This is a genomic window from Rhizobium sp. NFR12 (genome assembly GCF_900108545.1).
Classification (GTDB): Bacteria; Pseudomonadota; Alphaproteobacteria; order Rhizobiales; family Rhizobiaceae; genus Neorhizobium; species Neorhizobium soli.
The window spans coordinates 173,015-229,632 of record NZ_FNWM01000002.1 but is presented as its reverse complement, the minus strand read 5'-3'; the positions used below and the strand labels follow the sequence as shown (position 1 = coordinate 229,632).

Sequence of the window (56,618 nt, the reverse complement as noted above, 5' to 3'; positions counted from 1 at the left end):
CTTGCCACCGAAGGATTTGCCGGCAGGCCGTGCACCTCTGGGCTTATCGCCGAACGCGGACTTGTCACCGAACGGACGATCCGAGCGCGGACGATCGGAGCGGCCTTCTCCGGCGTTGAACGCACGGGCGGGACGGTCACCATCCTGACGCGGGCGACGGTCGCCGGTCGGGCGGTCACCTGTCGGGCGGTCACCACGGGAAGGACGATCCCCAAACGAACGCTCGCCGCGGGGCTTGTCGCCATAGGGACGATCGCCGCTTTCGCGTGGCTTGCGGTCACCGAAGGAGCGCTCGCCTCTCGGGCTGTCACCGCGGGGGCTATCGCTGCGGGGTCTGTCGCTTCTCGGCTTGTCGCTTCTTGGTTTGTCGCCACGGGGTTTGTCACCGCGCGGCTTGTCACCGAAGGAACGCTTGGCGCCGAATTCGCCCTTTTCCGGCTCCGGCGGAGAATCCGCACGGATCCAGTCGGCGTCGTCATCGGCGCGCTTCACGATCACGCGGCGGTCATTTTCGGGCACCTGTTTCCTGAACAGCTGCTCTGCCTGCGCACGAGCGGAAACCGCCCGGACGCTGCCATCGGCGTTCGGACGCGCACCCGGCGCCATCCAGACATTGGCGGTGCGGCTGGTGCCCATCGGCGGACGCTTCTTCGGCTTTTCGTCGCCGAGATCACGGTCGTTGGACTTGAAGCCCGGCTTTGCGCCGAACTTGCCCTCGGGCTTGCCGCCGAATTTGCCGGCCGGCTTGTCGGAGAATTTGCGTTCGGTCGCCTTGGTATCGAGACGGCCGAGCGAGCGTTCGCGTCTGTCCTCGTCGCGAGGACGTGCCGGGCGGTCCGCCGGGCTCGACCATTCGGAGCGGGAGGAGCGCGCCGGCTTCTCGTCTTCAGAGGCAGCAGGCGTTTCGTTGTAGATCGGGGCGTCGAAATTCGCCTTCGCCTCTTCGATCAGGCGCGGACCGAGCTGGTCGCGCAGCGTGCGGCCGCGCACTTCCATGACCTCGCCTTCCGGCAGATCACCGAGCTGGAACGGGCCGTAGGAGATACGGATCAGGCGGTTGACCTCGAGGCCGAGCGCGCCGAGAACGTTCTTGATTTCGCGGTTCTTGCCTTCGCGAAGACCCATGGTGATCCAGACGTTGCGGCCCTGCGAACGGTCGAGCGTGGCTTCGATCGAGCCGTAGAGAACGCCATCAACGGCAATGCCGTCCTTCAGCTTGTCGAGCGCTTCCTGATCCACCTCGCCGTGGGCGCGGACGCGGTAGCGGCGGAGCCAGCCCGTCGTCGGCAGTTCCAGCACGCGCGACAGACCGCCGTCGTTGGTGAGAAGCAGCAGGCCTTCGGTATTGATGTCGAGGCGACCGATGGAGAGAACTCGCGGCAGTTCGCCGGGCAGGTTTTCAAACACGGTCTGACGTCCTTCCGGATCGGAATTCGTCGTCACCAGGCCGCCGGGCTTGTGGTAGAGCCACAGGCGCGTGCGCTCGACGCCGCGGATCGGCACGCCATCCACCTCGATCGCATCGTCGAAAGTGACGTTGACGACCGGCGTATCGAGAACCTTGCCGTTGAGCGACACACGGCCATCCATGATCATCCGCTCGATATCGCGGCGGGACGCCACGCCGACGCGGGCGAGGATCTTGGAAATACGCTCGGGCTTACCATCCGACGCTGCCGTTTCGGCAGAGGCTGCCTGACGGCGCATCGGCTTTGCCGGCTTGTCGGCGGCAGCGTGTTCGGCGCGGGGCTTTTCAGCGCGGGGCGCATCGGAGCGCGGACGATCGGAGCGCGGCGCATCGGAACCGGGCTTTGCGGGCGCCCGTTTCTTGAAGCCCGTCCCCGTCTTTGTCTTGCCGGCTGCAGCATCTGCAGATTTCGGCTTGATCTCGCGGATGAAGGTTTTGGCTTCGCCGCGCTTCGGCTTGTCTTTTGAAGTCATTTGTTGTTTGCCTGAAGCATGATGTCTACGGAAACGAACCGGACATTCGTGTTCGTGGATGGTGATGAAACACGCGCACAGCGCGCTTCGTGTTGAATGCTTCCTACCAGTTCATGCGAGCCGGGTTAAGAGGAAATCGCGGAAATGCCCAAGAGCGACGGTTTCATGGATGCCGCACTCACAGAAGCCAGGCTTGCAGCGGCACAGGGCGAAGTTCCCGTGGGTGCCGTGCTGGTCATGGACGGCCAGATTATCGCCAGATCCGGCAACCTGACCCGCACCAAGAACGACGTGACGGCGCATGCCGAGATTGCGGTTATCCGGGCTGCGGCCGGGGTTCTCGGCCAGGAACGGCTTAGTGGTGCCGATCTTTACGTGACGCTGGAACCATGCACCATGTGTGCGGCGGCGATTTCGTTCGCGCGAATTCGCCGGCTGTATTACGGCGCGGGAGATCCGAAGGGGGGCGCTGTGGAAAATGGCGTGCGTTTCTTTGCACAACCGAGCTGCCATCACGCGCCGGACGTCTATTCCGGGCTCGGAGAGCGGGAAGCCGCCGACATTCTGACAGGCTTCTTTCGCTCACGCCGGGATTAGGCAAGACAAGGTCTTACTGGAAGGGCTTCCACCAGCTGCTGTTCGACGCCTGGGTTGCGCTCTGCGCTTCCTTCTTGCGACGGCGCTCCTTCTCGTTCTCGGGTTCTCCGAGATCCTGAAGCGTTGCGGCATCGGCGGCACGGAATTCAGCCGGCGGCTCGGACAGCGAACGGCGGCGCGAGCCCATGTTGACCGTTTCGACATCCTGCTTGGCCTTGCGGAAGGCTTCCCATTTTTCCGTTTCGGTCATCTGACCACCCTGGCCACGACCGGCCATCAGCGGCGAACGGTAATTGTTGTTGCCTTCGTTTTCCTTGGCTTCCAGACGCAGGCGCGCACGGGTCTCTTCCGGCGATTCAACCCAGTTCGGGTTGCTTTCGCGATTGGCAAGGGACTGCTGGGGTGCAGGAAGACTGCTCTGACCCTTGCCGGCAACGACCAGCGTCGGGCGGGGATTGTAGCGCAGCTTTTCTTTTTCTTCATCGCGGGCGCTGCCGAGAGCCACGGCTGCTCCAAGATCGTCGCCGAGCTGGGCCATTGCCGTCTTGTCGGTGCCATAGGTCGGGCCGCCCATGCAGCCGGAAAGAGACACGGTTGCAGCCAGCATGCCAACCGCACCGATCGCGGCACGAAACGCATAAGTCGTTTTCATCAAACCCCTACCATCGGCGCCCGTCCTGACGCCTTCAAACCTGGAAGTCATCTCGTGCCGGAACATTCCGGCCAATTTCAGGCAGGAATACCGGATGACGCGGCCAAGCGCAATCATCCGGTAATCTTCAAGCCATCAGAGCCGGCCAAGCTTGGCCAGTTCAGTCAGTGCCGCCGCATCGCGGGCCGAAACATCCGGCCAGGCGGGATCGGACCCGACATCCGTCGTCACGCGCCACGAGCGGGCGCATTTGACGCCGTCCGCAGGCTTCGGCTCGACCGATACGCCGGACACTTCCGCAAGACGGAACGCCGTCTGCGGGCCTTCGTCTGCCACGATCGTGATCGCGGACGTGATGCAGGTCTCTTCGAAATCGAGCCCTTCCAGCGCCTTCAAGAGCTCTGCATCGGCGACGTGGACGACGGGAGCAGCTTCCAGCGACGAACCGATGCGCTTGTCCTTGCGCTCGATTTCCAGCGCGCCTGTGACGACCGAGCGAACCTTGCGGATCTTTGCCCATTTCTCGGCAACCGCATCGTTCTTCCATTCGGCCGGCACATCCGGGAACTGTTCCAGATGCACGGAGACGGCATCGGGCTTCAGGGACAGCCATGCCTCTTCCGTGGTGAAGGGCAGCATCGGTGCGAGCCAGGTGACCGTGCATTCGAAGATCTTGCGGATGACGGCAAGCGAGGCGCGACGGCGCAGCGACGACGGGGCGTCGCAATAAAGCGCGTCCTTGCGGATGTCGAAATAGAAGGCCGAGAGTTCGATATTGCTGAAATCGATCAGCGCGCGGGCGATCTTCTTGAATTCGAACGCGTCATAGCCTTCACGCACCAGCTTATCCAGCTCGGACAGGCGGTGCAGCATGAGCTTTTCGAGTTCCGGGAGCTCGGCATAAGCGATCTCTTCGCCATCGTCGTGGGCCAGCGTGCCGAGCATCCAGCGGATGGTGTTGCGCAGCTTGCGATAGGCATCGACATTGGTCTGGATGATCGTCTTGCCGAGGCGCTGGTCTTCCCAGTAATCGGTGGTCATGACCCAGAGGCGCAGGATATCGGCGCCAGCATCCTTCATGACATCCTGAGGCGCCACGACATTGCCGAGCGACTTCGACATTTTCTGGCCCTTTTCATCCATGGTGAAGCCATGGGTGACGACCGTGTCATAGGGCGCGCGGCCGCGGGTGGCAGCCGATTCCAGAAGCGAGGAATGGAACCAGCCGCGATGCTGGTCGGAGCCTTCGAGATAGACGTCGGCCGGCCATTTCAGGTCCGGACGATCTTCGAGGGTGAACGTGTGGGTCGAGCCTGAATCGAACCAGACGTCGAGGATATCCATGACCTGCGTCCACTTGGCGCCGTCATGGGCATTGCCGAGGAAGCGTTCCTTGGCGCCTTCGGCAAACCAGGCATCGGCACCTTCGGCATCGAAGGCTTCCAGGATGCGGGCATTGACCTCTTCATCCTGCAGGACATTGCCTTCCTCATCTGCAAACACGCAGATCGGGACGCCCCAGGCGCGCTGACGGGAAAGAACCCAGTCCGGGCGCTGCTCGATCATGGCGCGCAGACGGTTCTGGCCGGCGGCGGGCACGAAGCGGGTATCGTCGATGGCGGTCAGCGCACGGGTGCGAAGCGTCGTGCCGTCTGCCAGGTCCTTGTCCATATAGACGAACCACTGCGGCGTGTTGCGGAAGATGATCGGCTTCTTCGAGCGCCAGGAATGCGGATAGGAATGCTTAAGGCGGCCACGGGCAAACAGCGCGTTGCGTTCGATCAGCGCCTTGATGACGCGATCGTTGGCATCGCCCTTCTTGCCGTTGTCATCCATGACGCGAGCACCCTCGAAACCGGGGGCGTCGATGGTGTAGGTGCCGCTATCATCGACTGGGAACGGGATGCGCGGATCGATGCCGCGGGCTTCGAGTTCCTTGACGCTGGACATCCAGGCCTCGAAATCCTCGCGGCCGTGGGACGGCGCGGTGTGGACGAAACCGGTACCGGCGTCATCGGTGACATGGTCGCCGGCGAGGAGTGGGACGGTGAAGTCGTAGCCGAGATCCTTGAGGGGATGCGCGCAGGTGACGCCAGCCAATTCGTCGGCGGAGACGCCCCGCAGACGGTTGAAGGCGAGCTTTGCCTTAGCTGCGGATTCGTCCGCCAGGCTGTCTGCAAAGATCAGTTTCTCGCCCGGCTGCGGGCCAAAATCATTGGCAGCTTCGGTGACTTCGTAGAGGCCATAGGAGACCTTCGGCGAATAGGCGATGGCGCGGTTGCCCGGGATGGTCCACGGCGTCGTCGTCCAGATGACCACATGGGCGTCAGCCAGTTCTGCCGAGCCACTGTTCACCGGGAACTTCACCCAGATCGTGTCGCTCTCGTAGTCGTGGTATTCGACCTCGGCTTCCGCCAGCGCCGTGCGCTCGACAACCGACCACATGATGGGCTTCGAGCCGCGATAGAGCTGGCCGCTCATGGCGATCTTCAGGAGCTCGCCGGCGATGCGGCTTTCCGAGTGGAAATCCATGGTCAGGTAGGGTTTGTCGAAATCGCCGACGATGCCGAGGCGCTTGAATTCTTCGGCCTGGATCGCGATCCACTTCTGCGCATAGGCGCGGCATTCCTTGCGGAATTCGATCATCGCGTCCGGCTGTTTCAGGTCGGGCTTGGCCTTGCCCTTGGCGCGGTAATTCTCTTCCTCGATCTTCCACTCGATCGGCAGACCGTGGCAATCCCAGCCGGGAACGTAGTTCGCATCATAGCCGCGCATCTGGAACGAGCGGGTGATGACGTCCTTGAGGATCTTGTTCAGCGCATGGCCGATATGGATGTTGCCGTTGGCGTAAGGAGGGCCATCGTGCAGCACGAATTTTTCGCGACCGGCGGCGGAGGTGCGCAGCTTCTTGTATAGGTCCATCTCGCGCCAGCGGGCAACGGTTTCCGGCTCTTTCTGCGGCAGGCCTGCGCGCATCGGAAACTCGGTCTCGGGCAAATAGAGGGTCTTCGAGTAATCGAGCTTTTCAGTCACTGTATCGGTCATATTGGCTATCGTCTCTGGCGCCGGGACAGGGGCGCATGCGGATGAATTCGGTGGCAGAAGCGCTCCTGGAAGCGCCGAAAACCCGGACCCTCCGGCCGACTGTTCAAGCCGCGCGGAAGGCCGGGCCGATAATTCGTATGATCATCGCGGCCATGATCCTGGCCCGCCGGAAATCTGTCATGGGGGCGGTTATTACGGTGTTTTTCGGGTGAAAGGAAGGGGCAAAACCGAGATGGTTCATGGACACCCTGCCCGCCCTTGGATTACAACTGACTATCTGACCAGTTGGAGGATGATATGCCGGAAAGACGTCAGGAAAACATCTGGAAGCTAGAAGATGCCAAGGCACGGTTTTCCGAAGTGGTGCGGCGTGCCCGCAATGAGGGCCCGCAGCATGTGACGGTGCGAGGAAAAGACAGCGTCGTGGTGATCAGCAGCGAAGAGCTGGAGCGGTTGAGAAGGCCGGCGCCCAAGACATCGCTCATCGATTTCATGGAAGGGTTGGGGCTGGAAGATCTCAATCTCGACCGCGGTGCCGACCGCGGACGGGACGTGGAACTGTGATCGGCTGGCTTCTGGACACCAACGTCATTTCCGCCCTGATCAACCCGAACGGCGCGCCTTCCGTCAAGCGCTGGGCGGCAGACCAGGATGAAGATCGGCTGTTCATCAGCGTTCTGACGCTCGCCGAGTACGACAAGGGAATTGCGAACCTGCCCGACGACGATGCCAATCGCTACCGCTACAAGGCCGCCACGGACGCACTGGAAGCGCGGTTCAGTGGTCGTATCCTGTCAGTGACCGATGCTATCGTACGCCGGTGGGGCGAGATTTCGGGACGCGTGAAGCGAGCCACCGGTCACGCGCCGCCAGTTATCGATACGCTGTTTGCGGCCACCGCCATCGAGCACGATCTCTATCTCGTCACCCGCAACGTGAAGGACTTCCGCATGTCGGGCGCAGCGATCTTCGATCCCTGGCAGGACGATGTCGCGCTGTTTCCGTTGAGCGACCGTTAATCCTTCGGGTTCGCCTTCATCACCGCCACCAACGCATCGTTGATGCGGTCCTGCCAGCCGGGGCCGTCGTCCTGGAAATATTCGATCACGGCGCTGTCGAGCTTCAGGGATACAAGTTCCTTTGCCTGCGGAGCGGCGCGTCGTTCCACTGCCGGAGCAGCGGGTTTCTTGACCGGCTTGAACAGCGCTTCTGCCGCTTCCATCGGGTTTACGGGCCTGCGGGGTGGGGTTGCCATGGATATCATTCCTGCGTTGCGGACTACTGATGACAGATATATGGTTTTCGGGAAACCGCAGACCTTCAGAGTAGACACCGTGAAGAGAACATTCTTTATCAAAGCTGTCTGGGATGAAGAAGCCAGGGTCTTCTATTCGGAGAGCGACATCGAGGGGCTTCATATCGAGGCGCCCGACGTGGATACCTTCGAAGACATCATCTTTGATGCCGCCATCGATCTGATCGTCGCCAATCATATTTCCGCAGAGGACCTAGCACAGACGCCGGTAAAGGACCTGATCCCGGCAATCCTCTGGCAACGGCCCACCGAGATGACGGCGGCCGCCTGATGGTCGACGGTTTTTACAAGACCGTCTGCTCTATCATCTCAGAACTCGGCTATGCTTACCTGACGAACGCCAAAGGCTCTCACGAAAAGTGGCAATCGAAGGCGACGGGGAAGATAATTCTCGTTCCCCGCACTCTCCTCAGCCGCCACACGGCGAATGCCATTCTGAAAGACGCCGGTTCGGACAGGCGCCTCTAAGACCTAGAACGCGATCTTCATGTCCAGCTCGCCGAGCGGCTTTACGCCTGACAGCAGTGCCCTCGCCTCTGCCTCGTCGTTTTTCATCTGGGCGACCAGGGGGTCGAGGCCGTCGAATTTGAGTTCGGGGCGCAGGTAGCCGAAGAAGGAGACCGAGCTGATCTCGCCGTAGAGGTTTCCGGAGAAATCGAACAGATAGGTTTCGAGGAGCGGTGCACCGTCGTCCGTCACCGTCGGGCGGCGACCGTAGCTTGCAACGCCGTCATGCAGCGTGCCGTCGGCTCGTCTGAAGCGCACGGCGTAGATGCCGGGCTTGAGTTCCGTTTCAGGGGCAAGCTTCATGTTCGCGGTGGGATAGCCGAGCTGTCGGCCAAGCTGTTCGCCGCCGATCACTTCCGCCTCGACCGTGTAGCGATAGCCGAGCAGGCCTGCGGCAGCCACAACGTCTCCTTCGGCGATCAGATCGCGGATGCGGCTCGACGAGACAACCTCTGCGTTTTCGTCGCGAAAGGCATCCACCAGCGACACCGTAAAGCCGTAACGATCACCGGAGCCCATCAGGAAAGCCGGTCCGCCCTCACGGCCCTTGCCGAAATGGAAGTCGAAACCGGTAACGACGGCGCTTGCGCCCAGCCAGTCGATCAGGATTGTCTTCACGAAATCTTCGGCCGAACGGGTCGCGAAGTCGCGGTCGAACGGATATTCGATCACCGAGCGAAAACCCATCGCTTCCAGCAGCCGTGCCTTGAGAGGCGCCGGTGTCAGCCGGAAGACGGGCTGGTCGGGCTTGAAGACGGTGCGCGGATGCGGCTCGAACGTCAGCACGAGCGCGGGCACGCCGCGGCTGGCGGCAAGCTCCAGCGCCCGATCGAGCACGCTGCGATGGCCTCGGTGGACGCCATCGAAATTGCCGATCGCGACGACGCCGCCCTTGAGGCTTTCGGGCAGCGGCTCCTTCATTTCGTTGCGGTGAAATACGGTCATGTCAGGTTCCGGATCAGGCGAGACGCGGCATCCAGAATTTCGGCGCCGCGTTCTCGCTTTTCAGCCATTCCTGCATGATTGCCTCGTCGGTTTCACCATCGACAGCATATTCCGCGATGTGAATGCCGGCACTGATATAAAGCAGGTCGAGGCCTTGCGAAAGCGCGCCACGAACATCGGTCGGCATGCCGTCGCCGATCGCGAGAACCCTCGCCTTGTCGACATCGCCGCGCTCCTGGCGGGCAATCGAGAGCGCCTCGTCGTAGATCGGCTTGTGCGGCTTGCCGGCGACGCGGACCTGGCCACCGAGCTGCTCGTAATAGGCGGCGACCGCACCGGCGCACGGAATGATCCGGTGACCGCGTTCGACCACCAGATCCGGGTTCGCGCAGATCATCGGCACGTCGCGGTTGATGAAGGTGGTCAGCATCTGGGTATAGTCTTCGGGCACTTCCTTCTCGTCGTCGAAGAAGCCGGTGCAGACGACGCAATCGGCGTCGGCTTCAGAAACGATCTCGATACCCAGTCCATCGAAGAAGTTGAGGTCGCGTTCAGGCCCCAGCAGAAACACCTTCTTCGGGCCTTCGGCGACCAGATGCCGGGTGACATCGCCAGACGTGACGATCCGGTCATAGGTTCCATCGGGAACACCGAGGTGCCTCATCTGTTCGATGACGCCGGGTGCGGGACGCGGCGAGTTGGTGATCAGGACGACAGTGGCGCCGGCTTCTCTGGCGGCGGCCAGGGCCGTGCAGGAATGCTGGAAGGCTTCGACGCCGTTATGGACCACGCCCCAGACGTCCGAAAGCACGACATCGTAGCCCTCGATCACGTCGTTCAAATTCTGGATGCGATTTGCCATGTCAAAAGTTCCTGCCGGTTTTGCCTGCTCGATTAGGAGGCTGACATCGCAAACCGTTGGCGAGATTACAAGGGAGAAGGCGGTGAAAGCGGGCCGCTGCGAGGCAGAACCTGGGAAAACTTCATATTTTTGCAATGGTCCGATCTTCACTGGATCAGGACGATTTGGGCGAGGAAACCGGCCGCCGCGCTGATGGCTAGCACCGGCACCATGCCGAGCTTCAGGACGAACAGCATGACGGCGGAGGCTGCGAAAAGCACGAGCGCGATGGGATCGAGGCTGGACCAGACCGGGACGGAAAGGCCAAATCCTGCTAGCGCAAAGAGATCGACGTGGCGAACCTCTCTGAACAGAACATGCAGGCCGAACCAGATCGCGAGGTTGAGGATGACGCCGACGACCGCGGCGGTGATGGCCGACAGCGCGCCCGATAAAAGGGCGTTGCCGCGCAGGCGCTCGATCAGAGGGGCGCCCGCAAAGATGAAGACGAAGCTCGGCACGAAGGTTGCCCAGGCGACAAGCAGGCCGCCGATTATTCCGCCCGTGACGGGGCCGAGACCGGAGGCTTCGCGGAAGCCGACGAGGAACCCGACAAAGGACAGAACCAGCACGAGCGGGCCCGGCGTGGTTTCGGCAAGCGCCAGGCCGTCCAGCATCTCGCCCGGTTTCAGCCAGCCGTAATCGGCGACTGCGACCTGCGCCACATAGGCCAGAACCGCATAGGCGCCGCCGAATGTGACCAGCGCCATCTTCGAGAAAAACGCGAACAGGCTGGACAGGCTTTCCGGCGCACCAAAGGCCCAGAGCGCCAGGACAGGCGACTGCCAGACGAGGATCCAGAATGAAAGCGTCGCGATCGTGCGGGCGATACCAGGTGTTTTCGCGCAGGGAGGACTGTCCTCTTTGGCGACGCTGCCTTGCGGTTGCTGCCCCCCTGCCCGCGTCATCAGATAGCCGGCGAGACCGGCTGCAAACACGACGAGCGGAAACGCCAGACTGAAGAAGAACAGGGCCACGAAGGCAGCGGCGGCGACGCAGCGCAGGAATGTGGTTTTGAGCGTCCGGCGTCCGAGGCGGATCACGGCCTCCACGACGATCGCAAGGACCGCCGCCTTCAGGCCGAAGAACAGGCCGGCAAGCCATGTCGCATCCTGATAGAGGACGTAGGCCGCCGAAAGCCCCAGAATGATGGCAAGGCCGGGAAGGACGAAAAGCAAACCGGAAACGATACCGCCGCGCACGCCGAACAGCAGCCAGCCTATATAGGTCGCCAGCTGCTGCGCTTCGGGGCCTGGCAGCAGCATGCAGTAGTTGAGGGCGTGCAGAAACCGCTCTTCCGAGAGCCAGCGTCTTTCTTCCACCAAAGTCTTGTGCATCATGCCGATCTGTCCGGCAGGCCCTCCGAAACTGAGGGCACCGATCCGGGCAAACACGCCTATGAGCTCACGAAAGCTCGGCGCCGGGCCCGGGTTTTGGTCGTTAAGCGTATTCTGCATGGCCGCTCCTTGAGCCCTGAATTTTTCAAGCCCGTTCTTGACTCAGCTCGCAGCCATCCTTATCTCGGGTCTCGTTAGCACTCTCGATAGATGAGTGCTAAACGTCACTCCGCGGGTCCTTGAGACCCGTCCATGTCATTTGATCGAGGGATTAGACAATGACAAGCACCAATTTTCGCCCCCTGCACGACCGCGTTGTAGTCAAGCGCGTCGAGTCTGAAGAAAAGACCAAGGGCGGCATCATCATTCCCGATACCGCCAAGGAAAAGCCAGCTGAGGGCGAAATCATCGCCGTTGGTCCTGGCGCCCGCGACGAAAGCGGCAAGCAGGTTGCACTCGACGTCAAGGTCGGCGACCGCGTTCTGTTCGGCAAGTGGTCGGGCACCGAAGTCAAGCTCGATGGCGTCGACCTTCTGATCATGAAGGAAGCCGACATCATGGGCATCATCGGCTGATTTTAGCCGACTGCTCTTCTTCCAATATTTGCTGACACCCCTTTTCAGGAGTTCCCAACATGGCAGCTAAAGAAATCAAGTTTGGCCGCACCGCGCGCGAAAAGATGCTTCACGGCGTCGATATCCTCGCTGACGCAGTGAAGGTCACGCTCGGCCCAAAGGGTCGTAACGTCATCATCGACAAGTCCTTCGGCGCTCCGCGCATCACCAAGGACGGTGTTTCGGTCGCCAAGGAAATCGAACTTGAAGACAAGTTCGAAAACATGGGCGCCCAGATGGTCCGCGAAGTTGCTTCGAAGACCAACGACATCGCCGGCGACGGCACAACGACTGCTACCGTTCTTGCACAGGCCATCGTTCGCGAAGGCAACAAGGCCGTTGCAGCCGGCATGAACCCGATGGACCTGAAGCGCGGCATCGATCTCGCCGTTGCAGAAGTCGTCAAGGATCTCCAGGCCAACGCCAAGAAGATCTCGACTTCGGAAGAAGTTGCACAGGTCGGCACGATTTCGGCAAACGGCGACGCACAGGTCGGCCGTGACATTGCTGAAGCCATGCAGAAGGTCGGCAACGAAGGTGTTATCACCGTCGAAGAAGCCAAGACCGCTGAAACCGAACTCGAAGTCGTCGAAGGCATGCAGTTCGACCGCGGCTACCTGTCACCTTACTTCGTGACCAACCCGGAAAAGATGGTCGCCGATCTCGACGACGCTTACATCCTTCTGCACGAAAAGAAGCTTTCGAACCTTCAGGCCATGCTGCCTGTTCTCGAAGCTGTCGTTCAGACCGGCAAGCCGCTCCTCATCATCGCTGAAGACGTCGAAGGCGAAGCTCTTGCAACGCTCGTCGTCAACAAGCTGCGTGGCGGCCTGAAGATTGCTGCCGTCAAGGCTCCTGGCTTCGGCGATCGCCGCAAGGCCATGCTGGAAGACATCGCCATCCTGACGGGCGGCACTGTCATCTCCGAAGACCTCGGCATCAAGCTCGAAACCGTAACGCTCGACATGCTCGGCCGTTCGAAGAAGGTTTCGATCACCAAGGAAAATACGACGATCGTCGACGGCGCCGGTCAGAAGACCGACATCGAAGGCCGCGTTGCACAGATCAAGGCACAGATCGAAGAAACTTCTTCGGACTATGACCGCGAAAAGCTGCAGGAACGTCTTGCCAAGCTCGCTGGCGGCGTTGCCGTCATCCGCGTCGGCGGCTCCACGGAGATCGAAGTCAAGGAACGCAAGGACCGCATCGACGACGCGCTCAACGCGACGCGCGCTGCCGTTCAGGAAGGCATCGTCCCAGGCGGCGGTACCGCACTCCTGCGCGCTTCGACCAAGATCACGTCCAAGGGCGCGAACGACGACCAGGAAGCCGGCATCAACATCGTCCGCAAGGCGCTGCAGTCGCTGGTTCGCCAGATCGCAACCAACGCTGGTGACGAAGCTTCGATCGTTGTCGGCAAGATCCTCGACGGCGACAGCGACAACTTCGGCTACAACGCCCAGACGTCGGAATATGGCGACATGATCGCCATGGGTATCGTCGACCCGGTCAAGGTCGTTCGCACGGCTCTGCAGAACGCAGCTTCGGTTGCTTCGCTGCTGATCACCACCGAAGCCATGATTGCCGAACTTCCTAAGAAGGAATCGGCTGGCGGCGGCATGGGCGGCGGCGGCATGGGCGGCATGGGCGGAATGGACATGATGTGATCAGGCCGTAAGGTCTGCACATCTGATCCTTCAGGTTCAGTGTTTCGGAAAGGGCGTCGGGCAACCGGCGCCCTTTCTGCTATTGAGGCATACGGCATGCATAGCATTTCCCCCTCTGAACTTACCGAACGACAAGGACTGATAATTTTTATTCGTATAAAATAGTAATTCGGCAGTGACGCTCTTCTAAGCAACTTCACATTAACTGCGCTTAATCAAACACCAACGCGCAGGTTGCCATGAAGCACGTATCTTTGATCGGTAAATTTCTGACGCTCATGTCGTTCTTCGGCATATTCGTCGTCGCAACTGCCTTCTACAGCAGCAACAGCATTCGAACGCTGGATAGCGAGTATGGCGGGCTTCTCCAGCAGGAAAGCCTGGCAACTTTGGCAATTGCACGCGCCAATCGCTACATGCAGACCGGGCACGCTGCCGCTGGCGACCTGCTTGTGTCGCGCACTGACGAAGAGAACGCGAGCAATCTTGCGGCGTTTGAAAAAGCCAAATCCTCTTTTGGTGGCTGGATGGACAAGGCGATGGCGGCCCTTCCCGCTAATGCCAAGCTGGCGCCGATCAAGGCGGAAGGTTTGAGCGTTCTCAATGACGCTTGCGGCCCTGTGGTTCAGGCCGCAGCTCAGGCCACGGACGAGGCTGCCGTGCTGGCGTCTCAGGAAGCCTTCATGAGGGACTGCAAGCCGAAGTTTGCGGCCGTTACCGAAAAACTCACGGTGGTGACCGACGAAGTGATGACAGCTGCAAATCAGGAAAGCGAAAATCTCAGCGCCAGTGCGAAGACAACCATCTACGCCACTTTCGGGGCCGTTATCGGAGGTCTCGCCCTCGTGCTCGTCGCAGGCTTCTTCTTGATCCGTGCCTGGCTTGCACGACCCATCCAGCACTTGCAGCGCACGATGCTGACCCTTGCAAACGGGGATCTGTCGGCGCTGGTGGCTGGCGCGGACCGCCGCGACGAGGTCGGCAGCATGGCCAAGGCCTTGCAGGTGTTCAAGGACAATGCTCTGCGCAGCAAGGAAATGGAGCACGAAGCCGAGCTGAACCGTACGACCCAGGAAGCGGACCGTGTCCGCAACGCGGAGAGCGAACGCCAACGCAGCGAGGCGATGGCCGAGGCGACCAATGGTCTGGCGGAAGGCCTCAAGCGGCTCTCGGCCGGAGACCTCACCTTCCAGTTGGACCGGGCTTTCGCCGCAGACTTCGAAGGCTTGCGAGCGGATTTCAACGACTCGGTCGCCAAGCTGCGCGACACGCTCCACTCCGTCGCCAACGCCACCAACGCGATCGACGGCGGATCCCGCGAACTCAGCCAGAGCGCCGGCGACCTGTCGAAACGTACCGAACAGCAGGCCGCCTCGCTCGAAGAGACAGCTGCAGCGCTCGACCAGATCACGGCCAATGTCAGCACCTCCACCAGCCGCACGGAAGAAGCCCGGTCGATGGCGATAGAAGCCAATCAATCGGCTGCCCAGTCCGGCGCCGTCGTTGCAAAAGCGGTCGATGCGATGCAGCGGATCGAACAGTCGTCCTCGCAGATCTCCAACATCATCGGCGTGATCGACGAAATCGCCTTCCAGACCAACCTTCTCGCCCTCAATGCGGGCGTTGAGGCGGCGCGCGCCGGTGAAGCCGGCAAGGGCTTTGCGGTGGTTGCCCAGGAAGTGCGCGAGCTCGCGCAGCGCTCCGCGCAGGCCGCAAAGGAGATCAAGGACCTGATCCGGAACTCGGCGTCCGAAGTCAAGAATGGCGTCGAACTGGTGAGCGCCACAGGCACTGCGCTTCAGGTGATCCAGAATCATGTCGTGGCGATCAACTCGCAGCTCGATGCGATTGCCACGTCCGCAAAGGAACAGTCGGTCGGCCTGTCGGAAGTCAATGTTGCCGTCAACCAGATGGACCAGGTAACCCAGCAGAACGCCGCGATGGTGGAAGAAGCAACGGCGGCAAGCGCTGCGCTTGCCCAGGAAGCCCAGCGACTGCGCGAGCTCGTCGGTCGGTTCAACACCGAAGGCGACCGCGGAATGTCCGCATCGGTGCGCGTCGCCGATCACGCAACCGCCCGCGCCACCCCCTCGCCGGCACGCACCCTCGCCAAGAAGGTTGCGTCAGCCTTCGGTTCGCTAGCGCCAGCCGCCTCCAACTGGGAAGAGTTCTGATTGACCACATTGACGAACCGAAAGGGCGGTCTCCGGGCCGCCCTTTTTTCGTTTCGCGCCCATAAAAAAACCGCCCGGCAGAGCCGGACGGTCAAGGGTCATTTCAAGTGCCGCTCGGCTTAGTACATCGTGCGGCCGTTGTTGTTCTTGCGGTAGATGTTGCGCGACGCGTTGTTCTGGCGGCGCTCGATCTCGCGGCGCTCGCGCGGGGTGATTACGCCATCGCGGGCTGCGCGGTTCTGGGCGCGATCGATGCGGTTCTGCTGGCGAGCGATGTTGCGAAGCTCCTGCGGCGTCAGTTTGCCGGTGACGGCACCGCGGTAGATCCGGTTTTCCTGCCGGTTTTCGCGGCTTTCGCTGCGGTATGTCTGCGCAAAGCTCGGCACTGCAAATGCAGACGCCATGACGAGAGCGAGCGTGGTGATGGCGATCTTCTTCATATCTTCCTCCTAGTTCGAGGTCGAACTCAATGTGAGAACGACCCGATGGTAGGTGCCAAACGGTGAACCCCGGCTGAAGGTTGCGTTCACCTTCGCTTGCATATGCGATTTTTTGCACATTCTAAAATGGCCTTGATCGTTCACTTTTATGAGACAAACAGTCTCCGATCGTTCATCTTTCGCGTTTGGCAGAAAGGGGTAATGTCCGGTTCAAGAATTCACACGCGGCGGGGAGAAAGATCCAGCGCCGCAACCCGGAGACTTCCCATGTCCAGCACCAACAACATCATCATTCTCGTCGCACGCATTCTTCTGTCGTTCATGTTCATCTTTGCCGGCTTCGGCAAGCTGGCCGATCCTGCAGGCACTGCCGGCATGATCGCAGGCGCCGGCATGCCGGCTGCAACCGCCCTTGCCTATCTCGCCGGCCTGTTCGAATTCGTTGCCGGTCTTGCTGTTCTCGTCGGCTTCCAGACCAAGATTGCCGGCTGGGCCATCGCCCTGTTCTGCATCTTCACCGGCGTGATGTTCCATTCGGGCACCGTTGCCGTTCCCGGCTGGCCGGATGCCGCTCTCGGCTGGATCAACACGCTCAACGGCATCATGCTGATGAAGAACGTGACCCTTGCCGGCGCCTACATCCTGCTCGCTACCTACGGCCCCGGTCTCTACTCGGTCGACGCTCGCCGCGGTAAGGTCGCAATCGCTGCCTAACCTTTGAGCGTTCCCTGCCATGAAGGCCCGCCAGTCAACTGACTGGTGGGCTTTTTTTTATTCTGGAATTGCTATGATGTCCGGCGGCGGATGTTCTTTGCCAGCCAGACGGTTGCGCCACCGCATTGCGGATCCTGGGCGACGCTTGCCAGCACCTCGAAGCCGTTTTTTGTAAGGAGCGCTTCGTATTCATCAGCCGCCAGGCTGGCGTGATAGAGCGGTTCACCGCCGAACTCGCCCATCGCCTCGCCTTCGAAATGGCCGGCGGTAAACATCAGCGCCGCACCGGAGCCAGCGAGTGCTGCAAAGCGCGGGAACATGGCGCGCTGGTCCTGCGGGTTGAGGTGGAAGAAGCTGTGCCAGGCGATGATGCCATCGAACTTGGTCGGCTGGTAGAACTTGCGCATGTCGGCAACGATCCAGGCGCGGCCCGGAAACCGTTCGCGGGCAAGCCCGATCAGCGTTTCCGACGTATCGACACCGGTAAGGCGAAGATTGCGGCGGATGAGGTCGGCCGCGATCGGTTCCGCTGCACCACAGCCGAGATCGAGCACGTGGCCGCGCGGCGGCATGGTGGCCGCAAACCTGTCGAGCCACGGCCTCTCGAACAGGGTCTTGCCGCGCAGCTTGTCGAAGGCAGCTGCGTGGCGTTCGTAGAGCCCGATGATATTGGCGTCTTCGCCGGCCATCAGAGCGCGTTGCGCACGGCGTCGACGATATGCGCGATGCGCGGATCGCTCTCATGCGCGGATTTGCGCGCTCTCACCAAGCAGGCCTGCGACTTGAGGATGACGCCATCCGACAGGATCTTCAAGTGGTTGGCGCGCAGTGTCGAGCCGGTCGAGGTGATATCGACGATGATATCGGCCTGTCCCGCTGCCGGTGCGCCTTCCGTGGCGCCGAGGCTTTCGACGATGCGGTAAAGCTGAATGCCGTGCTGCGACGAGAAATGCTGCTGGGTGAGCCGCCAGTATTTCGTGGCGATCTGCAACCGCCGACCGTGGCGCGCGCGGAAATCGGCGGCGACATCGCCGAGGTCTGCCATGGTATCGACGTCGAGCCAGATTTCCGGAACGGCGACGACCACATCCGCATGGCCGAAGCCGAGGCGGGCGACGATCTCGACCTGCCGGTCTGCATCGACCAGGCCTTCGCGCACGAGATCCTCGCCAGTGACGCCGAAATCGACGGCGCCAGCGCCCAGTTCACGGGCGATCTCGGAGGCCGAGAGAAAGGCGATCTCGATATCCTCGTGGCCTTCGACGCGGCCGCGATAGGAGCGATCATTGCCGACAGCGACGATGGGAAGGCCGGCGCGCTCGAAGATCGCCGAGGCATCGTCCTTCATGCGGCCCTTGGAGGGCAAAGCGATGGTAATGGTCATCAGCGCGCCCTCGCCTGTTCGATCCGGTCGAGCCACAGCGAAAAGCCGACGGCCGGAATATCGTCCACGGCGCCGAGCAGCGTCAGCAGCCGATCGAAGCGACCGCCGCCGACCAGAACCGCGTCCGACTCCTTTTGCGTGACCTCGAAAACGAGGCCGGTGTAATAATCGAGCGGACGACCGAAGGCCGCACGATAGGTGATGCGCGACGGGTCCATGCCGAGATCCTGAAGCGCTGCAACGCGGGCTTCGAATTCGCCAAGCGCATGGCCGAAGGACAGGCCTGCGGCATCGGCAAAACCGGCAAGAGCGGCGGCTGCCTCCGAAAGTGGCAGTTCCAGCGACAGGAACTCGCTTAAGAGAAGAAGTGCTCCGCCATCCAGCCGGGTTTCGGCGAGCGCCAGCTTTTCCGTCAGCCGGGCTGCGATCTCGCGCGGCGAGCGGCTGGCATTGGTGGAATAGCCGGTGTCTTGCATGGTCCGGTCAATATGGTCGATCAGCGCCGCCTCGTCCTTGCGCAGGAGATCGGCAAGTTCTAGCGACAGGCCGGCGACCGGCTGCGGGGTCGCAAGCGTCAGCAGCAGTTGTTTCAGAAGCGCGGTATTGCCAAACGCCTGGATCAGCCGCTTCTGCCAGCCGAGCGGCAGGCCGAGCGAGCGCACGACCGCTTCGAACACGGTCTGATCGCCGAGCGTGATCGTGAGAGCGCGACCGGGAAGCAGGCTTGCGATGATTTCGACCGCATCGGTGACGGCCCGGGCATCGGCGCTTGCGACGTTCTTTTCGCCGAGATCCTCGATGCCGGCCTGATAGAACTCGTTGTCGCCGTCACGCCGCTGGCGAAACACTTCGCCGAGATAGCAATAGCGCCGCGGCGTGCCGGTGGCGGTCTCGATATGGCGCAGGCAGACGGGAATGGTGAATTCCGGCCGCAGACACAGGCTTTCGCCGCGCTCGCTTTCGGTGAGGAAGATGCGGCGGCGAAGATCCTCGCCGGCCATGTCGAGAAAGGGTGCTGCCGGCTGGATCACCGGCGTATCGATGCGGGCCGCACCGCGACCGGCAAATTCATCGAGCAGGCGACCGGAAAATTCGGGCATGTTGATCAGCGGCATGGGACGGCTCCCGGGTTTGCCGTGGATTTGCCCCTCATCCGGCTGCCGCCACCTTCTCCCCGTTCTGACGGGGAGAAGGGATATGCCGCGCTGGTTCGCCCGGATATCGAGGTCGCTTGGGGCACGTCCCCTCTCCCCGCTTGCGGGGAGAGGGCTAGGGTGAGGGGCAGCTTAAGCATTCTTCGCCCGCCTGCGATCTTCGGCCTGGGCTGCCAGGATTTCCTGCACCTTGGCGACGAGATCGGCTTCTGCGACCGTATCCTGCGCGACGCGGGCTTCGCGCCATTCGGCATTGTCGGTGATCTCGCCGGAGAGGCGCTTGCCCTCGAACAGGTCCTTCAACTGCACGACACCCTCGGCGCGCTCGTCGCCGCCCTGGATGATGGCGATCGGGCAGCCTCTGCGGTCGGCATATTTCAGCTGGTTGCCGAATTTCTTCCAGTTGCCCTGGTACATTTCAGCGCGAATGCCGGCTTGGCGGAGATCCTGCGTGAATTTCTGGTAGCGTCCCATGCTCTCGACATCACCATCCATGACGGTGACGAGGACGGGTGCGACCACCTCATCCTGGCCGAGCTTGCCAAGGTTCTTCAGCGCCGTCAGCAGCCGCGAGACGCCGATGGAGAAACCAGTGGCCGGCACCGGCTGGCCCATGAAGCGCGACACGAGACCATCGTAACGACCACCGCCGCCCACGGACCCGAAGACGACCTTTTCGCCTTTATCATTTGTGACGTCGAAGGTGAGTTCGGCTTCGAAGACCGGGCCGGTGTAGTATTCGAGGCCGCGGACGACGGAGGGGTCGATCTTGATACGATCGGGGCCGTAACCGGCACCTGTTGCCAGCGCGCCGATGATGTTCAGTTCCTCAACGCCCTCGCTGCCCCTGGCTGTTCCAGCAACCAGTTCGCCGAGTTCAGCCGCGCTTTCCGCGTAATCCTTGATGCCAACGAAGAAGAGAACCTTTTCGATCTGTTCCTCGCCAAGTCCCGCACCCTTGGTGAAGTCGCCACTCTCATCCTTGCGGCCGGCACCCAGCAACAGAGCAACGCCCTTAGAGCCGAACTTGTCGAGCTTATCGATGGCGCGCAGCACGTTCAGCCGCTGGCCGGCCTTGTCGTCGCCACCGAGGCCGATCGCCTCCATGACGCCATCCAGAACCTTGCGGTTGTTTACCCGGATCACGTAATCGCCGCGCTTGATACCCAGCGCTTCCATCGTGTCGGCCATCATCATGCACATTTCGGCATCGGCCTGGACGCCGGGTGCGCCGACCGTATCGGCGTCGAACTGCATGAACTGGCGGAAACGGCCGGGGCCGGGCTTTTCGTTGCGGAACACGTAGCCGGCGCGGTAGGTGCGGAACGGCAGCTGGATCTCGTTGAAGTTTTCGGCAACGTGGCGGGCGAGCGGCGCGGTCAGATCGTAGCGCAGCGACATCCACTGTTCGTCGTCGTCCTGCAGCGAGAAGACGCCCTCGTTGGGGCGGTCGCTGTCGGGCAGGAACTTGCCGAGCGCATCGGTATATTCGAACAGCGGCGTCTCGAGCGGATCGAAACCGTAGCGCTCGTAGACTTCGCGGATTTTTCCGACCATTTCGTTGGTGGCGTGGATATCGGCGCTCGAACGATCGACAAAGCCGCGCGGCAGGCGGGCCTTCAGTTTCTGGGGCTTCTTTTGTTTGTCGCTCATGATCGATATTCCATTGCCTTCGGGCCTTCGGGAAAGGCCGGATTAGTGTGCGGTTTCTTAGAGGATGACAGCCGGAGCGGCAAGGGCGGCGGCTGGCGAACAGGCCAGAGCGGTGGTATATATTGCGCCACCACAGGGGTTACGGCCATGGACAAGCGCGTCACGATCGAAATCCCGGAACCGATGCATCGCCTCTTGAGGCGCTATGCCGATCTGCATGGCTTTGATACCGACGCATATATTGCTCAGGTTCTCCACAAGCATCTCGAAGATCTCCACGATATGGCAGTCGCTGACGCGTATCTTGAAGAAGTCCGAAATGGCAATTCACGCACGTATACGATGGAGCAAGTCGAACGCGAGCTCGGACTGAATGATTGACAGAACTGGCAGCCAGGCCTCTATCGCTCACCCATGATCCTCGAAGCGCTTCATTACACCGCGACCCTGCCGGTCACGTCAGCTGAATTCCGGCCGTTCATCCGGTCCTCGGTCAACCTCTGGTCGCGGGCCAACCGATGCGCCCACGCCTGGGCGCCGCATGAGGAGAATTGCAAGGCTTTCATTCGTGAAACGATTGTCGGGATGAAGCAGCGGCGGACCGTCGTCGTGCTTGGCTCCGGTCTGTTGCGCGACGTGCCGATCGAGGATCTGGCGAAGGGTTTCGATACGGTCGTTCTGGTCGATCTGGTGCATCTCGCCTCCGTGCGGCTGCGGATGCTTGCGGGCAGATACCGGAATGTGCGGCTGATTTCGCGCAATCTCTCGGGTCTCGACGCGGCACTTGCGGGCGACGTGCCGGAGCCTTTGGCGTTTCTGCGGCAGGTGCCGTATCTCGATCTGGTCGTGTCGGCCAATATCCTGTCTCAGATCGGCGTCGGCGCACGGCGGCAGATCGAGAAGACCGGGCATGCGGAACCGGATGCCATCGTCGCCAAGCTCGTAAACGCGCATCTGGACGGCATCTCCGCCCTGCCCTACCGGCAGATCCTTTTGACCGATACCGCCTACAGGATTGTCGATCGGCAGGGAGAGGTTCTGGAGACAACGGATCTTCTGGCCGGCGTTACGCCGCCGCAGGCGGTCCGAGCCTGGACGTGGCCGGTCGCGCCCTATGGCGAACTTGGCCGTGAGTATCAGGCTGTCCATGATGTGATCGCGCGGTAGCTTGATTTGCGCGAAGCTGCGTTTTAGCTTTGGTGCATGATGACACGCACGCTCCCCATCGCCGCCGCCGTTCTTGCCCTTTCCTTCAGCCTGGCCGTTGCGCAGGACATGAAGGGGCATGACCATTCCTCGACAAAGCCGCAGGGACAGACGGACACAAGCCCGTCTACGAAGGCTTACAAGGATGCGGCTGCAAAAATGCACAGCGACATGTCGCTGAACTATTCCGGCGATGCAGATGTCGATTTCGCGCGCGGCATGATCGCTCACCACCAGGGCGCGATCGACATGGCCAAGGTCGAGCTGGAACACGGCAAGGACCCTGACCTACGCAAGCTGGCTGAAGAGATCATCAAGGCGCAGGAAAAGGAAATTGCCGAGATGCAGGCATGGCTGAAGGCGAAGGGACAGTAAGCTTCGAAGCTTGTCCAACGTCGCATCCTTCCGTATCTTGACGGTCTGGAGGCTAGTGACATGCGCCCGATTACCGCAATCGGTTTTGATGCCGACGACACGCTCTGGCAGAACGAACAATACTACCGCCTGACGGAACGGCACTTCCAAAAGCTGCTTGGTGATTTTGGCGATGGCGCCGATATTTCCGCGCGACTGCTGGAGGCCGAGAAGCGCAATCTCGGATATTATGGTTTCGGCATAAAGGGCTTTACCCTGTCGATGATCGAAACCGCGATCGAAGTGACGGACGGCAACGTACCATCCCGCACCATCGGCGAAATCCTCGATATCGGCCGGGAGCTGCTGCGCCACCCGGTCGAGGCGCTGCCGCATGTGGAAGAAACGCTAAGATCGCTGAACGGCCATTATCTGCTGGTGCTGATTACCAAGGGCGACCTGTTCGACCAGGAACGCAAGCTGGCGCAATCGGGCCTCGGTGATTTCTTCGACGCGGTGGAGATCGTTTCGGACAAGACGGCCACCACCTATCGGCGCATTTTCCAAAAATTGGCCGACGGGCCTGAACGGGCGATGATGGTGGGCAACTCGCTCAAGTCGGATATCGTGCCGGCCATCGCCGCGGGATCCTGGGGCGTTTACGTGCCGCATGCCCTGACCTGGGTCCTGGAACATGTGGACGCGCCGACCGAAGCGCCGCGTTTCCGCAAGATCGAGAACCTTGGCGAGTTGCAGCGGGTCCTTACCGAAGTCATGGCCGTTTGAAATTCAGCCGTGCCTGCGCGACCTCCGGCTGGCAGAAACAGCCCTCGAAATGATCGTTGACGAGGCCCATCGCCTGCATGAAGGCATAGACGGTTGTCGGGCCAACGAAGGTCCAGCCGCGCTTCTTGAGCACCTTGGACAGTGTGACGGAGACTGGCGTCGTGGGGTTGGCGCATAGCGTGGCGAGATCCATGATCGCGGGTCGGTCTTCCTCGCGAGGTTCGAAACTCCAGAAGAATTTGGCGAGGGTGCCAAACTCGTCGCGCATCTCGACGGCGCGCTTGGCATTGTTGATGGTGGACACGATCTTGCCGCGATGGCGGATGATGCCCGCATCGAGCACCAATCGTTCGACATCGTCTGGACCGAACTGCGCCACGGTGTCGAAATCGAAACCGGCGAAGGCTGCGCGGAAATTCTCGCGCTTGCGCAGGATCGTCAGCCACGAGAGACCGGACTGGAAGCCTTCGAGGCAGATCTTTTCGAACAGCCTGATATCGTCGGCCATCGGCCGGCCCCATTCCTCGTCATGATAGCGGCGGTAGTCTTCGAGACCGCCGTGCCAGAAGCAGCGGCCCTTCCCATCTTCGCTCGTGATGATGCCGGCCACTTGCTTCTCCCAAACCATGACAATCCAATCCTTAACGTCAGTCTGACAGGTCTTCAGCTTGCGGCAACCATGTTTACACACGGGCCGGTAACCCTGCCTAAAGCTTTATGCGAATTCCAGCGCCGAACACCCCACCCGTTTACCAAACGCTTTGACGTGCCATTCACCATGGCCGCCAGATCCGTAAACGAGTGGACGTGGAACCGATGACGACGAAGACCCTGCTTCTGGCCCTAGGCCTGACGACCGCGCTTTGCAACATAGCTTTGGCAAACGACCGCTACGGCGACCGCCCGCCGGTCATCGTCAGCCCGGATCTTGCCGCTCCGTGGGTGATGCAGCTTGCCGGACCGAATGGACGATCGGCAGCAACCGTTCGCCAATATCGCCAGCCGCAGAACGACCGGCAGCAGACCGCACAGCCGCGGGTGATCTACCGCGAGCAGGCCCAGCCGCGGCCGGTCCGCCGTGGCATATTCGATCGCGGTCAGCCGAGAGCGCAACAGGTCGCCATGCGGCCCAACGCGCCGGCACGCAGCCGCATCGATCCGCAGTTCCTGCCGCAGATGGTGGCCTATGACACCAAGGAAAAGCCGGGCACGCTCGTCATCGATACGAACAACCGCTTCCTCTACCTCTTGATGGCGGACGGCCAGGCACGGCGCTACGGCGTCGGCGTCGGCAAGCCGGGCTTCGAATGGGCCGGCGAACACAAGGTGACCCGCAAGGCCGAATGGCCGAGCTGGATCCCGCCGCAGGAAATGATCAGCCGCGAGGCCGCCAAGGGCCACTATCTTCCCGCCCGCATGGACGGCGGACCGGAAAACCCGCTCGGCGCCCGTGCCCTCTATCTCGGCTCTACGCTCTACCGCATCCACGGCACCAACGCGCCCTGGACGATCGGCAGCGCCGTCTCCTCCGGCTGTATCCGCATGCGCAACGAGGACGTGACAGACCTCTACGGTCGTGTTGATGTCGGCACCAAAGTCATCGTGATGTAAGCGCCACCGCGGCTGCTGTGGCCATATGGCCACGGTGGCTTCGGCGATCGTTGAGCGCCCGTGTATATTCACCTCGTCTCATCTTGCCGCGGGCGATGGGTCGGGACATGTTTTCCTGCAGTTCAAGACGAAAATACCAGGGGGTAAGGATGAAATCGGGTAAAATGCTGTTTGCCGTGGCCGGCATGATGGTTTCGATTCTGGCAGTGGATGCTTCGACCCACGCAGCCTCAGCGCAGAGCTCCAGTTCGGCGCGGCCGCAGACGACCGCCAGCGACGTGGCGCCTTCGGTGCGCAACCGCACGGTGCCGGAGAAATTCCAGCGCCGGAAGGTTCGGTTCGCCACCAATGAAGCGCCGGGCACGATCATCGTCGATACGAACAACAAGTTTCTCTACTACGTCGAGGGCAACAACCGCGCTACCCGTTACGGGATCGGCGTCGGTCGCGAAGGCTTCGGCTGGTCGGGCGTGGTTTCGATCGGCCGCAAGTCGGAATGGCCGACCTGGACGCCCCCTGCCGAAATGCGCGCCCGTGAGGCCCGCCGCGGCATCAAGCTGCCCGTCGTCATGCAGGGCGGCCCAGAAAACCCGCTCGGCGCCCGCGCCATGTATCTCTACAAGGGCGGCCGTGACACGATCTTCCGCATCCACGGCACCAACCAGCCCTGGACGATCGGCCTCAACCTCTCGTCCGGCTGCATCCGCATGATGAACAAGGATGTCGAGCATCTTTACGCGCGCGCTGCTGTCGGCTCCAAGGTGGTCGTCATCGGCCCCGGCAGCAAGCCGGGCGACGTCGCCTTCGAAGACCGCGGCCTCGACATTTTCCGCACCATCTTCGGCGGCTGATTGTTAGGCATCTCTTCTCGCATTCCTGTGCGCGTCACAGGAATGCGGTCGGTCTAGGTTAAAGGACTGAAGAGATTCTTCCGCATCGCAGACGCGACGCTGCTCAATCCCTGTGACAAGCACAGGCATGAGGGTGGAGAGTGGGCGGTGCCGGCGGCAATCAGACGACGATGTCGCCTTTTAGGGTAAGATCGGCCGGCCTCGCCTAGACGAGTGCCTTTGCCTTTCTCGCGAGCTTTGCCGGTTCGGGCCCGCCATAGGCCCAGTCCAGCAGCTCCACCGTATGGACGATCGGGATGGCTGTTCCAGACGCGATCTGGGTGATGCAGCCGATATTGCCTGTGGCGATCACATCCGGCTTGGTCGCCTCGATATTCCTGACCTTGCGGGCTTTCAGCTGGCCTGAAATCTCCGGCTGCAGAATATTGTAGGTGCCGGCAGACCCGCAGCAGAGATGGCCTTCGGCGGGATCGCGGACGGTAAAGCCCGCTGCCTTCAGAAGCTGCTTCGGGGCTGCGACGATCTTCTGGCCGTGCTGCATTGAACAGGCGGAATGATAGGTGACGGTGAGCTTTTTCGGCTCCAGCTTGGCAAGATCAAGCGTGAACAGGTATTCGGTGATGTCCTTTGCGAGCGCCGAGACTGTTGCTGCCTTCTCCGCATAGGCCGGGTCCAGCCGCAGCATGTGGCCGTAATCCTTGATCGTGGTGCCGCAGCCGGAGGTGGTGATGATGATCGCATCGAGACCGCCCTTCTCGATTTCGCGGGTCCAGACATCGACATTACCGCGGGCGAAATCCAGCGCCTGTTCCTCGCGCCCCATGTGATGCACAAGAGCGCCGCAGCAGCCTTCGCCTTGCGGGCTGACGACCTCGACGCCGAGGCGCGACAGCAGCCGGTGTGTCGCGGCATTGATGCCGGGATCGAGCACCGGCTGGGCGCAACCCGACAGGATCGCCACCCGCCCGGGGCGTTGCGCTTGGGGCATTTGCGATATCGCGGGGGCTGATCCGGCCGGTGGGGCGGCTCTCGGCGCAAGTTCCAGCATGGCTGCGAGGGGCCGTAGCGGCTTGATGCGCTTCAACAGCGGGCCGAAGGGCCGGCCGAGCCTTGCCAGCGACAATGCCGTCCTGAACCGTGCCGGATAGGGAAGAACCGCGGCCAGCAGGCTGCGGATCAGCCGGTCGGCAAGCGGCCGGCGGTAGGTGTTTTCGATATGGATGCGGGCGTGATCGACCAGATGCATGTAGTCGACGCCGGAGGGACAGGTGGTGACGCAGGAGAGGCAGGACAGACAGCGATCGATATGGGTGACGACCTGCTCATCGGCTGCCCGATCGTTTTCCAGCATGTCCTTGATGAGATAGATGCGGCCGCGCGGGCTGTCGAGCTCATCGCCCAGCGTCACATAGGTGGGACAGGTGGCGGTGCAAAAGCCGCAATGAACGCAGCGGCGCAGGATCTTTTCGGACTCCGCCACATGCGGGTCGAGCAGTTGTTCGGGGGTGAAGGAGGTCTGCATCAGTGCGCTTCTTCCCTGTCAACTTGGCCCCGCCTGCCGCAGGCGGCGCAGGACCTCGATACCGATGATGGTCTCATGATCACCACCCCATCTTGCCCGGTGAGAAGATCCCGGCCGGGTCGAGTTTCTGTTTGACCCGGGCCGAGAGTGCGGCCACCGCGTCCGGCACCGGCTCGAATGACGGGGTCGTGGACCTTGCGGTTTTCGAGGCGCGGATGAGGGTCGCGTGGCCTCCTCCGAGAGCGCGGATGTAGCCGCGCAGGAACTCCGCTTCGGGATCTGCCTCCATCTGCATCCAGACCAGTCCGCCCTGCCAGTCGTAATAGGCATCGACGCCCGCCTCCATGCGAAGAGCGGCGACAAGCTGGCAGCCGGCCATCGGCGCCATCGAGACGCGCCAGAGGGGCCGACCGGCACCGTTGGCATAGGGATGAACGTCGCGGATCTCGCGCCAGAGCGACAGGCTGTCTTCCATGCCGAGTCGGATGACGGGACCAAAGGCCTGCATCACGGCGACCAGCTTTTCGGCACGCACCGCGACGGATGCGGCGAGACCTTCGAGACGCAGGACGGTTGCTTCGTTCTCGGGCAAGGCGCCATCGATAAACCGGGCTCGCACGGTCTGGGGCAGATGGGCGGCACCGGACACCTCCACCGGCAGCGCCATGGCGGCCGCCATTGCCTTGGCGGCGGTCTCGTCATCGAGGCCGGAGATGACGATGGTTTCCACCGTCTGCGGCACCGGAAGGACGCGAAAGGTCACTTCCGTCAGAAATCCCAGCGTGCCGTGCGAACCGGCGAGAAGTTTGACCAGATCGAGGCCGGTAACGTTCTTCATCACCCGCCCGCCCGCGCGCAGCAGTTCGCCGCTGCCGTTGACGAACCGGATGCCGAGAAGACTGTCCCTAGCCGCCCCTGCCACGAAGCGACGCGGACCGGAGACATTGGCGGCAAACACGCCGCCGATCGTGGGCTCTCCTGACGTGCCCATGATGCCGCGGTGATCCATGGGCTCGAACGCCATCATCTGGCGGTTTGCGGCAAGGGCCGCTTCCACCTCGGCGACGGGTGTGCCGGCCTTAACGGTCATCACCATTTCGGCCGGATCGTAATCGACGATGCCGGTCAGGCCGCGTGATGACAGGGCCTCTGCGCCCTCGGTGGCATTGCCGAAGCCGGAGCGGGTGTTGCCGCCGCAGAGCGCGAACTTCCGGCCATCGGCCACGGCGCTGCGGATGACATAGGCGGCATCGGTTTCGGAATGGGGTATCAGCAAAGGACACCCACTTCAGGAATGGTGTTGGTGGGCATGAAATTCACCTGCGCCCCTCGAGCGGAAACACCTTGGACGGGTTCAGTATCCATTGCTCGTCGAAGGCTGAGCGGATTGCCATCTGCTGGTCGAGTTCGGGCTGGGTAAACTGATGCCGCATCAGGTCGCGCTTCTCGATACCGACGCCATGCTCGCCGGTGAGACAGCCTCCGGCATCGACGCAGAGCTTCAGGATCTCGTTGCCGGCTTCCTCCGCCTTCATGGCTTCTTCGGGATCGTTGGCATTGAACAGGATCAGCGGATGCATGTTGCCGTCACCTGCATGAAACACGTTCGCCACCCGCAGGCCGAAGCGTTCGACGATTTCGGCGGTCTTTTCCAGCACGTAGGAGAGTTTGCCGAGCGGCACCGTGCCATCCATGCAGATATAGTCGGCGATGCGGCCGGTGGCGCCGAAAGCCGATTTGCGGCCTTTCCAGATCAGCGCCGCCTCGGTGGCCGACTGGCATTCGCGCACGGTCTTGACCTGATGCCTTCGGGCGATCTCGACGATATCTTTGAGCGTCGCGTCCATCTCCGCTTCCGATCCCTCGACCTCGACAATCAGGAGCGCTGCGACATCGAGCGGATAGCCGGCCTTGGCGAACGCCTCGCAGATCTCGATCGCCGGTTTGTCCATGAACTCGATCGCCACCGGAATGATGCCGGAGCCGATGATATCGGCGACGCAGGCCCCTGCCTCTTCCGAGCTATCGAACCCGAACAGAACCGGGCGCGCGCCCTCCGGTTTGGCAATCAGCCGCACCGTCGCCTCGGTGACGATACCGAGCTGGCCTTCCGAGCCGCAGACGAGGCCGAGAAGATCGTAACCGGCGGCATCCAGATGCTTGCCGCCAAGCTCGATCACGGTGCCATCGACAAGCACCATCCGGACACCGAGCAGGTTGTTGGTGGTGACGCCGTATTTCAGGCAGTGGGCGCCGCCGGAATTCATGCCGATATTGCCGCCGATCGTGCAAGCGAGCTGCGAACTCGGGTCCGGCGCATAGAAAAACCCGTCGATGCCGACCGTCTCGGAAATGCTGAGATTGGTGACGCCGGCCTGCACGGTCGCGGTGCGATTGCTGTAGTCCACTTCCAGCACCCGCGACATCTTGGAAAGGCCGAGCACGACCGCATCCTCCTGCGGAATGGCCCCACCCGAAAGCGAGGTTCCCGCCCCCCTTGCAACGACCGGAATGGCGTGGCGATGGCAGTATTTCATCACAGCCGCAACCTGCGCCGTGGTGCGTGGAAGGACGACGGCAAGCGGGACGCGCCGATAGGAGATGAAGGCGTCGGTCTCGAACGGTGCGAGTTCGCGTTCTTCGTGGATGAGACAGTCCGCCGGTACGAGACGGCCAAGATCGGTCACGATGTTATCCCGCCGCGACAGGACGGACGCGCGTGGCGGCAGGAATGCGATTGCCTCGGCCATGGCCTCCTCCTCAGAACGCGTGGCTTTCTCTATCTCGTTACAGCGTATGCCATGACGGTGTTGCACATCAACTCGAATGCGGGTTGCCCACGCATAAACCACAGATCCGCTCTCGACATTATCAGCGTACAAAGCGCGGTCCGCGCAAAATAGACGTTGACGCAACAGTAGCCGGCTTCAGAATGGAGAATGCGCCATTAGAGATGATTCTCCTAAAATAATCCTCTTTTGCTCGTTAAGCCCGGCGCAAGCATTATATTAGCAACATACATTTTTTGGAGGCGTTTCGAAATTGGGCTTGATGGACCGACTGACCGGCAATCTTCGTTTGATGCTGCAGCGCCCTGCGCGACAGCAGTATGCCGCGTTGTGCTATCGCCTGACGAAGAAGCGGACGCAGCTGGAAGTTCTGGTCGCCACAAGCCGCGATACGGGGCGTTGGGTCATTCCCAAGGGATGGCCGATGAAGGACAAGAAGGCGCATCAGGTAGCCGAACGCGAGGCTTACGAGGAAGTGGGCGTCAAGGGTAAGGTCGAGAAGGACGCGCTTGGCTTTTTCCACTACCGCAAGACCCTCGACAGCGGCCTGAAAGTGCTGGTGCGCGTGCAGGTTCACGCACTGGAAGTTGCCGATTGCCTGAAGAATTTTCCGGAAAAAGGATCCCGGAAGCTGGAATGGGTCTCCTGCGAGGAAGCGGCCAACCGCGTCAACGAGCCGGAACTGAAAATTCTCTTCCTGCGGTTTGCCGAAAAAATGGATCCGCTTCGTTCAACGGTGCCGATCAAGGCCGCAGGCTGACAGTCCGCTCGACCAACCAAAATCGTATACTGGAATAAATGATGGGCCAAACGCGGCCGCGTCTGGCCAAGCCGACGCTCGACAAGGATCTCGAAAAGCTCTCCTCGGTGGAAGACGCCGCGCGCCAGACGTCGCGCGGGCTTGCAGCACCCGGTGCAGCGCTGCTGTTCATCGTGCTGGTGGCAATCTTTGCCGCTTCCTATGTGACCGGACATCCGGGTGCTGTGGTGGTGATCGCGGCCTCCGCGCTTGCGGCCTACATGGCGATGAATATCGGCGCCAACGACGTTACCAACAATATCGGCGCGGCGGTCGGCGCGCGCGCGATGACGATGGCGTTCGGCCTGGCGCTGGCGGCAGTGTTCGAAATCGCCGGCGCGGTGATTGCCGGCGGCAGCGTTGCCGGTACGATCGCCAACAACATCATGCGTGCCGGTGTGATCACCGATCCGAACGTGATGATCTGGGCGATGATGGCGGCACTGCTTTCCGCCGCGGTTCTGATCAATGTCGCGACATGGCTCGGCGCGCCGATCTCCACCACCCATTCGATCGTCGGAAGCGTGATGGGTGCAGGCATCGCGGCGGCCGGTTTTTCGGCCATCAACTGGGCGACCGTCGGCGGTATTACCGCAAGCTGGGTCCTGTCGCCGCTCCTTGGCGCCACGATTGCTGCCGGCCTGCTGTTCCTGATCAAGGAAACGATCATCTACCGCGAGGACAAGATCGCTTCTGCCCGGACATGGGTGCCGATCCTGATCGGCCTGATGGCGGGCGCTTTTGCGGGCTACCTCTCGCTTGTCGGTCTTGGGCAGTTGATAACGGTGTCAAAACTGACAGCGACCGCCATCACGCTGATCACGGGTCTTGCCGTCTGGCGGCTGGTCATCCCTGTCATCGCCAGACAGTCGCGCGGACTGGAGAACCGCAACCAGTCGCTGCGCAAGCTGTTTCGCATTCCACTTGTGTTTGCCGCGGCGCTGATGTCGTTCGCGCATGGGGCGAATGACGTGTCGAACGCGATTGGTCCGCTGGCAGCGATCGTCGCGGCAGCGCAACGCGGCGGCGTGTCCGCACCTGTCGGCATACCGCTGTGGGAGCTGGTGATCGGCGGGCTTGGTATCTCGCTCGGACTTTTGCTGTACGGACCGAAACTGGTGCGGCTGGTGGGTGCCGAAATCACCAAGCTCAATCCGATGCGCGCCTATTGCGTCTCGTCTTCGACGGCGCTGACGGTGATCGTCGCGTCCTGGGTCGGTCTGCCGGTATCTTCCACGCATATTGCTGTTGGCGCCGTGTTCGGCGTCGGGTTTTTCCGCGAATGGTACACGCGCCATTCACGCCGCCGTTACGAGTATATGCGGGTCAGGGCCGGCAAAGATCCGGATGTCGGTCAGGAGCACGAACACGACGAGAACGAGGTGAAACGCCGTTTTCTGGTGCGCCGCTCGCATTTCCTGTCGATCATCGGCGCCTGGATGATTACGCTGCCGGCATCGGCTGCGCTTGCAGCGCTGGTCGCGACGGTTATCTTCGCGCTGTTCGTCTGAGTTTCGAAAGTTTTCCCATGCGTGCCAATTTCCGGATACAGCGCCTGTTCATCGACGCCCCTCTTGCCAAGGCAGAGCACCAGGAGGTGGGAGCGGAGCATTTCAACTATCTCGCCAATGTGCTGCGCCTGACTGAGGGTGCCGAGATCCTGGCGTTCAATGGGCGCGACGGCGAATGGCTGGCGAAACTCATCTTTCCGAGCCGCAAGAAGATCGCGCTTGAACCGATCGAGCAGGTGCGCCCGCAGCCGCTAGCACCGGACCTGCATTACCTGTTTGCGCCGCTGAAGGTGGGACGGCTGGACTATCTGGTGCAGAAGGCGGTCGAAATGGGCGCCGACACGCTTCAACCCGTCATGACGCAGCACGTGCAGGGCAAGATTACGAGCATGGAACGGCTGCAGGCGAACGTGATCGAAGCCGCCGAACAGTGCGGCATATTGTCAGTCCCGCAGGTCCTTTCGCCGAAGAAACTCGGCGATGTCCTCGACCACTGGCCGTCCGACCGGCGCATCATTTTCTGCGACGAGGGCGATGAGGGACAGAACCCGCTGACGATCCTCGCAAAGATCGAGGAGACCAAGCTGGCGCTGCTGGTTGGCCCGGAAGGCGGGTTTTCCGAAGAAGAACGGGCACGTCTGCGTTCGCTGCCATTTGTCAGTGCCATTCCGCTCGGACCGCGTATCCTGAGGGCCGATACCGCAGCGGTTGCAGCACTTGCCGTGGTCCAGGCTTCGATCGGCGACTGGCGTTGAACATGCTCCCAACCGGCGCGACAGATTTGACACACAGCTGCCTGTTTTTCTAAACCAGCGTTGAAAGAAATTCACTTGCACCGCACATCATTCCGGTCCAATCAGCCGGACGTTCGCTCTCTAAATACGGCACTCCGAACAAGGTAGTTTTCATGGCCCGCGACACCACCGACCAGACCCCGCTTTCTTCGGTGGCCGAGCTTTCCAGCTACATGGCCGAGGGACCGCGTCCGAAGGAAAAATTCCGGATCGGAACCGAGCACGAAAAGTTCGTCTTCTTCAAAGCCGACCATTCGCCCGTGCCCTATGCGGGCGAGGCCAGCATTTCCGCGCTGCTGAATGGCATGCAGGAACGGCTTGGCTGGGAGCCGATCACCGATGGCGGCAACATCATCGGGCTTGGCGAACAATCTGGCATGGGCGCGATCTCGATCGAGCCCGGCGGCCAGTTCGAGCTTTCGGGGGCGCCCCTTGAAACACTGCATGAAGTGGCGGCCGAGGCCGAGCAGCATATCGCGCTCGTCAAGGAAATTGCCGAGCCGATGGGCATCGGCTTTCTCGGCATCGGCGGCAGCCCCAAATGGACGCGCGAAGAAACGCCGCGCATGCCTAAATCCCGTTACGACATCATGACCCGCTTCATGCCGAAGGTCGGTACCAAGGGTCTGGACATGATGTACCGCACCTGCACGATCCAGGTGAACCTCGACTTCTCGTCGGAGGAAGACATGGCCGCGAAGATGCGGGTGTCGATGAAGCTGCAGTCGATCGCCACCGCGCTGTTTGCGGCATCACCGTTTACCGAGGGAAAGCCGAACGGACTATCCTCCTGGCGCGGCGACATCTGGCGCGACACCGACAACAGCCGCTCCGGCGTGCTGCCCTTCGTGTTCAACTCCGATTTCGGCTATGCCGATTATGCAGAGTGGGCGCTCGACGTGCCGATGTATTTCATCGTGCGCAACGGCAAGTATCACGACTGTACCAACATCACCTTCCGGCAGTTCATGGATGGCGTGCTGAAGGGTACGGTCGACGACTGGCAGCCGACGATGGGCGACTGGATCAACCATCTTTCCACGCTGTTCCCGGACGTGCGGCTGAAGAAGTTCCTGGAAATGCGCGGTGCCGACGGCGGTCCGCTCGATCGCATCTCGGCGCTTCCCGCCTTCTGGGTGGGTCTGCTCTATGACGAGACGGCGCTTGCGGATGCGCAGGAGCTGACGAAGGACTGGACGTTCGAAGACGTCGTCCAGATGCGCGACACCGTTCCATCAAAGGGGCTTTCTGCAGAGATCCGTGGCGTGTCGGTTCTCGATATTGCCCGCGAGAGCGTGCTGATCTCCAAGGCCGGCCTCAAGGCCCGCGCGCGCAAGAATGCCGAGGGCGACGACGAGACGATTTTCCTTCGTCCGCTGGAAGAAATTCTGGTGAAGAAGGCAACGCTTGCCGACGAAATGCTGGCGCTGTTCAACGGGCGCTGGGAAGGCTCGGTCGAGCCGGCGTTCAAGGACTACGCTTACTGAAACCCGCATCCGAGTGGCCCGATAATCCGCTTTGAGGCTCTGCCTTTCCGGCTATAATGGGGCAATCACCCGTGCCGGAAGGGATGCCCATGCTGCCATTGTTCGACATGATGATGAAGGCCGGAGGGGGCCAGGGCGGCGGCGCATCCATGGAGGCCTTCGCCAAGCAGTTCGGTCTTGCCCAAGAGCAGGTTTCGGAGGCGATGGCGGCGCTGATGCCCGCCTTTTCCTCCGGCTTCAAGCGCAAGTCTGCAAACCCTTACGACCTTTCTGACCTGATGAGCACCGTGTTTTCCGGCGCCTATGGCAAATATTTCGAGGACATGGGCAAGGCTTTTACACCGCAGGGTAAGGCGGACGGCAATGCCGTGCTGGAGAAGCTGTTCGGCTCCAAGGAAGTTTCCCGCGCGATCGCCGCGCAGGTGGAGAAGTTTACCGGCATCGGCCAGGACATCATCGAGAAGATGATGCCTGGCATGGCCAATACGCTGATGGGCGGCTTCTTCAAACAGTTTACAGGGCAGATGGGGGCGCCTTTCGCGACCCAGTTTCCGGCCGGCGGCGATACGTTCGGCCCGGCGCTGGAGACGATGCAGAAGCAGTGGATGACCGCGATGGGTTTTGACAAGGCGGCACCGAATCCGGACGCGACGAGCAATCCCTTGGACAATCCCTTTGCGCAGGCGATGCGGGCGATGTGGGGCCTGGAAAAGCCAGAGCAGCCGCAGCCTTCCGCCACCGCTCCGGGCGCTGCCCAAACCTATGCGGATCTCGTCAACCGGATGTTCGACAGCGGCGTCGAGGCGAATAAAGGCTACCAGAAGAGCCTGGAGACGATGTTCGACGGTTACTTCGGCACTGGAAAAGCGGCCAAGCCCTGAACGAAAAAGTCACTTGAACGAAAAAGCCCGGCGCGGATAAACCGGCCGGGCAAAGGCAGGGCTATTGGCAATCGCCCTGCGGGGAAACTTGAGGCTCGCTAGAGCCGCTTGAAGCGGTTGCGCGCATGCTCGCGGGCGGCACGCGTCAGAAGCCGCGACGGGTCATCCAGAACGCCCGAACGATCGAGCGCCTTCACCACATCGTGGCGGGTAATGCCGATATCTTCGAGCTGGTAATCGTCGAGGTCGTGAAGGGAATTGGCCTCGAAGCGATTTCGAAGAGCGCGCCATACGGATTTCGTTCGAAGCATGATCTGCGCTGCAAAGCTGGTCTTCGCTGCTGCACGGTAAAGCTTCAGTTCGGTTCCGTAGTTGGTCGTGCTCATCGGATCATCCTTTCGTAAGGCACGGAGAGGCTCACCCCTTCCACAACGGCTTTGCGGAAAGGTTGCCCTTTGTGAAGGCATCCGGGAGGAGGCCTTCGCTGGTTCTGATTTTGCATCGTGTTTATGCGGGAAAATCTATTGATCAGTCCAACGAATGTTTCTAATGATATGCATCAATCGCTCTTATGAATGACGTTCATCTGGAGGCCTGCATGTCCGCACCGCTCGACATCGATCAGCTACACACGTTCATCGCCATCATCGACACCGGCAGTTTCACCAAGGCGGCCGATCGGGTGTTCAAGACCCAGTCGGCGGTGTCCATGCAGATGCGCCGGCTGGAAGAACGGATCGGCAAGCAGCTGTTTGCCAAGGACGGGCGCGGCAACCGGGTGACGGCCGAGGGCGAAAAGCTGATGAATTACGCAAGGCGCATCATCAGACTCAATAACGAGGCGATCGCCGCCTTCGACGACAACCGCCTGGAAGGTTCGATCCGGATCGGTACGCCGGACGACTACGCCGACCGCTACATGCCCGAAATCATCGGACGGTTTGCGAAGACGCATCCCAATGTGGAGCTCTACATCGTCTGTGAACCCTCGGTCAGCCTTGCCGAGAAGATGGCGCGCGGAGAGCTGGATATCGCGCTCGTCACACACAACCCGCGTCAGCGGATCTCCGACGTGGTTCGCACCGAGCCTTTGTGCTGGGTGGGTTCGGCCAACCACACGCTGAAGGACGACGCGCCGGTGCCGCTTGCGGTCGGTCGGCGTGACTGCCTCTGGCGCCAGCTTTCCTGTTCGGCGCTGGATGCGTCAGGCCGCGAATATCAGGTCCTGTTTACGAGCTGGTCGTCGACCGTCGTTGCGGCGGCCGTGCTTGCCGGCATGGCTGTCTCCGTCCTGCCGGAATCGGCGCTGCGGCCCGGCATGAAGGTTCTGACGGCTGCCGACGGTTTTCCGCCGCTGCCACCCGTGCAGATCGGCCTGATGAAGCGGCCGGGGGTCTCACCGTCGCTGATGAACGCCATCACCGACCATATCACCGCCTGCCTCGACAATATCTCGCCGGCCGTGGTGCCTGACGATCTCGATGCCGACACCAAGGCGTTTCCGCGCATGGTGCGTTCGCGCGGTTCGGTGATGCCCGGCTGGTAATGCAGACAAGAACGCCGCCTGCCCTCAGTTGAGGGCAAGCCACACGGCCTGCCAGACCCAGAGCGCGCCCAGCGTGAAGAAGCCGAGCATAAACAGCGGCCGGCGATAGCGCAGGCGATTGCTGGTCACATGCACATAGGCATGGGCATAGCGGGAGGCGACGAAGAGCCAGGAGAGCGCCACCGTGCCCCAGTTGTCTGCGGTCGATGCATAAAGCACCAGGCAGACGACGTGAAACAGCACCGGCAGTTCGAACTGGTTCTTGATGTTGTTGTGGACCAGCAGGCTTTCCGCCGGTTCCTGCAGGTTCTCGCGAAACTGCGCTACCTCGACGCGGCCGGACCTGACGGCGGCAACGCGTTTCTTCGACAGCATCCAGTAGAGACAGAAGACGAGCGCGACATGCGCGATCATCGGCCAGAGCGTTGCATTGGTGGAAAGCATTGATCCTCCTGTCGTCATAAGAATGCATAGACGAAGCAAAGGCCGCCGACAACGGGCCGACGGCCCTCCTTACACAGACTTGGACTACCGCGGCGTCAGGGTTTCGGTGCCGGATCCGTCCTGGCCGGAAATCGTCCAGGCACCTTCCAGCACGCCATCATCGCGCACCTCATAGACGACGAGGCCAACTTCGCCATCCAGCACGTAGCCTGCGGCAAAAGCGTTCTCATAGAGCATGCAGATGCCGTTCGACGTGGCCTTCTTGCCCGAACCCGTCTTCCAGACGATGGCACAGGTCGTCTCGCTGGTCAGCTTGATGGTGGCGGTGCCGTCATAGGCGGATCCGTCGAGATTGGTGCCCTCAACCGTGTACGCGCCGGCCTTGACGGTCTGCGCCTGGGCAGGCGCAATGAAAGCGGCGCCCAGAAGCACCGCAGCAAGAACTGTTCTCTTCACGAAAGTCTCCCCTTAAGTCGATCTCTATCGACGACGAGAAGATATCAAAATTTGTGCTGGCGGATACTGGGGGCACGAAATAAAAAGGGCCGGGCTACTATGCCCGGCCCTGTTGTTTTGGACGTCGCTACGTTCAGGCGCCGGAGCCCGGATAGTTCGGGCTTTCGCGGGTGATCGTCACGTCATGCGGATGGCTTTCGCGCAGGCCAGCACCGGAGATGCGAACGAAGGTCGCCTTCTCCTGGAAGTCCTTGATGTCCTTGCCGCCGACATAGCCCATGGCAGCTTTCAGGCCGCCTGCGAGCTGATGGATGACGCCGGAAACCGGACCCTTGTAGGGTACCTGGCCTTCGATGCCTTCCGGCACCAGCTTCAGCGTGTCGCGGACTTCCGCCTGGAAGTAACGGTCGGCGGAACCGCGGGCCATGGCACCGACGGAACCCATGCCGCGATAGGCTTTGAACGAGCGGCCCTGGTAGAGATAGACTTCGCCCGGGCTTTCATCGGTGCCGGCGAGCAGCGAGCCGATCATCACGGCCGACGCGCCGGATGCGATCGCCTTGGCGACGTCGCCGGAGAACTTGATGCCGCCATCGGCAATGACCGGAATGTCCTGCGCCTGTGCTGCTTCGACCGCCGACATGATGGCGGCAAGCTGGGGAACGCCGACGCCGGCGACGATACGGGTGGTGCAGATCGAGCCCGGGCCGATACCGACCTTGACGGCGTCTGCGCCCGCATCGATCAGCGCCTTGGTGCCGCTTGCGGTGGCAACGTTGCCGGCCATGACGCGGACATGGTTGGACAGCTTCTTGACGCGGGTAACGGCTTCGAGAACGCGGGCCGAATGGCCATGCGCGGTATCGACGACCAGAAGATCGACGCCGGCTTCGATCAGCCGCTCGGCACGCTCGAAACCATCGTCACCGACGCCGATCGCGGCAGCGGCGCGCAGGCGGCCCTGCATGTCCTTGGAGGCATGGGGGTTGAGCTGCGACTTTTCGATGTCCTTGACGGTGATGAGACCGACGCAGCGGCCTTCGCCATCGATGACCAGCAGCTTTTCGATGCGGTTGGTATGCAGCAGGCGCTTGGCCTCCTGCTGATCGACGTTTTCCTTGACGGTGATGAGGCCCTGATGGGTCATCAGCTCGTGGATCTTCTGGGCCGGATCCGAGGCAAAGCGCACGTCGCGGTTGGTCAGGATGCCGACCAGACGGCCAGACGCTTCGACGACCGGGATGCCGGAAATGTGGAAGGTCTTCATCAGGGCCAGCGCATCGGCAAGCGTCGCATCGGGGCCGATCGTGACCGGGTTGACGACCATGCCGCTTTCGAACTTCTTCACCTGGCGAACCTGTTCGGCCTGCTCGACCGGCGTCAGGTTCTTGTGGATGACGCCAAGACCGCCGGCCTGCGCCATCGCAATGGCGAGACGGCTTTCGGTGACGGTGTCCATGGCCGACGAGATGATCGGAATGTTCAGCTCGAAATCAGTGGCAATGCGCGTGGCGACGCTGGTCTGGCCCGGCAGGACTTCGGAATGCCCGGGCTGCAGCAGCACGTCATCGAATGTGAGGGCGTCGAGACCGGTCGGCGTTTCTATAATGCGAGCCATTGCCAATTCCTTCGATCTTAAAAATGCGGGACCGCTCAGGACCGTGAATACGTCCCGACGTTCCGGCAACAATTGCTTGGAAGTTGGCGAGGGCTGGTAACACGATAATGACAGGAAGGGAACATTTAAAACCCGGAGGCAGTCCCTCCGGGTTTGCATAGCTGTGAATTTACCGCGTCAATATTCGTCAGATATCGAACTGGTAGCTCTTGGGGACGAAGCGGTAGCCGGTTTCCTGCTTTTCGGCGTAGCCGACGGCGGGGAACGGCATGTGGTAGCCAAGGAAGGCGACCTTGTCGGTGGCGATCATGTCGAACACGCGCTTGCGGGTTGCGGCCGCCTTTGCCTTGTCCATGTCGAACTTGACCTCCCAGTCCGGGCGCTGCAGCGACAGGACGAAGTGGTTGGCGGTATCGGCCGTGAGGATCAGGCGCTTGCCCTGCGATTCCACGTTGAAGATCATCATGCCGGGCGTGTGGCCGGGTGCGAGCATGCCGGTGATGCCGGGTGCGACGTCGTCGCCTTCGCCGATAAAGGTCATCTTGTCCGCCAGAGGCTTCACATTGGCGAGCACGGACTTCTGATTGCCTTCAGCGGGCGTTCCGGCGCGGGCGCCGTCGACCCAGAAATCATATTCCGTCTGACCGGTGATATAGGTCGCCTTGGGGAAAGCCGGCTTGCCGTCTTCCATCAGGCCGCCGATATGGTCGCCGTGGAGATGGGTCAGGACCACTTTCGTGACATCGCCCGGCATATAGCCGGCAGACGCCATGCCTTCGACCAGACGGCCGGCACCCATGGCATGACCCGACTGGCCGAATCCCGTATCGAACAGGATGACGTCGCTGCCGGTATCAATGAGCGTCGGGGAAAAGCCGTTGACGAACTGATCGGTCGGCAGAAAGTTGTCTGCGAGAAGCGCGCTGACGGTCTCGGCCGACTGGTTGGTTCCAAACGTCTCGTTCGGAGTGCCGGAAGCGCGGGAGCCATCCTTCACCACGAGAACATCGAAGCTACCGAGCTTGAATTTGTGAATGTCGGGAGGGGTTACGCGATCGATTGCCAATTTCTTCTCCTGTGCCAGCGCTTTGCTGCTCATCAGCGCCTGGCCACTCCATATAGCCGGCGCCGCGAGGACGGCCAGTCCGGCACTTCCCAGCAGCGTGCGGCGTTCCATGCCCTTTGGTTCGTCCTTGAACGTCATGATCTCATCCCTCCGTTTGAAAGCTTTCGGGGGTGCACCGAAAATGCCCAAGCCCCGCACACGAATAGATAACAGGCGACAGGCAAAGGGAAACAAGCCTCACGCAGACGTGACATCGTCTCCCGGAAATTGACATCGTGCAATTGGCTTCATGCCGGAACAGGTCTAGAGCGGGGACGTTGAAGTGCGTCGCGTATCGCAGGCCCTCCCCATGAACCGCATCATTCCGCTTATTCTGGCCGTCGCTCTGTTCATGGAGCAGATGGATTCGACCGTCATCGCCACCGCACTTCCCACCATCGCCGCCGATCTCGGGGTCAGCCCGATCACGCTGAAACTGGCGCTGACATCCTACATGGTGGCTCTTGCCATGTTCATTCCGCTGAGCGGCTGGATGTCCGACAAATTCGGGGCAAAGAAGATCTTTCGCCTGGCAATCTGCGTCTTCATTGTGGGCTCGATCCTCTGCACAATCTCCGAGTCACTGCTGCAGTTCGTGATGTCGCGCTTTCTGCAGGGCATGGGCGGTGCAATGATGACGCCGGTCGGCCGTCTCGTGCTGCTGCGGACGACGAAGCGAAGCGAACTTGTTTCCGCCATGGCGCTTCTGACGATTCCGGCGCTGGTCGGGCCTTTGACCGGGCCGCCGATCGGCGGTTTCATCACCACCTATTTTTCCTGGCACTGGATCTTCATCATCAACGTGCCGATCGGCATCGCCGGCGTGATCCTGACCGGCATCTACCTGCCGCACGTGCCGCCGGTGGAGACGCCTCGAATGGACTGGTTTGGCTTTCTGCTGACCTCGGTCGCGGCCTCCGGTGTCGTCTTCGGCCTGTCGGTGATCGGCCTGCCGGCGCTGCCGCCGGTCGTCGGCATCACGGCCACGTTTGCCGGCTTTGCCGCCTGCATTCTCTATTATTTCCATGCCAAGCGGCACCCGTTTCCGGTGCTAAACCTCACGATCTTCAACGACCGGGCTTTCCGTGCCTCCACCACCGGCGGCACGATGTTTCGCATCGCGACCGGGGCGATCCCCTTCCTGATGCCGCTGATGCTGCAGCTGGGTTTCGGCCTCAATCCGTTTCAGTCCGGCCTCATCACCTTCGCCGGTGCGATCGGTGCGCTGACGGTCAAGTTCCTTGCAAGGCGGGTGTTTGCGATGACAGGCTTTCGAACCGCGCTGATCTTTGCCGGCATCCTTGGCGCAGCATCGACGGCGGTCAACGGGTTCTTCACGCCGGACACACCCCATATCGTGATCATCGGCGCGCTGCTCGCGGCAGGGCTATTCCGCTCGCTGTTCTTCACAGGAGCCAATGCTCTCGGCTATTCGGAGATTTCGGACCAGCAGGCAAGCCAGGCGACATCCATGGCCTCGTTCCTGCAGCAGGTAAGCCTTGCGCTTGGCGTCGCGTTTGCCGCCTTCATTCTGGAGATGTCGTCGACGTTTTCCGGCAGCCAGCTGGCGCTCGCGGATTTCCATCTCGCGTTCTTTATCGTCGCCGCTGTTTCGGTATTTGCGGTGATCCCAATCCTCAAGCTCGACCCGATGACCGGCGCCGACGTATCGGGACACCGGCGCGGAGTGCGCGTCGGACAGGTAGAGCCGACACCGGGAGCCGGCGAGTAAACTCAGTCCCGGCCGAAGCCCTCGTCGCCCGCCTGTTCCCGCGGATCATCCTGTGCTTCGTCTGCTGCATCATCGCCGGGATGGTCGCCGGCCGCTTCGTTGGCGAGCCTGTGGGCCTGACCTTTGAAGTGTTTTGCAAGCAGGAACATTTCCACCGATTCCTGGCGCGACGAGCCGGGCTTGATGTGGATGACCTGCTTGAAATTCTTCTTCAGCATGTCGAGAAGGTCCTTCTCGGTGCCGCCCTGGAAGGTCTTCGCCAGGAAATGTCCGCCCTCGCCCAGAACCGAGACGGCAAAATGCGCGGCGACTTCACACAGATGCATGGTGCGCAGGTGGTCGGTGCGGTGGTGACCGGTGGTCGGTGCCGCCATATCGGACAGGACGACATCCGGCGTGCCGCCGATCGCTTCCATCAGCTGGCGCGGCGCGTCGTCATCGAGGAAGTCGAGCTGCAGGATCTTGACGCCGGCAAGCGGCGCCATTTCAAGAAAATCGATCGCCGCGACGCGCATATCGTCATCGCTGGATTCGGTGACCTTGGCGGCGATCTGCGACCAGCTGCCGGGGGCTGCACCCAGATCGATGATGCGGCGCGCGCCCTTGAGCAACTGGTGCTTCTCGTCGATCTCCAGAAGCTTGAACGCCGCACGGGCGCGATAACCCTCGAGTTTGGCGCGCTGGACATAGGGATCGTTGATATGGCGCTCCAGCCAGCGGCGTGAAGACGCCTTCAGCTTGCCCTTCTTGACCTTCTGGCCAAGCTTGCGACCGGTGCGGTTGCCGCCAACGGATGGTTTCGTCATTGCTTGCGTCCCGTTTCCTGCGTCTGCCCGTGGCCCGAATTGTGTGTCTGATTGTGGCCCTGGCCTGAACCACTGCCTGAACCGCTGCCTGCCCCCTGGCCGAACCTTCGTCCCCTGCCGCGGCGCCAGACACCGTCATCAGCCATCATATCCGTCAAAAGACCTTCGCGCAGCCCGCGATCGGCAACCCGCATGCGCTGGCTCGGCCAGCGGCGGCGGATCGCTTCGAGGATGGCGCAGCCGGCAAGAACCAGATCGGCCCTGTCAGGACCGATGCAGGCATTGGCGGCGCGGCCGGCGAAATCCCATGACAGGAGCTTTGCCTGCATGGCGGAAACCTCGGAATCCGACAGCCAGAGACCATCGACCTTGCGGCGATCGTAGCGTGGCAGATCGAGATGGACGCCGGCAAGCGTGGTGACCGTGCCGGATGTGCCGATCAGATGAAAGTCCTCGGCACCCTGCTGGTGCGGGGAACCGATCGGCGGGCAATCGAACTTCGACAGCATGCCCTCGACCTCATCGACCATGCCGGCAAAGACGGCCGGCGTGACATCACGGCCGCCATGGCGTTCCGACAGCGTCACGACGCCGACCGGCAGCGAGGTCCAGTGGGTAATGTGGTTGGCGAGCCGCGACGAGCGGCTGTCGCCGATGCGGATGACCGCGATTTCAGACGAACCGCCGCCGATATCAAACAGCACGACGGAGCGGGCCTCGCGACCGACCAGCGACGAGCAGCCGGACACGGCAAGCCGCGCCTCGGTTTCGCGATCGATGATTTCGAGCTCGAGCCCGGTTTCCTCAGTGACCCGCGCCAGAAATGCCTCGCCGTTTTCGGCAGCGCGGCAGGCTTCGGTGGCAATCAGCCGCATGCGGCGGATCGGCCGGTGCGCAAGTTTCGACGCGCACACGCGCAAGGCATCGACGGCGCGATCCATCGCTTCCGTCGACAGGCGACCGCTTGCAGCCAGCCCCTCGCCCAGACGGACAATGCGCGAAAACGCGTCGATGACCCGGAACTGGCCCGGCCGCGTCGGCTGGGCGATCAGGAGACGGCAATTGTTGGTGCCGAGATCAAGGGCTGCATAGAGTTCGTCGCGGAAGCCTGCGAACTTGTCGGCGCCGGGAGAACCATGGCTTTCATGCCCGAGCGCCGCATAACCGGCATGGCCTGCGGCCGAAACCGTCTTGGCGGTGACCAGCGGTCCCTGCTTGGCCTGCGTCAGCGGCCGACCCTGCGGGCCCCGACCGGCACGCTTCTTCTTGCGGCTCTGATTGCGATCCTGCTGCGGGCCCTGCTGGCGCGGCTGCTTTCCGACCGGCTTCGCGTCACCGCGCAAGCCTTCGCCCGCCGACGCATCAGCACCAATCGGTCGATCGCCACTCTCCGCAGATGGATTCGGCGCATGTGCGGAGTTCTCCGTGACCGCGGAGCGCGAACGGGAGCGACGGCGCTTGCGCTTGCGCGGATGCGGTGAGCCCGGCTCTGGCCGCCCGCCGTCGGACGTGCCGCCATCCGGTTTCATGCCGTGCGGGCGTCCGGGCTGGCCGGCCTTTTCAGCCGGGTTTGCGTGCGCCATCGACGCCGCGTCACGGTCTTTGCCGTTTCGCTTCGCCTTGCGGCGCCGGGAGTTCTTGACATCCCTGCGCAGTTCCGCCGACGCCCCGCCTTCCGGCGGCTTTCCGCCGCTATCGGGGTTCATCACTTTATAAGTCCATCTCGCCGCGCAACACTTTGAAGCATGCAGCTGGCGTCTGATCGTTTCGTTGACCTGAAGATAACAGCCTCAGGCGCATTCGCCAACGGCTTTTTAGGGCGCGGCAAGCAGGACCAAAAATGATGTCGATTTTTTTCACAAAGGGTATTTGCAAGCGCCAAGTGTTTGGTTATAAGCGCCGCACACCGATGAGCCACAAGGCTTTTCCTGCTGGGGAATAGTTCAACGGTAGAACGACGGACTCTGACTCCGTTAATCTTGGTTCGAATCCAGGTTCCCCAGCCAATTCTTCGTTTCCGTTATTATTCAATCACTTAACAGGACGACCCTAGAGGCAACCGGAACAGTTTTCCGCATCATGTTCCCGGATCATTGCTGAGATCGACTGTGGCAAAACAACATGGGTCGTCTTTATGGCTCCCGTGAGCTTTTGCGGATTCTGTCTGGAACCACCCTCACCATCATCTCCGACTGTGATTACCTGACAGCAACGCGCATTGATCCGTTTCGATGCCTCTCCGCGACCAACACCGATCGCATCGCTCCCTCACACATCTCTCGTCTCCGGACGAAGGTTCGCAACGTAGGCCCTCTCCCAGGCTCGAAATGTCGCACTACCTTACATTCGGACTCCTGGAAGTCGTTAGTGGCGAGTATGTCGGCGCGCGCTTGCTCTTTCCCAAGGCGATCCATTCCGCAACAGCACTAGGCGGGCAGAACCCATTTAACGTGTGGAAATCGCTACGAAGTTGCTCCCCAAGGCCTTCAGCCAGGCGCTCAGTGTGCCACCGGGGCTCAAATAGAGGGATGAAGGTGGCCCGGCATACTGCTCAAAAACTGCAGTGTGCCAACGGTCCATTAATGCTTCCAGAGTAAGCACACCCGACATTTTGAAAGGAATCTATTTCGATGAGTAAGAAGTGGACCGCAAACATCACTCTCACAGGAGCGGTCGTTCTCCTCGCAGTGCTTGGCCAGATGGAGATAGCGATTGGGCTAGCACTCCTTGATGTTGCGGTATTGGCCTATGTTTTGATTTATCAGAAAGGCAAGTGAGTGCGCTTTCTTTGGTCAGGATATGGCTCAGGTTCAAGTGCTGGAACCGGGGAGTCAAAACAATACAGGACTTTGCGCGGTAACGCCGCGGTGGGAGCGCCCAAGGTTCGCCGCGACGGTGTTGTGTCAGGCGACAAAGAACTGCCAAGTATCACTATCAACGGCTCTACTCGAAAGCGTTCCAAGGACGCCGATAACAATGACATGTCACTCATTGTATTTGGAATGTCTAAGGGTGAAGCATGGATGGTCGCAGCAAGATTCATTGAATATGCGCGATTGGTAGATCGGGGCCCCAGCGCCCATCAGCAAGAGGGAGCCGACGCTCTGCTAAAGGTAATGGAGGATGTGATGTATTTTGCCTCCAAGGAAGCGGTTGGCGAACTACTATCCGGCGTAGCGGCATCGTGGGAGAAGTGTGCGGCTTCGCAGGAAAGCATCGCCGATACATGGAGGGCGAGAGGCGCGACCGGGGAGGCGTGGGCCGAGGAGGGTGCCTGGCATCGAAGCTGTGCATCCACAATACGCAATCTCGTCACAATATTTCAGAACCGCCGATTTGGCGAGCGGCCGACGAAGGGGCCGAAAGCGGTTGGTTAAAGAAAGGCTTGCTCGCTGTAGACCGGCGAGCTTCTTTTATATGCGCTGAGTTATCTTGTTTTGCCATCCCCGGCAGCTCCAACTAGATAAAAAAGCGCCAGTCCTTTTATGAATCAAGGACTTGGCCTGGAACAGAGATTGGGACGGTAGCGATCTCAAAGGATCGGCCGCCTAAGTTTTTCGAGTTGAAAACTCCGCTGACGCTCGAATAGTGGCCCTAAGCTATACCCCCTCTCACCTCACTACCCGAAGCCGTTCGCTTATCGCCTTAAACTTAAGCACAAACGCTCCTATCCGTTGGACATGCAATTGGACTTGAGATGTCCAACGCACTTGGACATTGTCCGTCCAACGAAAGGAGACGGACATGCGAAAAAGTTGGGCCGAATATAAGCGAGAGGCACGGAAACGGGAACGAGTAAGGCAATTGGCGCTGGAGCGAGCGCTGAATGCTTCGGTGTTTAAGGAGGCGTTTTCCGAATATTGCCGGGAGAACAAACGCACTGGATTCGGAGCCCACTTCCTTATTCTCGGCAGCAAATGGTGGGACTTTGGCCAGGACGATGGGATCGAACCGCTGGATCCATCTGAGATCGATGAAGACGACCAAGCCGCAGCCTTCAATTCCCTTGGCAAAGCCGAGCTGGTCCTCAGCCTGCTGGAGGACGTGGTCGCAACGCTGGCGCACGACATCTCCGATTTCAAGCGGAGCGAGATCGAGGCTCGGATCGAGGAGGTCAAAAAGTCCGGTCTTACCGGTCCGAACTCAAAGGCCGCATTGGATGAATTGGAGCTTCTGAAAAAGATGCGTCACAACCTCAACAAGCGCGTCAGACGGACCCTCCCTTCGACCAGGGCGGCGGGCTAGGTCCCCGTCTCAACCACGTGAGCGACACGCCAGAACCGCATTGGTTGCGGTTTTGCGGTGGCCAGTTATCAAAGGAGCTATTCGATGACCTATTATTCCCGGCTCAATGGCGTTGAGTTGACAGAACTCAATCTCACTGCGTCGCCCGCCGCCCCCACCGAAGAACAGCTGCCTCCGTCGGCCGACAATGTCGTAGCGGTGCCGAAGGCAAAGCGTAAGTCTGCTGAGGTTTACGCCTTCGACTATTCCGGGGTTTCAGACGAGGTTGCAAAAGAGGCGGAAGCGACCGCCAAGCGTATCCGGAATCGCCTTAAGGTGCACACCCTTGAGACTGGCAAGGAACTCCTCAATGTCAAGAAGGAGCTAGGTCACGGCAAGTTCGGCAAGTGGCTGGAGTTCCATTTTGGGTGGAAGGAGCGGACCGCACAGAACTACATGACCTTAGCCACCGCCTTCGGCGCCACGCCCCAGGTTATAGATGCTTTGCCTCAATCAACGGTGTATAAGCTTGCGGCAAAGAGCACGCCGGATGAGCTCAGGCAGTCGGTGATTGATGAGGTCAAGCGGGGCGAGAAACCCGACCACAAGCGGATCGAGAAAGAGATCGCCGCGACCAAGGCCGAAGCTCGCCGGAAGCGTAACTATGACGAAGTCGCGCCGCCCAATAATGCTTTGATCCTTTACGAAGCCTCTAAGCCTGAGGATATGCAAGCTCAAGCTCCAGACGCTCAAGCATTGATGGTCGAGGAGATGGCGAACGAGGACCATAATGTGGAAGCAGATGCTCATCTGCTTGTCGATGCCCGGCATGAGCAACGCGCTAAAAGCATTGCCGAGCACTTGAAGAAGCGCCTAGGCATCCACTTCAACGTTATACGCGACGCGATCCTGAACACCGAGTTCGCAGCGTTGAGGGCGGCTCTCTCCGAAACGTGAGTAACCGAGCCCCAGCGCATACCGTTACCCGCTGATGGTTGGTCCGCGAGTAACGTCCTAGCCAAGCCGACCCTTGCATCTTGTAGCGCGATGCCGGGTCGGGGAACGGCAGCGATCCTAGGGATTGGCCGTATGCATCCGCGGAAGAGACTGCGACAAACGCCGGCAATCCGAGCTCCCATTTAGAGTTGCTCACACGCCCCAAGATCTGACTACTTCTAAAAGGGGTCGTATAGTCTTGGTCACACCCATAACATCATCGAGTATAGCACATGGTCACCTACCGCATGTCTAAACAGGCAGTCGCATACATTCGCGTATCGACCAATCAGCAGGGAGAAGTAGGCATCGGGCTTGAAGCTCAACGTGCATCTATCCGCACTTATGCTGATGCCTCTGGCGTCGAGATCGTCGAGTGGTTCCAGGATGTAGCAAGCGGTCGAGGTGACGAAAACCTCGCGCGCCGGGAGGGCCTGAACAAGGCATTGGAATTCGCACAAAAGAACAACGTCGATCTCCTCGTAGACAGTCTCGATCGGCTGTCTCGGCATACCAAGACCGTGGAACACATATTGCGCGAACGGAAGGTTGCGATCGTATCCGTCTCCGACGAGCGCACCAGCGACCCTTTGGTGCTTGCCAGCCGCGCTGCACGGGCCGAGTATGAAGGCAATCAGATCTCTGAGCGGACCAGGCTCGTCCTCGACAGGAAAAAGGCTGAGGGCGTTAAACTCGGGAACAGGACCAATCTTCCGGAGGCTCAGAAGCTCGGGGCAGAGTCAAACAAGCGCCGGGCTGAGGAGAAGGTCAACGAGATTGCCTCGACCATCCTGCAGCATAGCTGGCAGGATCTCTCCGTGCCGGCCTTGGTGAATGCACTGAACGGGCTAGGCTTAAAGACCAGCCGTGGCAAGCCTTGGAGTGCAGCGGCGCTCCGTAAGCCCCACAGGGCAGCTCTGGAGGTCCTGCGGACGTCGACGACGACGGATTACCGGCGCGACCCTAACTTCGGCAGGTTCTGAGCCAATTGGCCAGTTACAGAGGCAGCTTCGCCCTTTCTCTTCCGGGATGCCTCTGGACTTCTGTCCATGAAGTCGGACGTGGCGTTCACCACTCATACGACCGCCACCTCCCGACGGAGCGACTCGCTGGCGCTCGGCAGGTCCATGCCCAGGAAGTTCAACGTTGAACAGAGCCGACGCGGCGTATGAGCTTCTATACGCCAGCCAACACCATCTGGCATATGGATCCTGCACATGGGTGATGCCCACCGAGCGCAATGCGCCGGCCTCCGAGGAGTTTTAGGAGAAATCAGCTGTCGCTATCAGTTGAAACGACGTCGGCGATCTCTCCGGCGTCAACACGCGAACGGCAATTTCGGATCTTCTCACCGCGGCCTGGCTGGAGAAGCCGCAGTCGATCGCCATGGCTGCCGGGCAGCTACATCGGTTGTCAATGAAATTGAAGTCGACGACATGGTTGTCAAATACAATCCCTCCGCCCCTTATACCTCATTGGAGAAATGGTTGATCCTTATCGCTACTACACCCCCTGTAGGTCCAGAGGATGCGCAATACCGGCCGGTGCGCTGGGAAGGCGAGGTCAGTCGCGATCTTCTGCGGTTGAGCACAGGAACCGCTGAGGGGAGATCTCAAGTCAACGGTAGCTGCACCAGGTCCAATCGGTCACTACCATCCCACCTCAGGTAAGGCCCTAGTTAAGCGCAGTTCAGGGCAACTTCAGCTGCCTTCGAGCTTCGCCCCAGCTACCGGGATCGGTAGGGATATGTTCGCCAGCCTGGTCGCGAGGTGACTTCCGCATTGATTTGCCCATTTCTGCTTGGACAAGGATCGTAAAATTTTTACGGGCAGCCCAAATATGCGCTCGTAGTTTCTCCCGATCGATAGGTTTCTCGGCTGCTAAATAGCGCGCTGCGTAACAAGCTTTCAGGACCTGATCCAAAATCTTGACCCGAGTTCCTTCGTCTTCTCTACCACTCTTTCTGTCGACTACATTAGGAAAGAACAGCCTACCCTTATCGACTAGAGCGCTCGCTTTGTAACTCAGGATTTCGCACTCTTTCGGCGAGTAGACAGTGCCCGAAGAGATCGGGAAGCACGCGGTCTCAATTTCTGCCAATGATTCAATAACCTGGTGCGCCCATGTCGTTAGTTCCGCGTCGCGTTGTCGTCGGCCGGACAGCCAAGAAAGAAAAAACTGCGCTCCTGTGATCAGAATCGTTAGGATAGCAATGAACACCCCGATCGACTGCTCAGATACAGATTCCACGCTTGCCACTTCCTCGGAAAATAAATGCTAAATATCATCCCAGATATCCACGCCGATGTCGATCGTTTGAACAGAAGCCTGAAGGTGTCAGCCCCATTTGACCAAGTGGCCTTTCTTGGTGATTTGATTGATGGGAACCCTGCAGGCAAGTCGGACGACCTAGCTGTCCTTATGCAAGCTCGTCTTTTGATAGATAGTGGACGAGCGATCGGCGTTATGGGGAATCATGAGCTTAATGCGATCCTGTTCCACACACTCGGAAACGACGGGAATCCTCTTCGAGCCCATTCGAACAAGAACTGTAATCAGCATAGGACCTTTCTAGATCAATTCGGCGCGTGCACCCCGGAAGCACTGGAATGGACTGAATGGTTTCTGACCCTTCCTCTCTGGATAGACTTTAAGGGCGTGAGGCTCGTTCATGCTTGTTGGAGTGACCCCGCTATCTCGATTATCGCGGCTCGCCGACCGGATGGCAAACTTCGGCGCGAAGATCTGCAAGAGGTAGCCCAGAAGTCATCGCCTTTTGGACAAGCAGTGGAAAAGATCCTGAGTGGACCTGAAGCTGTCCTCCCGCCAGGATACGATTTCGCCGATAGTCGTCACCATCGACGAAATCATGTCCGCCTCGCTTGGTGGCGCTCTAACGCCCTGACTTGGCGTAAAGCAGCTTTGTCGGTCCCATTTGTTGATGAGCTACCGGCGGGCGACCTGCCTAGCGAACTCAAGCAGGATATGTATGCCATGGATGCGCCACCCGTGCTTGTGGGACACTACAAGATGGCTGGACTTCCCGCGATCGACTCTCCTCGCGCATCTTCGATCGACTATCCGGCAACGCCGTGTGTTTATCTGTGGCAAGGTGAGAGTGCGTTAACGGACCGCAACCTTATTAAGCTTTGAAGTCATTGCCATCGGCCCGGCAGTCGCGTCCGTTCGCCGTAGGCAAGGCTGGAGCCTTGGATCCGTGAAGAGCTGCGACGCGACACTTGCGATCGCCGTGCCAGCCAGTGACCATCCTCGAGTCAAAGAGCGCACGCCGAGCACTAGACCGACGGCTCCACCTTCTGCCAACCCAGCATGTGCTCGTTCTTGTCGAGCCAGGCCTTGCGCTCCTGCCAGTCCGGCAGCACACGCCTCACGAGGTCCCAGAATTCCTGCTCGTGATTCCGGTGCATCAGATGGCACATTTCGTGGACGACGGCATATTCGAGAACAGGTTTCGGTGCGAAGACTAGGTGCCAATTGAGATTGATCTGGCGGTCCTGGCCGCAGCTGCCCCACATGTGCTTCTGGTCCTTGATCTGCACGCCCCGCGGCTTCAGCCCATGGCGCTCGCCATGCTTGCGGACAAAATCGCGAGCGTCGTCCCTCACACGGCGCTTTAGCCACAGCCTGAGTGCGCTCTCGATGATGCTGTCGGACGACGCCGGTGATAGATCGGTGGGCTTGCGGATCTGAAAACCGTTGCGGAAGGTGACCTCGACCAGGGAGCCGTCGAAGGGCTCGATGGTGAGCCTCGTCATCCGCCCGCGATAGGGGATCTTGGCGCCGGTGACGAACTGGTAGACGCGGGTCTGAGCCTTGGCGCGTTCAGCCATGTGCTGCACTGTTTCGATGATCCAGGCACGCCGGCGGTCCAGCACGGCGCTAATCTGCTCTTCGGTGGCACTCTCCGGCACGATAAGCTCAAAGGATTTTGGCGTGACGCTGAGACTGGCTTTCCGAGCCTTGGGTGATCGCCGCAGAGTGTATTCGATCTCGCGTTCGCCGATGCGATAGACGGCCATGTCACTGCCTCGCAAAATGCTTGAGCGCGTAAGCCTCGACCTCTTCCGGGATCTCCTTGAGCTGCTTCAGGCCGGCTTCATGCGCCATGAAGCGCACCTGCTGGCGCAAGCTCCTGCGCAGACCATCTTTCTGCCACCAGCCGAACGGTGCTGTTGCCTGATTGGTGTATAGACCTTCCAGCCGGATCGCCAGATCCTCACCTTCCGTCCCCGAGGTGAAGCCGTTGAGGATCTGCAGGATGCCATAGGCGCCAGGAGACAGGCCTGCCTCGACATGAGCGGCATCCTCTGCCGTTATGTCCTTGGCCAGCTCTTCGGCTGCCTTCAGCTTTTCAGACCAGGAGAGCTGGGCACCTTCGAGCTTTTCCAGAAGTTGGCGCAGGCGCTCGGAAAACTTGCCATATTGATGCGGGCTATCGTCAATCCGCTCCGTGACGGTCTTGCGCAGCTCCGTCGTCTTGCGGATCGCCGCCGTCATCAGATCTTCCTCGGTCTTGCCATCAGGATCGAAATCTTCCCAGAATTCCGGATCGGTTATGTGGCGCAGCTTTACAGTGACGCTGAGACCCGTCGCTTCCAGATGCTTCTCCAGCATCTCGCGGATCTTCTCGCTGTAATTCATCTGGTCGAAAGCCTGGCGCTTTTCGAAGTGCTGCGTGCCATAGAGCAGGAAGTTCGCGACCCACTTCAGATCAGCGGTGAACTCGAGAACGCTAGGGTCAGGGCTCAGTGTCTCATAAAGGGCGATGAAGCTGCGCGCCCTGGCCTTGAAGTCGAACCACTTGTCCTCGGTGCCCAGCAGTTTAACGAAGGCATCATATTCCGCCTTGAGCGAGTCCTTGTCGCTCGCCTTGCGTTTCAGCGGCTTCATCACGGTTGCCACGGCAGAATGCGAGGCCCGCAGCTGATTGCGCAGATCGTCCAGGTCGCGCATGGCGTTCTTCACGTCATCGGCGCGGTAGGAAGAAAGCGCTTCCTCAAGATGACTGGAGACGCCGATATAGTCGACGATCAGCCCGTTGCGCTTCCTGGCGTCAGAAACGCGGTTGGTGCGGGCAATCGCCTGCAGCAGACCGTGCTCCTTCAGCGGCTTGTCGAGATACATCACGCTTTCGATCGGGCAATCGAAGCCGGTCAGCAGCTTGTCGCAGACGATCAGGAACTGCGGGTCGTCGCCCTTGCGACCGAATGCCTTCTTCGCCAGCTTTTCCGCCTCGGCATCCAAGTAATGCGCCTTCAGTGCGGTGCGAATGGCCTGCTTGTGGGCATCCTCGCTTGGCTTGCTGTCTTCCTGGTTGATGGAATAGACGCATGCCGACATGGCGTCGGCGCGGGCCAGCGCCTCGGTAGGCTGCATGCCCTCGGCCTGCAGATCCTCAGCAATCACCTTGGTCAGCGCCTGCTTGTAAAGGATCACCGCCTCCCGATCGATGGCGACGATCTGCGCCTTGAATCCATCAGGCCGGGCGTATTGCTTGAAATGCGTCCAGATGTCGTAGGCGATCAGCTCGACGCGGCGAGGATGCTTGACCAGATCCTCGATCTGCAGACCGCGCTTCTTGATCTCGTTCAGCTTGTCATCGTCCAGCTCGGCAAACCAGGTGTCGAACAGGATGTCGATCTTCGCCTCGTCGATATGCCAGTCGGTCTTACGGCCGGTATAATAGATGGGCACGGTCGCGCCGTCGGCAACGGCATCGTCGATACCGTATTTGTCGAGATAGCCTTCTCCTTGCACCCCGAAGTTCTCGTAGGTGTTCTTGTCGTCCTTCTTAACCGGCGTGCCGGTGAAGCCGAAGAAGCGGGCGTGGGGGAGCGTCGCGCGTAGATAGGCGCCGAGATCCTTTTCCTGGGTGCGGTGCGCCTCATCCACCATCACGATCCAGTTCTCGGAATTCGCAATCGCCTCCTTCGAGCCCTGGAACTTGAAGATGGTGGAAAGCGCCGTATGCCCGTCCTTGCCGCTGCGGATCAGCGCAAGCAGGTCCTTGATGCTTTCGATCGGCGTCGGGTTCGGCAACCCGCAGGCGACAAAGGTGCCGCTGATCTGGGAATACAGATCCACCCGGTCGGTCAGCACGAGAATGTTCGGATTGGTCAGCGCCTCGGACTGGATTGTCCGGTGCGTCTTCAGCTTCAGCGCGGCAAACACCATGGTCAGTGATTTGCCGCTGCCCTGCGTGTGCCAGATCAGCCCCTGTCGGTGCTTGCCTTCGATCACGCGCTCCACGATGCGGTTGACTGCGCGGAACTGCTGGTAGCGGCAGATCTTCTTGATCGTGCCGGTCTCTGTCTTTTCGAAGACGACGTAGTGCGCGATCAGGTCCAGCAGACGGCTCGGCTCCAGTAGGCACCAGAGACCTTTTGCGAGCGTGTCGGGAAAGTCAGCCTCCACGTTCGGCCATGGGTCGCGCCACTCTGCGAAATATTTGGAGCCGGAGCCGGTGGCGCCATAAAGCACCAGCGCGCCGTCTGTTACGATATTGAAGACATTGGAGCAGAACAGGCGCGGAATATCCTGCTCGTATTGGCGGATCTGCTCGAACGCCTCGCCGGTCTTGTCCTTCACATTCAGCGGGCTTTTCGCCTCGATCACGACAAGCGGAATGCCGTTGACATAGACCACGACATCGGGCTTGCGCGTATTCTCAGCCTTCACTCGCAGCTGATGCGTCACGGAGAACTGGTTGTTGCCAGGTTCGAGGAAATCGATCACCCGCAGCGTCTGCCGCGTCTCCTGGCCGTTGACCTTGCGGGCATAATCGCCGCGCAGCACCTTCAGCCAGGCCTGGTTGTCGCTGATTGCCGCAAGCTCGCCATAGGCGGCCTCGGCAGAGGCGCGGTCTATGCCGTTGATGCGCATCAGCGTCGCGATCAACTGTGGGCGAAACAGAACCTGGTTTTCGCCCTCGCGCAACGCAGTGTGCTCCGCCGGCGCCACGAAGCCATAGCCCATGGCTTTCAAATGCTCGATGGTCGGGCGCTCGGCAAAATGCCATTCGGGGCCGTGGCTCATGGGGCGCTCACTCCGCTGCCATAGGCAGGGCGTCTGTGACGCGCCTGCGGCCGGTGAGGAGGTCGGACATCAGGGCGGATTTTAGTCCAATCAGGGCACCAATTCCTTGCTCCTCATCGAACAGCAAATCCTGCGCGCTCAACGCAATTTGCTGTTGTTCCGGCAAGGGCGGCAGAGGAACCAACAGCTTCTTTAACATGCCAGCATTTAGGTTTTGCTGAGCGCCTCCGGCTTGTAGTCTGCGCACCTGCTTCATGCCGCCATCAGAGTTGATCCAAGCACACAAAAAATCAGAATTCATCAAAGACTGTTTGGGCTTCGTGACAAGTGTTGTGAAAGTCTGGCAGCCGTCGAGTTCAGGAGGAATTACCGCAGAGCGACCGGGATACCCTGTCCGCATTGATACAACGTCTCCAGTCTTCACACGCTTGGACGCATTTTCCGCGTCATATTCAGGAGAAACAAACAAGAGGTCTGACAGGTCAAGAATGCCGGCTTTGATGTTCTGATTCCTCAACATTGGTATGCCGTCGGCTCGATAGGCATGCGTCGCTGAAGAAGCGATACCCACTGTTACCGCGTTACTTGCATCGATGAGTTCAACAACCTTCCACCCCTCCGGGATCTCCCCGATCTCCGTCTGCTTGAAGCGCGTGTGGCCGATGCCTTTTGTGAGAAGGCGTTCCAGCACGCCCTGCTTGACCTTTCTGGTCTGCTCGATCACCGCCCGCGTTGCCGCGATGGCCTCATCGACGCTGGATAGTATTTCGGCAATACGGCGCTGTTCATGGAGCGGGGGGAGAGGAATCGAGAGCTTTCCTAAAGTGGAGAACGAGATCGACTTACGGCGATTGACGCCTCCGTTGCCAAGCGCATCAAAATGACCTTTCATGGCATAGAGTTTTAAAAGACGCAGAATGAAGTCTGGATCCGCTTGACGTTCGTCAATCTCAAACACGGTATACATGGGGCTGATTAGACCCGCGTCGAAACGAGTGAGACGA

At 60.6% G+C, this 56,618-nt stretch carries 54 protein-coding genes and 1 tRNA gene (2 of these 55 running past the window's edge); 28 read left to right on the top strand and 27 right to left on the bottom strand.

Features of this window, described 5'->3' with window-relative positions; genetic code table 11:
- A protein-coding gene (locus BLW69_RS08385) for a pseudouridine synthase (RefSeq protein WP_244508781.1) crosses the window boundary here: on the bottom strand, positions 1-1,941 show its 5' portion. It extends 147 nt beyond the left edge of the window; only the first 1,941 of its 2,088 coding nucleotides appear in the window; its start codon is at positions 1,939-1,941; the stop codon falls past the left edge of the window.
- A 144-nt stretch (positions 1,942-2,085) separates the two neighbouring features.
- Between BLW69_RS08385 and BLW69_RS08380 the strand changes: the two genes are divergently transcribed.
- A complete protein-coding gene (locus BLW69_RS08380) occupies positions 2,086-2,538 on the top strand; it encodes a nucleoside deaminase (RefSeq protein WP_062453707.1) in 453 nt (150 codons plus the stop codon).
- A gap of 13 nt (positions 2,539-2,551) precedes the next feature.
- Here BLW69_RS08380 and BLW69_RS08375 read toward each other — a convergent pair whose 3' ends face one another.
- Together BLW69_RS08375 and ileS are read right to left on the bottom strand one after the other, a co-directional pair.
- Entirely contained in the window at positions 2,552-3,190 is a 639-nt protein-coding gene (locus tag BLW69_RS08375) for a hypothetical protein (protein WP_092662408.1), read from the bottom strand.
- Between the two features lie 135 nt (positions 3,191-3,325).
- Positions 3,326-6,235, bottom strand: coding sequence for an isoleucine--tRNA ligase (gene ileS / locus BLW69_RS08370; RefSeq protein ID WP_092661366.1), 2,910 nt, complete (start codon positions 6,233-6,235; stop codon positions 3,326-3,328).
- 297 nt (positions 6,236-6,532) lie between these two features.
- Here ileS and BLW69_RS08365 point away from each other — a divergent pair, with 297 nt between their 5' ends.
- Positions 6,533-6,799: a type II toxin-antitoxin system Phd/YefM family antitoxin gene (locus BLW69_RS08365; protein WP_092661364.1), complete on the top strand. Its 267-nt coding sequence runs from the start codon at positions 6,533-6,535 to the stop codon at positions 6,797-6,799.
- On the top strand, positions 6,796-7,254 hold the full coding sequence (locus BLW69_RS08360) for a type II toxin-antitoxin system VapC family toxin (RefSeq protein ID WP_092661362.1): 459 nt from the start codon (positions 6,796-6,798) through the stop codon (positions 7,252-7,254). The genes BLW69_RS08365 and BLW69_RS08360 overlap by 4 nt, the downstream gene beginning before the upstream one ends.
- Here the strand turns inward: BLW69_RS08360 and BLW69_RS08355 are convergent.
- A complete protein-coding gene (locus BLW69_RS08355) occupies positions 7,251-7,490 on the bottom strand; it encodes a BrnA antitoxin family protein (RefSeq protein WP_092661361.1) in 240 nt (79 codons plus the stop codon). The genes BLW69_RS08360 and BLW69_RS08355 overlap by 4 nt on opposite strands.
- On the opposite strand from BLW69_RS08355, the gene BLW69_RS08350 reads away from it, so the two are divergent.
- Both BLW69_RS08350 and BLW69_RS23180 read left to right on the top strand, forming a co-directional pair.
- Complete coding sequence (locus BLW69_RS08350) at positions 7,489-7,821, top strand: DUF1902 domain-containing protein (protein ID WP_092661359.1); 333 nt, start codon at positions 7,489-7,491, stop codon at positions 7,819-7,821. The genes BLW69_RS08355 and BLW69_RS08350 overlap by 2 nt on opposite strands.
- Positions 7,821-8,018 carry a type II toxin-antitoxin system HicA family toxin gene (locus BLW69_RS23180; RefSeq protein ID WP_092661357.1) on the top strand — a complete coding sequence of 66 codons (198 nt, stop codon included), beginning with the start codon at positions 7,821-7,823 and terminating at the stop codon, positions 8,016-8,018. The genes BLW69_RS08350 and BLW69_RS23180 overlap by 1 nt, the downstream gene beginning before the upstream one ends.
- A gap of 3 nt (positions 8,019-8,021) precedes the next feature.
- On the opposite strand, the gene BLW69_RS08340 is transcribed toward BLW69_RS23180, so the two are convergent.
- The 3 genes from BLW69_RS08340 to chrA all read right to left on the bottom strand — a co-directional run bounded on the left by BLW69_RS08340 (position 8,022) and on the right by chrA (position 11,360).
- Complete coding sequence (locus tag BLW69_RS08340) at positions 8,022-9,002, bottom strand: bifunctional riboflavin kinase/FAD synthetase (protein WP_092661355.1); 981 nt, start codon at positions 9,000-9,002, stop codon at positions 8,022-8,024.
- Positions 9,003-9,015: 13 nt separating this feature from the next.
- The gene (locus tag BLW69_RS08335; protein WP_092661353.1) at positions 9,016-9,864 is read right to left on the bottom strand and encodes a TIGR01459 family HAD-type hydrolase; all 849 of its coding nucleotides are present in this window, start codon (positions 9,862-9,864) and stop codon (positions 9,016-9,018) included.
- 146 nt (positions 9,865-10,010) lie between these two features.
- Complete coding sequence (gene chrA / locus BLW69_RS08330; RefSeq protein ID WP_092661351.1) at positions 10,011-11,360, bottom strand: chromate efflux transporter; 1,350 nt, start codon at positions 11,358-11,360, stop codon at positions 10,011-10,013.
- Positions 11,361-11,518: 158 nt separating this feature from the next.
- On the opposite strand from chrA, the gene groES reads away from it, so the two are divergent.
- From groES to BLW69_RS08315, 3 genes are all read left to right on the top strand, one after another.
- Entirely contained in the window at positions 11,519-11,815 is a 297-nt protein-coding gene (groES, locus tag BLW69_RS08325) for a co-chaperone GroES (RefSeq protein WP_062453716.1), read from the top strand.
- 59 nt (positions 11,816-11,874) lie between these two features.
- A complete protein-coding gene (groL, locus tag BLW69_RS08320) occupies positions 11,875-13,521 on the top strand; it encodes a chaperonin GroEL (RefSeq protein ID WP_062453717.1) in 1,647 nt (548 codons plus the stop codon).
- A gap of 239 nt (positions 13,522-13,760) precedes the next feature.
- A complete protein-coding gene (locus BLW69_RS08315) occupies positions 13,761-15,695 on the top strand; it encodes a methyl-accepting chemotaxis protein (RefSeq protein ID WP_092661349.1) in 1,935 nt (644 codons plus the stop codon).
- 119 nt (positions 15,696-15,814) lie between these two features.
- Here the strand turns inward: BLW69_RS08315 and BLW69_RS08310 are convergent, their stop codons facing one another.
- A complete protein-coding gene (locus BLW69_RS08310) occupies positions 15,815-16,135 on the bottom strand; it encodes a hypothetical protein (RefSeq protein ID WP_062453719.1) in 321 nt (106 codons plus the stop codon).
- A 267-nt stretch (positions 16,136-16,402) separates the two neighbouring features.
- On the opposite strand from BLW69_RS08310, the gene BLW69_RS08305 reads away from it, so the two are divergent.
- A complete protein-coding gene (locus BLW69_RS08305) occupies positions 16,403-16,849 on the top strand; it encodes a DoxX family protein (protein ID WP_062453720.1) in 447 nt (148 codons plus the stop codon).
- A gap of 71 nt (positions 16,850-16,920) precedes the next feature.
- On the opposite strand, the gene BLW69_RS08300 is transcribed toward BLW69_RS08305, so the two are convergent.
- The 4 genes from BLW69_RS08300 to hisS all read right to left on the bottom strand — a co-directional run bounded on the left by BLW69_RS08300 (position 16,921) and on the right by hisS (position 21,040).
- On the bottom strand, positions 16,921-17,538 hold the full coding sequence (locus BLW69_RS08300; RefSeq protein WP_092661347.1) for a class I SAM-dependent DNA methyltransferase: 618 nt from the start codon (positions 17,536-17,538) through the stop codon (positions 16,921-16,923).
- Positions 17,538-18,233, bottom strand: coding sequence for an ATP phosphoribosyltransferase (gene hisG, locus BLW69_RS08295; RefSeq protein ID WP_062579299.1), 696 nt, complete (start codon positions 18,231-18,233; stop codon positions 17,538-17,540). The genes BLW69_RS08300 and hisG overlap by 1 nt, the downstream gene beginning before the upstream one ends.
- On the bottom strand, positions 18,233-19,348 hold the full coding sequence (locus tag BLW69_RS08290; protein ID WP_092661345.1) for an ATP phosphoribosyltransferase regulatory subunit: 1,116 nt from the start codon (positions 19,346-19,348) through the stop codon (positions 18,233-18,235). Before BLW69_RS08290 ends, hisG begins: the two co-directional genes overlap by 1 nt.
- Before the next feature lie 171 nt (positions 19,349-19,519).
- A complete protein-coding gene (hisS, locus tag BLW69_RS08285) occupies positions 19,520-21,040 on the bottom strand; it encodes a histidine--tRNA ligase (RefSeq protein ID WP_092661343.1) in 1,521 nt (506 codons plus the stop codon).
- Positions 21,041-21,187: 147 nt separating this feature from the next.
- Between hisS and BLW69_RS08280 the strand changes: the two genes are divergently transcribed.
- From BLW69_RS08280 to BLW69_RS08265, 4 genes are read left to right on the top strand one after another with little or no spacing between them, the layout of a single operon-like run.
- Positions 21,188-21,421, top strand: coding sequence for a type II toxin-antitoxin system RelB family antitoxin (locus BLW69_RS08280; protein ID WP_092661341.1), 234 nt, complete (start codon positions 21,188-21,190; stop codon positions 21,419-21,421).
- Positions 21,422-21,454: 33 nt separating this feature from the next.
- On the top strand, positions 21,455-22,207 hold the full coding sequence (locus BLW69_RS08275; protein WP_092661339.1) for a hypothetical protein: 753 nt from the start codon (positions 21,455-21,457) through the stop codon (positions 22,205-22,207).
- A gap of 36 nt (positions 22,208-22,243) precedes the next feature.
- The gene (locus BLW69_RS08270; protein ID WP_174195687.1) at positions 22,244-22,621 is read left to right on the top strand and encodes a CopM family metallochaperone; all 378 of its coding nucleotides are present in this window, start codon (positions 22,244-22,246) and stop codon (positions 22,619-22,621) included.
- Between the two features lie 60 nt (positions 22,622-22,681).
- Positions 22,682-23,386: an HAD family hydrolase gene (locus tag BLW69_RS08265; protein ID WP_062453728.1), complete on the top strand. Its 705-nt coding sequence runs from the start codon at positions 22,682-22,684 to the stop codon at positions 23,384-23,386.
- On the opposite strand, the gene BLW69_RS08260 is transcribed toward BLW69_RS08265, so the two are convergent.
- A complete protein-coding gene (locus BLW69_RS08260; RefSeq protein WP_244473999.1) occupies positions 23,373-23,996 on the bottom strand; it encodes a DNA-3-methyladenine glycosylase I in 624 nt (207 codons plus the stop codon). The genes BLW69_RS08265 and BLW69_RS08260 overlap by 14 nt on opposite strands.
- Positions 23,997-24,202: 206 nt before the next feature.
- Here BLW69_RS08260 and BLW69_RS08255 point away from each other — a divergent pair, with 206 nt between their 5' ends.
- Both BLW69_RS08255 and BLW69_RS08250 read left to right on the top strand, forming a co-directional pair.
- Positions 24,203-24,997: a L,D-transpeptidase gene (locus tag BLW69_RS08255; protein ID WP_092661337.1), complete on the top strand. Its 795-nt coding sequence runs from the start codon at positions 24,203-24,205 to the stop codon at positions 24,995-24,997.
- A 149-nt stretch (positions 24,998-25,146) separates the two neighbouring features.
- On the top strand, positions 25,147-25,848 hold the full coding sequence (locus tag BLW69_RS08250; RefSeq protein ID WP_244473998.1) for a L,D-transpeptidase: 702 nt from the start codon (positions 25,147-25,149) through the stop codon (positions 25,846-25,848).
- A gap of 205 nt (positions 25,849-26,053) precedes the next feature.
- Here the strand turns inward: BLW69_RS08250 and glcF are convergent, their stop codons facing one another.
- From glcF to BLW69_RS08235, 3 genes are all read right to left on the bottom strand, one after another.
- On the bottom strand, positions 26,054-27,370 hold the full coding sequence (gene glcF / locus BLW69_RS08245) for a glycolate oxidase subunit GlcF (RefSeq protein WP_062579280.1): 1,317 nt from the start codon (positions 27,368-27,370) through the stop codon (positions 26,054-26,056).
- A 79-nt stretch (positions 27,371-27,449) separates the two neighbouring features.
- Entirely contained in the window at positions 27,450-28,646 is a 1,197-nt protein-coding gene (locus BLW69_RS08240; protein ID WP_092661336.1) for an FAD-binding protein, read from the bottom strand.
- A gap of 40 nt (positions 28,647-28,686) precedes the next feature.
- Positions 28,687-30,120, bottom strand: a complete 1,434-nt coding sequence (locus BLW69_RS08235; RefSeq protein ID WP_092661334.1) for an FAD-linked oxidase C-terminal domain-containing protein — start codon at positions 30,118-30,120, stop codon at positions 28,687-28,689.
- Between the two features lie 292 nt (positions 30,121-30,412).
- Here BLW69_RS08235 and BLW69_RS08230 point away from each other — a divergent pair, with 292 nt between their 5' ends.
- The 5 genes from BLW69_RS08230 (at position 30,413) to BLW69_RS08210 (ending at position 35,631) form a co-directional block, all read left to right on the top strand.
- Positions 30,413-30,919, top strand: coding sequence for an NUDIX hydrolase (locus tag BLW69_RS08230; RefSeq protein WP_174195683.1), 507 nt, complete (start codon positions 30,413-30,415; stop codon positions 30,917-30,919).
- A gap of 41 nt (positions 30,920-30,960) precedes the next feature.
- Entirely contained in the window at positions 30,961-32,469 is a 1,509-nt protein-coding gene (locus BLW69_RS08225) for an inorganic phosphate transporter (protein ID WP_092661332.1), read from the top strand.
- A 17-nt stretch (positions 32,470-32,486) separates the two neighbouring features.
- Positions 32,487-33,224 (top strand): 16S rRNA (uracil(1498)-N(3))-methyltransferase, encoded by a 738-nt coding sequence (locus BLW69_RS08220; protein WP_092661330.1) that lies wholly within the window; start codon positions 32,487-32,489, stop codon positions 33,222-33,224.
- A gap of 152 nt (positions 33,225-33,376) precedes the next feature.
- Positions 33,377-34,750, top strand: a complete 1,374-nt coding sequence (locus BLW69_RS08215; RefSeq protein WP_092661328.1) for a glutamate--cysteine ligase — start codon at positions 33,377-33,379, stop codon at positions 34,748-34,750.
- 89 nt (positions 34,751-34,839) lie between these two features.
- Positions 34,840-35,631: a DUF937 domain-containing protein gene (locus BLW69_RS08210; RefSeq protein ID WP_062453738.1), complete on the top strand. Its 792-nt coding sequence runs from the start codon at positions 34,840-34,842 to the stop codon at positions 35,629-35,631.
- Positions 35,632-35,729: 98 nt separating this feature from the next.
- On the opposite strand, the gene BLW69_RS08205 is transcribed toward BLW69_RS08210, so the two are convergent.
- Positions 35,730-36,017: a YjiS-like domain-containing protein gene (locus BLW69_RS08205; RefSeq protein ID WP_092661326.1), complete on the bottom strand. Its 288-nt coding sequence runs from the start codon at positions 36,015-36,017 to the stop codon at positions 35,730-35,732.
- Between the two features lie 212 nt (positions 36,018-36,229).
- Here BLW69_RS08205 and BLW69_RS08200 point away from each other — a divergent pair, with 212 nt between their 5' ends.
- Entirely contained in the window at positions 36,230-37,177 is a 948-nt protein-coding gene (locus BLW69_RS08200) for a LysR substrate-binding domain-containing protein (RefSeq protein ID WP_062580164.1), read from the top strand.
- Positions 37,178-37,201: 24 nt separating this feature from the next.
- Here BLW69_RS08200 and BLW69_RS08195 read toward each other — a convergent pair whose 3' ends face one another.
- The 4 genes from BLW69_RS08195 to BLW69_RS08180 form a co-directional block, all read right to left on the bottom strand.
- A complete protein-coding gene (locus BLW69_RS08195; RefSeq protein ID WP_062453740.1) occupies positions 37,202-37,621 on the bottom strand; it encodes an MAPEG family protein in 420 nt (139 codons plus the stop codon).
- A gap of 84 nt (positions 37,622-37,705) precedes the next feature.
- On the bottom strand, positions 37,706-38,077 hold the full coding sequence (locus BLW69_RS08190; protein ID WP_062453741.1) for a hypothetical protein: 372 nt from the start codon (positions 38,075-38,077) through the stop codon (positions 37,706-37,708).
- 133 nt (positions 38,078-38,210) lie between these two features.
- The gene (guaB, locus tag BLW69_RS08185; protein WP_062453742.1) at positions 38,211-39,695 is read right to left on the bottom strand and encodes an IMP dehydrogenase; all 1,485 of its coding nucleotides are present in this window, start codon (positions 39,693-39,695) and stop codon (positions 38,211-38,213) included.
- Between the two features lie 187 nt (positions 39,696-39,882).
- On the bottom strand, positions 39,883-40,872 hold the full coding sequence (locus tag BLW69_RS08180) for an MBL fold metallo-hydrolase (protein WP_062580161.1): 990 nt from the start codon (positions 40,870-40,872) through the stop codon (positions 39,883-39,885).
- A 238-nt stretch (positions 40,873-41,110) separates the two neighbouring features.
- On the opposite strand from BLW69_RS08180, the gene BLW69_RS08175 reads away from it, so the two are divergent.
- The gene (locus tag BLW69_RS08175; RefSeq protein WP_092661324.1) at positions 41,111-42,532 is read left to right on the top strand and encodes an MFS transporter; all 1,422 of its coding nucleotides are present in this window, start codon (positions 41,111-41,113) and stop codon (positions 42,530-42,532) included.
- 2 nt (positions 42,533-42,534) lie between these two features.
- Here the strand turns inward: BLW69_RS08175 and BLW69_RS08170 are convergent, their stop codons facing one another.
- Together BLW69_RS08170 and BLW69_RS08165 are read right to left on the bottom strand one after the other, a co-directional pair.
- A complete protein-coding gene (locus BLW69_RS08170; protein WP_062579257.1) occupies positions 42,535-43,338 on the bottom strand; it encodes an RlmE family RNA methyltransferase in 804 nt (267 codons plus the stop codon).
- Complete coding sequence (locus tag BLW69_RS08165) at positions 43,335-45,047, bottom strand: Ppx/GppA phosphatase family protein (protein WP_092661322.1); 1,713 nt, start codon at positions 45,045-45,047, stop codon at positions 43,335-43,337. Before BLW69_RS08165 ends, BLW69_RS08170 begins: the two co-directional genes overlap by 4 nt.
- A gap of 223 nt (positions 45,048-45,270) precedes the next feature.
- On the opposite strand from BLW69_RS08165, the gene BLW69_RS08160 reads away from it, so the two are divergent.
- From BLW69_RS08160 to BLW69_RS08140, 5 genes are all read left to right on the top strand, one after another.
- Positions 45,271-45,344: transfer RNA gene (locus BLW69_RS08160), tRNA-Gln, on the top strand.
- 624 nt (positions 45,345-45,968) lie between these two features.
- Positions 45,969-46,115: a hypothetical protein gene (locus BLW69_RS22730; protein ID WP_174195674.1), complete on the top strand. Its 147-nt coding sequence runs from the start codon at positions 45,969-45,971 to the stop codon at positions 46,113-46,115.
- A gap of 967 nt (positions 46,116-47,082) precedes the next feature.
- Positions 47,083-47,583, top strand: coding sequence for a hypothetical protein (locus BLW69_RS08150; RefSeq protein WP_139283824.1), 501 nt, complete (start codon positions 47,083-47,085; stop codon positions 47,581-47,583).
- Positions 47,584-47,667: 84 nt separating this feature from the next.
- The gene (locus BLW69_RS08145; RefSeq protein WP_092661316.1) at positions 47,668-48,519 is read left to right on the top strand and encodes a DUF3102 domain-containing protein; all 852 of its coding nucleotides are present in this window, start codon (positions 47,668-47,670) and stop codon (positions 48,517-48,519) included.
- Positions 48,520-48,791: 272 nt separating this feature from the next.
- A complete protein-coding gene (locus BLW69_RS08140; protein ID WP_092661315.1) occupies positions 48,792-49,541 on the top strand; it encodes a recombinase family protein in 750 nt (249 codons plus the stop codon).
- A gap of 706 nt (positions 49,542-50,247) precedes the next feature.
- Here the strand turns inward: BLW69_RS08140 and BLW69_RS08130 are convergent.
- Complete coding sequence (locus BLW69_RS08130; RefSeq protein WP_092661313.1) at positions 50,248-50,808, bottom strand: hypothetical protein; 561 nt, start codon at positions 50,806-50,808, stop codon at positions 50,248-50,250.
- Between the two features lie 24 nt (positions 50,809-50,832).
- Here BLW69_RS08130 and BLW69_RS08125 point away from each other — a divergent pair, with 24 nt between their 5' ends.
- Complete coding sequence (locus tag BLW69_RS08125; protein WP_092661311.1) at positions 50,833-51,711, top strand: metallophosphoesterase; 879 nt, start codon at positions 50,833-50,835, stop codon at positions 51,709-51,711.
- Between the two features lie 143 nt (positions 51,712-51,854).
- Here BLW69_RS08125 and BLW69_RS08120 read toward each other — a convergent pair whose 3' ends face one another.
- The 3 genes in view from BLW69_RS08120 to BLW69_RS08110 are tightly spaced (at most 7 nt apart) and all read right to left on the bottom strand, a layout consistent with a single transcriptional unit that may run on beyond the window.
- Positions 51,855-52,598 (bottom strand): M48 family metallopeptidase, encoded by a 744-nt coding sequence (locus BLW69_RS08120; protein ID WP_092661309.1) that lies wholly within the window; start codon positions 52,596-52,598, stop codon positions 51,855-51,857.
- A gap of 1 nt (position 52,599) precedes the next feature.
- Positions 52,600-55,614, bottom strand: coding sequence for a type I restriction endonuclease subunit R (locus BLW69_RS08115; RefSeq protein ID WP_092661307.1), 3,015 nt, complete (start codon positions 55,612-55,614; stop codon positions 52,600-52,602).
- Between the two features lie 7 nt (positions 55,615-55,621).
- Positions 55,622-56,618 carry the 3' portion of a restriction endonuclease subunit S gene (locus BLW69_RS08110; protein WP_092661305.1) on the bottom strand. 245 nt of this gene lie beyond the right edge of the window, so the window shows 997 of its 1,242 coding nt (coding positions 246-1,242); its start codon lies beyond the right edge, outside the window — the gene reads right to left on this strand; its stop codon occupies positions 55,622-55,624.

Bases quoted from the DNA above. Each gene is read 5' to 3' on its own strand.
- BLW69_RS08380 (WP_062453707.1), top strand. From the start codon at position 2,086: ATGCCCAAGAGCGACGGTTTCATGGATGCCGCACTCACAGAAGCCAGG.
- BLW69_RS08375 (WP_092662408.1), bottom strand. From the start codon at position 3,190: ATGAAAACGACTTATGCGTTTCGTGCCGCGATCGGTGCGGTTGGCATG.
- ileS (WP_092661366.1), bottom strand. From the start codon at position 6,235: ATGACCGATACAGTGACTGAAAAGCTCGATTACTCGAAGACCCTCTAT.
- BLW69_RS08365 (WP_092661364.1), top strand. From the start codon at position 6,533: ATGCCGGAAAGACGTCAGGAAAACATCTGGAAGCTAGAAGATGCCAAG.
- BLW69_RS08350 (WP_092661359.1), top strand. From the start codon at position 7,489: ATGGATATCATTCCTGCGTTGCGGACTACTGATGACAGATATATGGTT.
- BLW69_RS08355 (WP_092661361.1), bottom strand. From the start codon at position 7,490: ATGGCAACCCCACCCCGCAGGCCCGTAAACCCGATGGAAGCGGCAGAA.
- BLW69_RS23180 (WP_092661357.1), top strand. From the start codon at position 7,821: ATGGTCGACGGTTTTTACAAGACCGTCTGCTCTATCATCTCAGAACTC.
- BLW69_RS08340 (WP_092661355.1), bottom strand. From the start codon at position 9,002: ATGACCGTATTTCACCGCAACGAAATGAAGGAGCCGCTGCCCGAAAGC.
- BLW69_RS08335 (WP_092661353.1), bottom strand. From the start codon at position 9,864: ATGGCAAATCGCATCCAGAATTTGAACGACGTGATCGAGGGCTACGAT.
- chrA (WP_092661351.1), bottom strand. From the start codon at position 11,360: ATGCAGAATACGCTTAACGACCAAAACCCGGGCCCGGCGCCGAGCTTT.
- groES (WP_062453716.1), top strand. From the start codon at position 11,519: ATGACAAGCACCAATTTTCGCCCCCTGCACGACCGCGTTGTAGTCAAG.
- groL (WP_062453717.1), top strand. From the start codon at position 11,875: ATGGCAGCTAAAGAAATCAAGTTTGGCCGCACCGCGCGCGAAAAGATG.
- BLW69_RS08315 (WP_092661349.1), top strand. From the start codon at position 13,761: ATGAAGCACGTATCTTTGATCGGTAAATTTCTGACGCTCATGTCGTTC.
- BLW69_RS08310 (WP_062453719.1), bottom strand. From the start codon at position 16,135: ATGAAGAAGATCGCCATCACCACGCTCGCTCTCGTCATGGCGTCTGCA.
- BLW69_RS08305 (WP_062453720.1), top strand. From the start codon at position 16,403: ATGTCCAGCACCAACAACATCATCATTCTCGTCGCACGCATTCTTCTG.
- BLW69_RS08300 (WP_092661347.1), bottom strand. From the start codon at position 17,538: ATGGCCGGCGAAGACGCCAATATCATCGGGCTCTACGAACGCCACGCA.
- hisG (WP_062579299.1), bottom strand. From the start codon at position 18,233: ATGACCATTACCATCGCTTTGCCCTCCAAGGGCCGCATGAAGGACGAT.
- BLW69_RS08290 (WP_092661345.1), bottom strand. From the start codon at position 19,348: ATGCCGCTGATCAACATGCCCGAATTTTCCGGTCGCCTGCTCGATGAA.
- hisS (WP_092661343.1), bottom strand. From the start codon at position 21,040: ATGAGCGACAAACAAAAGAAGCCCCAGAAACTGAAGGCCCGCCTGCCG.
- BLW69_RS08280 (WP_092661341.1), top strand. From the start codon at position 21,188: ATGGACAAGCGCGTCACGATCGAAATCCCGGAACCGATGCATCGCCTC.
- BLW69_RS08275 (WP_092661339.1), top strand. From the start codon at position 21,455: ATGATCCTCGAAGCGCTTCATTACACCGCGACCCTGCCGGTCACGTCA.
- BLW69_RS08270 (WP_174195687.1), top strand. From the start codon at position 22,244: ATGATGACACGCACGCTCCCCATCGCCGCCGCCGTTCTTGCCCTTTCC.
- BLW69_RS08265 (WP_062453728.1), top strand. From the start codon at position 22,682: ATGCGCCCGATTACCGCAATCGGTTTTGATGCCGACGACACGCTCTGG.
- BLW69_RS08255 (WP_092661337.1), top strand. From the start codon at position 24,203: ATGACGACGAAGACCCTGCTTCTGGCCCTAGGCCTGACGACCGCGCTT.
- BLW69_RS08250 (WP_244473998.1), top strand. From the start codon at position 25,147: ATGAAATCGGGTAAAATGCTGTTTGCCGTGGCCGGCATGATGGTTTCG.
- glcF (WP_062579280.1), bottom strand. From the start codon at position 27,370: ATGCAGACCTCCTTCACCCCCGAACAACTGCTCGACCCGCATGTGGCG.
- BLW69_RS08235 (WP_092661334.1), bottom strand. From the start codon at position 30,120: ATGGCCGAGGCAATCGCATTCCTGCCGCCACGCGCGTCCGTCCTGTCG.
- BLW69_RS08225 (WP_092661332.1), top strand. From the start codon at position 30,961: ATGGGCCAAACGCGGCCGCGTCTGGCCAAGCCGACGCTCGACAAGGAT.
- BLW69_RS08220 (WP_092661330.1), top strand. From the start codon at position 32,487: ATGCGTGCCAATTTCCGGATACAGCGCCTGTTCATCGACGCCCCTCTT.
- BLW69_RS08215 (WP_092661328.1), top strand. From the start codon at position 33,377: ATGGCCCGCGACACCACCGACCAGACCCCGCTTTCTTCGGTGGCCGAG.
- BLW69_RS08210 (WP_062453738.1), top strand. From the start codon at position 34,840: ATGCTGCCATTGTTCGACATGATGATGAAGGCCGGAGGGGGCCAGGGC.
- BLW69_RS08205 (WP_092661326.1), bottom strand. From the start codon at position 36,017: ATGAGCACGACCAACTACGGAACCGAACTGAAGCTTTACCGTGCAGCA.
- BLW69_RS08200 (WP_062580164.1), top strand. From the start codon at position 36,230: ATGTCCGCACCGCTCGACATCGATCAGCTACACACGTTCATCGCCATC.
- BLW69_RS08195 (WP_062453740.1), bottom strand. From the start codon at position 37,621: ATGCTTTCCACCAATGCAACGCTCTGGCCGATGATCGCGCATGTCGCG.
- guaB (WP_062453742.1), bottom strand. From the start codon at position 39,695: ATGGCTCGCATTATAGAAACGCCGACCGGTCTCGACGCCCTCACATTC.
- BLW69_RS08180 (WP_062580161.1), bottom strand. From the start codon at position 40,872: ATGGAACGCCGCACGCTGCTGGGAAGTGCCGGACTGGCCGTCCTCGCG.
- BLW69_RS08175 (WP_092661324.1), top strand. From the start codon at position 41,111: ATGAACCGCATCATTCCGCTTATTCTGGCCGTCGCTCTGTTCATGGAG.
- BLW69_RS08170 (WP_062579257.1), bottom strand. From the start codon at position 43,338: ATGACGAAACCATCCGTTGGCGGCAACCGCACCGGTCGCAAGCTTGGC.
- BLW69_RS22730 (WP_174195674.1), top strand. From the start codon at position 45,969: ATGAGTAAGAAGTGGACCGCAAACATCACTCTCACAGGAGCGGTCGTT.
- BLW69_RS08150 (WP_139283824.1), top strand. From the start codon at position 47,083: ATGCGAAAAAGTTGGGCCGAATATAAGCGAGAGGCACGGAAACGGGAA.
- BLW69_RS08145 (WP_092661316.1), top strand. From the start codon at position 47,668: ATGACCTATTATTCCCGGCTCAATGGCGTTGAGTTGACAGAACTCAAT.
- BLW69_RS08140 (WP_092661315.1), top strand. From the start codon at position 48,792: ATGGTCACCTACCGCATGTCTAAACAGGCAGTCGCATACATTCGCGTA.
- BLW69_RS08125 (WP_092661311.1), top strand. From the start codon at position 50,833: ATGCTAAATATCATCCCAGATATCCACGCCGATGTCGATCGTTTGAAC.
- BLW69_RS08120 (WP_092661309.1), bottom strand. From the start codon at position 52,598: ATGGCCGTCTATCGCATCGGCGAACGCGAGATCGAATACACTCTGCGG.
- BLW69_RS08115 (WP_092661307.1), bottom strand. From the start codon at position 55,614: ATGAGCCACGGCCCCGAATGGCATTTTGCCGAGCGCCCGACCATCGAG.